Annotated in this window: 56 protein-coding genes and 1 tRNA gene (2 of these 57 only partly in view); 31 read left to right on the top strand and 26 right to left on the bottom strand. The window is 73.4% G+C overall.

Going from position 1 to position 54,676, the window contains the following annotated elements:
* Window positions 1-74 carry the start of a M20/M25/M40 family metallo-hydrolase gene (locus tag ABZ340_RS14655; RefSeq protein WP_358782128.1) on the bottom strand. 1,252 nt of this gene lie to the left of the window's left edge, so 74 of the gene's 1,326 nt are visible here — the first part of the coding sequence; the start codon lies at window positions 72-74; the stop codon falls past the left edge of the window.
* Between the two features lie 200 nt (window positions 75-274).
* On the opposite strand from ABZ340_RS14655, the gene ABZ340_RS14650 reads away from it, so the two are divergent.
* Both ABZ340_RS14650 and ABZ340_RS14645 read left to right on the top strand, forming a co-directional pair.
* A tRNA-Leu gene (locus ABZ340_RS14650) sits at window positions 275-362 on the top strand.
* A gap of 71 nt (window positions 363-433) precedes the next feature.
* A complete protein-coding gene (locus ABZ340_RS14645) occupies window positions 434-805 on the top strand; it encodes a YchJ family metal-binding protein (RefSeq protein ID WP_358782127.1) in 372 nt (123 codons plus the stop codon).
* A gap of 47 nt (window positions 806-852) precedes the next feature.
* Here the strand turns inward: ABZ340_RS14645 and ABZ340_RS14640 are convergent, their stop codons facing one another.
* Window positions 853-1,554, bottom strand: a complete 702-nt coding sequence (locus tag ABZ340_RS14640) for a FadR/GntR family transcriptional regulator (RefSeq protein ID WP_358782126.1) — start codon at window positions 1,552-1,554, stop codon at window positions 853-855.
* 137 nt (window positions 1,555-1,691) lie between these two features.
* Between ABZ340_RS14640 and ABZ340_RS14635 the strand changes: the two genes are divergently transcribed.
* A complete protein-coding gene (locus ABZ340_RS14635) occupies window positions 1,692-2,219 on the top strand; it encodes a gluconokinase (protein ID WP_358782125.1) in 528 nt (175 codons plus the stop codon).
* Window positions 2,220-2,327: 108 nt separating this feature from the next.
* Window positions 2,328-3,725 carry a gluconate:H+ symporter gene (locus tag ABZ340_RS14630; RefSeq protein ID WP_358782124.1) on the top strand — a complete coding sequence of 466 codons (1,398 nt, stop codon included), beginning with the start codon at window positions 2,328-2,330 and terminating at the stop codon, window positions 3,723-3,725.
* A gap of 103 nt (window positions 3,726-3,828) precedes the next feature.
* On the opposite strand, the gene ABZ340_RS14625 is transcribed toward ABZ340_RS14630, so the two are convergent.
* Together ABZ340_RS14625 and ABZ340_RS14620 are read right to left on the bottom strand one after the other, a co-directional pair.
* On the bottom strand, window positions 3,829-5,373 hold the full coding sequence (locus ABZ340_RS14625; RefSeq protein ID WP_358782123.1) for an APC family permease: 1,545 nt from the start codon (window positions 5,371-5,373) through the stop codon (window positions 3,829-3,831).
* A 42-nt stretch (window positions 5,374-5,415) separates the two neighbouring features.
* Entirely contained in the window at window positions 5,416-6,366 is a 951-nt protein-coding gene (locus ABZ340_RS14620; RefSeq protein ID WP_358782122.1) for a hypothetical protein, read from the bottom strand.
* Between the two features lie 324 nt (window positions 6,367-6,690).
* Between ABZ340_RS14620 and ABZ340_RS14615 the strand changes: the two genes are divergently transcribed.
* The 8 genes from ABZ340_RS14615 (at window position 6,691) to ABZ340_RS14580 (ending at window position 13,203) form a co-directional block, all read left to right on the top strand.
* Window positions 6,691-7,587: a DMT family transporter gene (locus ABZ340_RS14615; protein ID WP_358782121.1), complete on the top strand. Its 897-nt coding sequence runs from the start codon at window positions 6,691-6,693 to the stop codon at window positions 7,585-7,587.
* Between the two features lie 32 nt (window positions 7,588-7,619).
* On the top strand, window positions 7,620-8,129 hold the full coding sequence (locus tag ABZ340_RS14610; protein ID WP_358782120.1) for an NUDIX domain-containing protein: 510 nt from the start codon (window positions 7,620-7,622) through the stop codon (window positions 8,127-8,129).
* A gap of 83 nt (window positions 8,130-8,212) precedes the next feature.
* A complete protein-coding gene (locus ABZ340_RS14605; protein ID WP_358782119.1) occupies window positions 8,213-8,605 on the top strand; it encodes a DUF202 domain-containing protein in 393 nt (130 codons plus the stop codon).
* Complete coding sequence (locus ABZ340_RS14600) at window positions 8,602-8,925, top strand: DUF202 domain-containing protein (protein ID WP_358782118.1); 324 nt, start codon at window positions 8,602-8,604, stop codon at window positions 8,923-8,925. The genes ABZ340_RS14605 and ABZ340_RS14600 overlap by 4 nt, the downstream gene beginning before the upstream one ends.
* 313 nt (window positions 8,926-9,238) lie before the next feature.
* A complete protein-coding gene (locus ABZ340_RS14595) occupies window positions 9,239-9,535 on the top strand; it encodes a hypothetical protein (RefSeq protein WP_358782117.1) in 297 nt (98 codons plus the stop codon).
* Between the two features lie 205 nt (window positions 9,536-9,740).
* A complete protein-coding gene (locus tag ABZ340_RS14590; RefSeq protein WP_358782116.1) occupies window positions 9,741-10,775 on the top strand; it encodes a phosphotransferase family protein in 1,035 nt (344 codons plus the stop codon).
* Between the two features lie 5 nt (window positions 10,776-10,780).
* Window positions 10,781-11,998 (top strand): acyl-CoA dehydrogenase family protein, encoded by a 1,218-nt coding sequence (locus ABZ340_RS14585; protein ID WP_358782115.1) that lies wholly within the window; start codon window positions 10,781-10,783, stop codon window positions 11,996-11,998.
* A 284-nt stretch (window positions 11,999-12,282) separates the two neighbouring features.
* Window positions 12,283-13,203 (top strand): LysR family transcriptional regulator, encoded by a 921-nt coding sequence (locus tag ABZ340_RS14580; RefSeq protein WP_358782114.1) that lies wholly within the window; start codon window positions 12,283-12,285, stop codon window positions 13,201-13,203.
* Here the strand turns inward: ABZ340_RS14580 and ABZ340_RS14575 are convergent.
* Genes ABZ340_RS14575 through ABZ340_RS14565 form a run of 3 tightly spaced genes read right to left on the bottom strand, consistent with a single transcriptional unit; the run spans window position 13,142 to window position 16,225 of the window.
* On the bottom strand, window positions 13,142-13,735 hold the full coding sequence (locus ABZ340_RS14575; RefSeq protein WP_358782113.1) for a TetR/AcrR family transcriptional regulator: 594 nt from the start codon (window positions 13,733-13,735) through the stop codon (window positions 13,142-13,144). The genes ABZ340_RS14580 and ABZ340_RS14575 overlap by 62 nt on opposite strands.
* Window positions 13,736-13,790: 55 nt before the next feature.
* Window positions 13,791-15,458 carry an AMP-binding protein gene (locus ABZ340_RS14570; RefSeq protein ID WP_358782112.1) on the bottom strand — a complete coding sequence of 556 codons (1,668 nt, stop codon included), beginning with the start codon at window positions 15,456-15,458 and terminating at the stop codon, window positions 13,791-13,793.
* Window positions 15,455-16,225, bottom strand: a complete 771-nt coding sequence (locus tag ABZ340_RS14565; protein WP_358782111.1) for an SDR family oxidoreductase — start codon at window positions 16,223-16,225, stop codon at window positions 15,455-15,457. Before ABZ340_RS14565 ends, ABZ340_RS14570 begins: the two co-directional genes overlap by 4 nt.
* 236 nt (window positions 16,226-16,461) lie before the next feature.
* Here ABZ340_RS14565 and ABZ340_RS14560 point away from each other — a divergent pair, with 236 nt between their 5' ends.
* Entirely contained in the window at window positions 16,462-17,739 is a 1,278-nt protein-coding gene (locus ABZ340_RS14560) for a DUF1343 domain-containing protein (RefSeq protein WP_358782110.1), read from the top strand.
* A gap of 121 nt (window positions 17,740-17,860) precedes the next feature.
* On the opposite strand, the gene ABZ340_RS14555 is transcribed toward ABZ340_RS14560, so the two are convergent.
* Window positions 17,861-20,725, bottom strand: coding sequence for a penicillin acylase family protein (locus ABZ340_RS14555; RefSeq protein ID WP_358782109.1), 2,865 nt, complete (start codon window positions 20,723-20,725; stop codon window positions 17,861-17,863).
* Between the two features lie 263 nt (window positions 20,726-20,988).
* On the opposite strand from ABZ340_RS14555, the gene ABZ340_RS14550 reads away from it, so the two are divergent.
* Both ABZ340_RS14550 and ABZ340_RS14545 read left to right on the top strand, forming a co-directional pair.
* Window positions 20,989-21,591 carry a hypothetical protein gene (locus ABZ340_RS14550; protein ID WP_358782108.1) on the top strand — a complete coding sequence of 201 codons (603 nt, stop codon included), beginning with the start codon at window positions 20,989-20,991 and terminating at the stop codon, window positions 21,589-21,591.
* Between the two features lie 103 nt (window positions 21,592-21,694).
* Complete coding sequence (locus ABZ340_RS14545; RefSeq protein WP_358782107.1) at window positions 21,695-22,432, top strand: 3-keto-5-aminohexanoate cleavage protein; 738 nt, start codon at window positions 21,695-21,697, stop codon at window positions 22,430-22,432.
* Window positions 22,433-22,741: 309 nt separating this feature from the next.
* Here ABZ340_RS14545 and soxR read toward each other — a convergent pair whose 3' ends face one another.
* Window positions 22,742-23,239: a redox-sensitive transcriptional activator SoxR gene (soxR, locus tag ABZ340_RS14540; RefSeq protein WP_358782106.1), complete on the bottom strand. Its 498-nt coding sequence runs from the start codon at window positions 23,237-23,239 to the stop codon at window positions 22,742-22,744.
* A gap of 153 nt (window positions 23,240-23,392) precedes the next feature.
* Here soxR and ABZ340_RS14535 point away from each other — a divergent pair, with 153 nt between their 5' ends.
* Window positions 23,393-23,854 (top strand): MaoC family dehydratase, encoded by a 462-nt coding sequence (locus ABZ340_RS14535; protein ID WP_358782105.1) that lies wholly within the window; start codon window positions 23,393-23,395, stop codon window positions 23,852-23,854.
* 27 nt (window positions 23,855-23,881) lie between these two features.
* Here ABZ340_RS14535 and ABZ340_RS14530 read toward each other — a convergent pair whose 3' ends face one another.
* The 3 genes from ABZ340_RS14530 to ABZ340_RS14520 form a co-directional block, all read right to left on the bottom strand.
* A complete protein-coding gene (locus tag ABZ340_RS14530; protein ID WP_358782104.1) occupies window positions 23,882-24,526 on the bottom strand; it encodes a TetR/AcrR family transcriptional regulator in 645 nt (214 codons plus the stop codon).
* A 102-nt stretch (window positions 24,527-24,628) separates the two neighbouring features.
* Window positions 24,629-24,916 carry a YiaA/YiaB family inner membrane protein gene (locus tag ABZ340_RS14525; RefSeq protein ID WP_358782103.1) on the bottom strand — a complete coding sequence of 96 codons (288 nt, stop codon included), beginning with the start codon at window positions 24,914-24,916 and terminating at the stop codon, window positions 24,629-24,631.
* Between the two features lie 70 nt (window positions 24,917-24,986).
* Window positions 24,987-26,138 (bottom strand): acyl-CoA dehydrogenase family protein, encoded by a 1,152-nt coding sequence (locus ABZ340_RS14520; protein WP_358782102.1) that lies wholly within the window; start codon window positions 26,136-26,138, stop codon window positions 24,987-24,989.
* A gap of 115 nt (window positions 26,139-26,253) precedes the next feature.
* Between ABZ340_RS14520 and ABZ340_RS14515 the strand changes: the two genes are divergently transcribed.
* Entirely contained in the window at window positions 26,254-26,913 is a 660-nt protein-coding gene (locus tag ABZ340_RS14515; RefSeq protein ID WP_358782101.1) for a TetR/AcrR family transcriptional regulator, read from the top strand.
* A 34-nt stretch (window positions 26,914-26,947) separates the two neighbouring features.
* Entirely contained in the window at window positions 26,948-27,670 is a 723-nt protein-coding gene (locus ABZ340_RS14510) for a winged helix-turn-helix domain-containing protein (protein WP_358782100.1), read from the top strand.
* A 166-nt stretch (window positions 27,671-27,836) separates the two neighbouring features.
* Here the strand turns inward: ABZ340_RS14510 and ABZ340_RS14505 are convergent, their stop codons facing one another.
* From ABZ340_RS14505 to ABZ340_RS14475, 7 genes are all read right to left on the bottom strand, one after another.
* On the bottom strand, window positions 27,837-29,159 hold the full coding sequence (locus ABZ340_RS14505) for an MFS transporter (protein WP_358782099.1): 1,323 nt from the start codon (window positions 29,157-29,159) through the stop codon (window positions 27,837-27,839).
* Window positions 29,160-29,449: 290 nt separating this feature from the next.
* Window positions 29,450-30,535, bottom strand: a complete 1,086-nt coding sequence (locus ABZ340_RS14500; protein ID WP_358782098.1) for a Zn-dependent alcohol dehydrogenase — start codon at window positions 30,533-30,535, stop codon at window positions 29,450-29,452.
* 119 nt (window positions 30,536-30,654) lie between these two features.
* The gene (locus ABZ340_RS14495) at window positions 30,655-32,043 is read right to left on the bottom strand and encodes an aldehyde dehydrogenase family protein (protein ID WP_358782097.1); all 1,389 of its coding nucleotides are present in this window, start codon (window positions 32,041-32,043) and stop codon (window positions 30,655-30,657) included.
* Window positions 32,044-32,178: 135 nt separating this feature from the next.
* Window positions 32,179-32,658, bottom strand: a complete 480-nt coding sequence (locus tag ABZ340_RS14490; protein ID WP_358782096.1) for a DUF3574 domain-containing protein — start codon at window positions 32,656-32,658, stop codon at window positions 32,179-32,181.
* 47 nt (window positions 32,659-32,705) lie between these two features.
* Window positions 32,706-34,070, bottom strand: coding sequence for an MFS transporter (locus tag ABZ340_RS14485; RefSeq protein WP_358782095.1), 1,365 nt, complete (start codon window positions 34,068-34,070; stop codon window positions 32,706-32,708).
* A 142-nt stretch (window positions 34,071-34,212) separates the two neighbouring features.
* The gene (locus ABZ340_RS14480) at window positions 34,213-35,667 is read right to left on the bottom strand and encodes a citrate:proton symporter (protein WP_358782094.1); all 1,455 of its coding nucleotides are present in this window, start codon (window positions 35,665-35,667) and stop codon (window positions 34,213-34,215) included.
* A 179-nt stretch (window positions 35,668-35,846) separates the two neighbouring features.
* Window positions 35,847-36,464 (bottom strand): TetR/AcrR family transcriptional regulator, encoded by a 618-nt coding sequence (locus ABZ340_RS14475; protein ID WP_358782093.1) that lies wholly within the window; start codon window positions 36,462-36,464, stop codon window positions 35,847-35,849.
* Window positions 36,465-36,688: 224 nt separating this feature from the next.
* Here ABZ340_RS14475 and hmgA point away from each other — a divergent pair, with 224 nt between their 5' ends.
* The 3 genes from hmgA to ABZ340_RS14460 are packed head-to-tail and all read left to right on the top strand — an operon-like array spanning window position 36,689 to window position 40,059.
* Complete coding sequence (hmgA, locus tag ABZ340_RS14470; protein ID WP_358782092.1) at window positions 36,689-38,092, top strand: homogentisate 1,2-dioxygenase; 1,404 nt, start codon at window positions 36,689-36,691, stop codon at window positions 38,090-38,092.
* Between the two features lie 28 nt (window positions 38,093-38,120).
* Window positions 38,121-38,870, top strand: a complete 750-nt coding sequence (locus ABZ340_RS14465; RefSeq protein WP_358782091.1) for a GntR family transcriptional regulator — start codon at window positions 38,121-38,123, stop codon at window positions 38,868-38,870.
* 22 nt (window positions 38,871-38,892) lie between these two features.
* On the top strand, window positions 38,893-40,059 hold the full coding sequence (locus tag ABZ340_RS14460) for a type ISP restriction/modification enzyme (RefSeq protein WP_358782090.1): 1,167 nt from the start codon (window positions 38,893-38,895) through the stop codon (window positions 40,057-40,059).
* A gap of 64 nt (window positions 40,060-40,123) precedes the next feature.
* On the opposite strand, the gene ABZ340_RS14455 is transcribed toward ABZ340_RS14460, so the two are convergent.
* On the bottom strand, window positions 40,124-40,870 hold the full coding sequence (locus tag ABZ340_RS14455) for a TetR/AcrR family transcriptional regulator C-terminal domain-containing protein (RefSeq protein ID WP_358782089.1): 747 nt from the start codon (window positions 40,868-40,870) through the stop codon (window positions 40,124-40,126).
* Window positions 40,871-40,933: 63 nt separating this feature from the next.
* On the opposite strand from ABZ340_RS14455, the gene ABZ340_RS14450 reads away from it, so the two are divergent.
* Together ABZ340_RS14450 and ABZ340_RS14445 are read left to right on the top strand one after the other, a co-directional pair.
* Entirely contained in the window at window positions 40,934-41,920 is a 987-nt protein-coding gene (locus ABZ340_RS14450; protein ID WP_358782088.1) for an ATP-binding cassette domain-containing protein, read from the top strand.
* Window positions 41,917-42,699, top strand: a complete 783-nt coding sequence (locus ABZ340_RS14445; protein ID WP_358782087.1) for an ABC transporter permease — start codon at window positions 41,917-41,919, stop codon at window positions 42,697-42,699. Before ABZ340_RS14450 ends, ABZ340_RS14445 begins: the two co-directional genes overlap by 4 nt.
* Before the next feature lie 165 nt (window positions 42,700-42,864).
* Here the strand turns inward: ABZ340_RS14445 and ABZ340_RS14440 are convergent, their stop codons facing one another.
* Entirely contained in the window at window positions 42,865-43,929 is a 1,065-nt protein-coding gene (locus tag ABZ340_RS14440; RefSeq protein WP_358782086.1) for a DMT family transporter, read from the bottom strand.
* Window positions 43,930-44,075: 146 nt separating this feature from the next.
* Here ABZ340_RS14440 and ABZ340_RS14435 point away from each other — a divergent pair, with 146 nt between their 5' ends.
* Entirely contained in the window at window positions 44,076-44,528 is a 453-nt protein-coding gene (locus tag ABZ340_RS14435; RefSeq protein ID WP_358782085.1) for an Lrp/AsnC family transcriptional regulator, read from the top strand.
* 241 nt (window positions 44,529-44,769) lie between these two features.
* Here the strand turns inward: ABZ340_RS14435 and ABZ340_RS14430 are convergent, their stop codons facing one another.
* Both ABZ340_RS14430 and ABZ340_RS14425 read right to left on the bottom strand, forming a co-directional pair.
* Window positions 44,770-45,039: a hypothetical protein gene (locus ABZ340_RS14430; RefSeq protein ID WP_358782084.1), complete on the bottom strand. Its 270-nt coding sequence runs from the start codon at window positions 45,037-45,039 to the stop codon at window positions 44,770-44,772.
* A gap of 604 nt (window positions 45,040-45,643) precedes the next feature.
* Window positions 45,644-46,450 (bottom strand): SGNH/GDSL hydrolase family protein, encoded by an 807-nt coding sequence (locus ABZ340_RS14425; protein WP_358782083.1) that lies wholly within the window; start codon window positions 46,448-46,450, stop codon window positions 45,644-45,646.
* 664 nt (window positions 46,451-47,114) lie between these two features.
* On the opposite strand from ABZ340_RS14425, the gene ABZ340_RS14420 reads away from it, so the two are divergent.
* From ABZ340_RS14420 to ABZ340_RS14405, 4 genes are all read left to right on the top strand, one after another.
* Window positions 47,115-47,948, top strand: a complete 834-nt coding sequence (locus ABZ340_RS14420) for a glycosyltransferase family 2 protein (RefSeq protein ID WP_358782082.1) — start codon at window positions 47,115-47,117, stop codon at window positions 47,946-47,948.
* A 74-nt stretch (window positions 47,949-48,022) separates the two neighbouring features.
* Window positions 48,023-49,069 (top strand): glycosyltransferase family 2 protein, encoded by a 1,047-nt coding sequence (locus tag ABZ340_RS14415; protein ID WP_358782153.1) that lies wholly within the window; start codon window positions 48,023-48,025, stop codon window positions 49,067-49,069.
* 22 nt (window positions 49,070-49,091) lie between these two features.
* A complete protein-coding gene (locus ABZ340_RS14410) occupies window positions 49,092-49,865 on the top strand; it encodes a polysaccharide deacetylase family protein (protein ID WP_358782152.1) in 774 nt (257 codons plus the stop codon).
* A 243-nt stretch (window positions 49,866-50,108) separates the two neighbouring features.
* Window positions 50,109-51,203, top strand: coding sequence for a DUF5925 domain-containing protein (locus ABZ340_RS14405; protein WP_358782081.1), 1,095 nt, complete (start codon window positions 50,109-50,111; stop codon window positions 51,201-51,203).
* A 373-nt stretch (window positions 51,204-51,576) separates the two neighbouring features.
* Here the strand turns inward: ABZ340_RS14405 and ABZ340_RS14400 are convergent, their stop codons facing one another.
* Window positions 51,577-51,948 carry a GntR family transcriptional regulator gene (locus tag ABZ340_RS14400; protein WP_358782080.1) on the bottom strand — a complete coding sequence of 124 codons (372 nt, stop codon included), beginning with the start codon at window positions 51,946-51,948 and terminating at the stop codon, window positions 51,577-51,579.
* A gap of 96 nt (window positions 51,949-52,044) precedes the next feature.
* Here ABZ340_RS14400 and ABZ340_RS14395 point away from each other — a divergent pair, with 96 nt between their 5' ends.
* Window positions 52,045-52,974: a GNAT family N-acetyltransferase gene (locus ABZ340_RS14395; RefSeq protein ID WP_358782079.1), complete on the top strand. Its 930-nt coding sequence runs from the start codon at window positions 52,045-52,047 to the stop codon at window positions 52,972-52,974.
* Window positions 52,955-53,455, top strand: a complete 501-nt coding sequence (locus ABZ340_RS14390) for a DUF402 domain-containing protein (RefSeq protein ID WP_358782078.1) — start codon at window positions 52,955-52,957, stop codon at window positions 53,453-53,455. Before ABZ340_RS14395 ends, ABZ340_RS14390 begins: the two co-directional genes overlap by 20 nt.
* A 33-nt stretch (window positions 53,456-53,488) precedes the next feature.
* Here ABZ340_RS14390 and ABZ340_RS14385 read toward each other — a convergent pair whose 3' ends face one another.
* Window positions 53,489-54,139 carry a class I SAM-dependent methyltransferase gene (locus ABZ340_RS14385; protein ID WP_358782077.1) on the bottom strand — a complete coding sequence of 217 codons (651 nt, stop codon included), beginning with the start codon at window positions 54,137-54,139 and terminating at the stop codon, window positions 53,489-53,491.
* Window positions 54,140-54,279: 140 nt separating this feature from the next.
* Between ABZ340_RS14385 and ABZ340_RS14380 the strand changes: the two genes are divergently transcribed.
* Entirely contained in the window at window positions 54,280-54,414 is a 135-nt protein-coding gene (locus ABZ340_RS14380) for a hypothetical protein (protein WP_358782076.1), read from the top strand.
* A gap of 12 nt (window positions 54,415-54,426) precedes the next feature.
* Here ABZ340_RS14380 and ABZ340_RS14375 read toward each other — a convergent pair whose 3' ends face one another.
* A protein-coding gene (locus ABZ340_RS14375; protein ID WP_358782075.1) for a GNAT family N-acetyltransferase crosses the window boundary here: on the bottom strand, window positions 54,427-54,676 show its 3' portion. It continues 230 nt past the right edge of the window; only the last 250 of its 480 coding nucleotides appear in the window; its start codon lies off the right edge, out of view; it ends in the stop codon at window positions 54,427-54,429.

Here is a 54,676-nt window from a genome sequence, read left to right as displayed (position 1 = left end):
CGGATCAGCTCGCGGCAGAGGTCCACGACCTCGTCCTCGCCGGTGACGCCCTTGGCCGTGCCCGTCTCGCTCACGTGCTTCCTCCCGCTGTCACTGCTGGTGGTCCCTGCTGGTGGGTCCCCCTCATCCTCCTCCTCCCGCCGGTGACGCCCAAGAGGGGTCCCGGCTCGTCACACGCCGTTCACGCCGGGCGGGGGGGTGATCGGGGCACCCCCGAAAGCCTGGTAATGTTTACGTCGTCGCCGCGGGGAACACCCCGCACGACAGACACCTTGTCCGGGTGGCGGAATGGCAGACGCGCTAGCTTGAGGTGCTAGTGCCCTTTATCGGGCGTGGGGGTTCAAGTCCCCCCTCGGACACCACCGAAGGCCCCTGCATCGCAGGGGCCTTCCGCGTGTCCGGGCGTCGGCCGTGAGCGGGCACAATGGCGTGCATGACCACGCGTTCCTGCCCGTGCGGACTGCCCGAGGCGTACGAGAAGTGCTGCGGCCGCCTTCACGCCGGTGCGGCGGCGCCGAGTGCCGAGGCGCTGATGCGGTCGCGCTACAGCGCGTTCGTGAAGCGTGACGAGGCGTACCTGCTGCGCACCTGGCATCCCCGGACGCGTCCGGCGCGGGTCGACTTCGACCCGGGGATGCGGTGGACCGGGCTGGAGATCCTGGAGACGAGCGGCGGGTCGGCGTTCCACACCACCGGGACGGTGACCTTCCGCGCCTCGTTCCGGGGCGGCGCGCTGCACGAGCGCAGCCGGTTCGAGCGGGTCGACGGAGCGTGGGTGTACGTCGACGGGGACTTCCTGGAGTAGTCCCTGAGCAGACGGGGCTTCCCGGAGCAGGGGCCCGGCGGCCCGGGTCAGGGGGCCAGGATGTCCAGTTCCTGGAGCGCCCCCACGGTGATCTCCCGGGTGAGCTCTTCCGCGCGGGCGGCGTCGCCCTCGCGCACCGCCTCCGCGACCTTCACGTGGAGGGTGACGGCGGCGGGGTCGGGGTCGGGGAACATCACGTCGTGGTGCGTGCGGCCGGCGAGCACCTCGGCGACGACGTCCCCGAGGCGGGCGAACATCTCGTTGCCGGAGGCGTTGAGGATCACGCGGTGGAAGGCCACGTCGTGGAAGAGGTACTGCTCCAGCCGGCGACCGCGTGAGTTGGCGACCATGCCGAGTGCGCACTCGGTCAGCTCCGCGCACTGCTCCGCCGTGGCGTTGCGCGCCGCGAGACCGGCGGCGACCGGCTCGACCGCCGAGCGGAGCACGGTCAGGGAGCGGAGCTGGTGCGGGCGGTCGGCGCCGGCCAGGCGCCAGCGGATGACCTGAGGGTCGTACACGTTCCACTCGGCCTTGGGGCGGACGGTCACGCCCACGCGGCGGCGCGACTCGACCAGGTGCATCGACTCGAGGACGCGGACGGCCTCGCGCATCACGGAGCGTGACACGTCGAAACGCTGCGCCAGCTCGTCCGTCCGCAGGACGCTGCCCGGGGGGTACTCGCCCGCCGTGATCTCGGGGCCGAGGGTGTCCAGTACGTGGCCGTGCAGCCCCCGGCCCGTGGTGCTCATGCACTCAGCGTACGGGGCAGGTCACGGGAATAAAAAATCAGACTTATATGTCACACGGTCTTGAATTCGTCGTACCTAATAGGTTTCAGTTGGCTCGACATCACGTGTCGACGAAGACAGCAGACAGCGAGAGCACGATGCATCAACCGCACACCCCCCACGTCGTCGTGGTCATGGGCGTCGCGGGCACGGGCAAGACCACCATCGGTCCTCTGCTCGCGGCCCGGCTCGGCGTCCCCTACGCCGAGGGCGACGACTTCCATCCGCCCGCCAACATCGCCAAGATGTCGGCCGGCACCCCGCTCACCGACGAGGACCGGTGGCCGTGGCTGGACGCCATCGGCGCCTGGGCGCACGGGCGGGCGGGGCTCGGCGGGGTGGTGAGCAGTTCCGCGCTGAAGCGGTCGTACCGCGACCGGCTGCGGGCCGCGGCTCCCGGTCTCGTCTTCGTCCACCTCACGGGCAGCCGCGAGCTGATCGAGGACCGGATGTCGCACCGGCAGGGGCACTTCATGCCGACGGCCCTGCTCGACTCCCAGTTCGCCACGCTCCAGCCGCTCCAGCCGGACGAGGCGGGCGTCGCCGTGGACGTCGCGGGCAGCCCCGAGGAGATCACCGAGCGTGCGGTGCAAGCCCTGAGGGACCTCCCCGAACCCACCCGGTGACCCTCCGCACCCGGACCCGGTAACCCCCACCCCCCTTGGGGCCGCGCCCTTACAAGGGTCCGCGGCCCCGTCCTCTCCCGAATCCCCCCTCACTTCAAGGGAACCACCGTGACCAGACTCAGCGTCGAGATGCTGGCAGCGGAGACCGCCGAGCCCATCACCTCGGCCGGCCACGCCCAGCTGGGCGTGGCCGTGCTGTTGGGCATCGCCGTCATCGTCCTGCTCATCACCAAGTTCAAGCTGCACGCCTTTCTCGCGCTGACCATCGGGTCACTGGCGCTCGGCGCGTTCGCCGGGGCGCCGCTCGACAAGGTGATCACCAGCTTCACCAACGGCCTCGGCTCGACCGTCGCCGGTGTGGGCGTCCTGATCGCCCTCGGTGCGATCCTGGGCAAGATGCTCGCCGACTCCGGCGGCGCGGACCAGATCGTGGACACGATCCTCGCCAAGGCGAGCAAGCGGTCGATGCCCTGGGCGATGGTGCTCATCGCCTCCGTCGTCGGTCTGCCGCTGTTCTTCGAGGTCGGCATCGTGCTGCTGATCCCGGTGGTGCTGATGGTCGCCAAGCGCGGCAACTTCTCCCTCATGCGCATCGGCGTCCCCGCGCTCGCGGGTCTGTCCGTGATGCACGGCCTGGTGCCGCCGCACCCCGGCCCGCTGGTCGCGATCGACGCGGTCAAGGCCAACCTGGGGGTCACTCTGGCGCTCGGCGTGCTGGTCGCCATCCCGACGGTGATCATCGCCGGTCCGGTGTTCTCGAAGTTCGCGGCCCGCTGGGTGGACGTCCCCGCCCCCGACCGCATGATCCCGCAGCGCGCCTCCGAGACCCTGGAGCGGCGCCCCGGCTTCGGTGCCACCCTGGCCACCGTCCTGCTGCCGGTCGTCCTGATGCTCGCCAAGGCGCTGGTCGACATCATCGTCGACGACCCCGGGCAGCTGGTGCAGCGCGTCTTCGACGTGATCGGCTCCCCGCTGGTCGCCCTGCTCGCGGCGGTGATCGTCGGCATGTTCACGCTGGGCATGCCCGCCGGGTTCGGCAAGGAGCGGCTGCAGCAGCTCGTCGAGAAGGGGCTCGCGCCCATCGCGGGTGTCCTGCTGATCGTGGGCGCGGGCGGCGGTTTCAAGCAGACGCTCGTCGACTCCGGCGTGGGTCAGATGATCCTGGAGATCTCCGACGACTGGTCGATCCCGGCGCTGCTGCTGGCCTGGCTGATCGCGGTGGCGATCCGGCTCGCGACCGGTTCGGCGACCGTGGCGACCGTCTCGGCGGCCGGTCTGGTGGCGCCGCTGGCGGCCGACATGTCCACCACGCACGCCGCCCTGCTGGTCCTGGCGATCGGCGCCGGCTCGCTGTTCTTCAGCCACGTCAACGACGCCGGCTTCTGGCTGGTGAAGGAGTACTTCGGCCTGAACGTCGGCCAGACCGTCAAGACCTGGTCGCTCATGGAGACGATCATCTCCGTGGTGGCCGGTGCGCTGGTCCTGCTGCTGTCCTTGATCATCTAGGGACGGCGATCGTCCGGGGGCGGCGCCCCGCGGACACGCCGGTCGCCACGAAGGGCGGCCCGCCGGGACGGTGAAACCCCCGGTGGGCCGCCCTTCTCCTCTCTCACGAGGACGTCGTCCCGGCCGCCTTCTCCATCTGGAACGCCTCGTTCCCGAGTCCGATGCGGGCGTGCCGCTCGGGTGCGCGGGCGCGCAGGACCAGCCCCTGCACCAGGCCGGCGACGACGGCGAGGCCGATGATGCCGGGCAGCACCCAGCTCAGGGACGAGCCGGGGCCGGCGCCGACCAGCACGTCGAAGTCCTTGACCGTGTAACCGGCGATCACCAGCAGGGCGATGCCCGCCAGCGAGGAGGTCACCAGCCGCACGGCCTGCGCGCCGGCGGCGCCGCGGCGGGCGAAGAAGACGACGACCGACACGGAGGCCGCCGCCATCAGCACGATCACCCCGAGGGCGCCGATGTTGCCGCCCCAGGTGAACAGGTGCAGGACGGGTGCGGTGGGGTCCCCGGCCGGCTTGTCGTCGGCGAGCGCGAAGCCGGCGACGACGAGGGCGGAGACGGCGGTCTGGAGCAGCGAGCCGGTGCCCGGGGCGCCGCTGGTGCCGCTGGTGCGGCCGAAGGCGGCGGGCAGCAGGCCCTCGCGGCCCATGGCGAAGGCGTAGCGCGCGACGACGTTGTGGAAGCTGAGCAGCGCCGCGAACATGCCGGTGACGAACAGCACGTGCAGGACGTCGGTGAAGGTGCCGCCGAGCCGGGACTCGGTGAGGAAGAACAGCAGCCCGGCGCTCTGCTCCCGCGCGGTGCCGACGATCTGCGAGGGACCGGCGGCGACGGTCAGCGCCCAGCTGCTGAGCGCGAAGAACACGGCGACCCCGCCCACCGCGAGGAACATCACGCGCGGTACCAGGACGTGCGGGCGGCTGGTCTCCTCGGCGTACACGGGCGCCTGCTCGAAGCCGAGGAAGGCGGCGATGCAGAAGCACAGCGCGGTGCCCACCCCGGCCCCCGACAGGGTCTGCGGGTCGAACGCGTGCAGCGACAGCCCTTCCGCGCCGGGATCGGCGACGGCGGCGATGTCGAAGACGACGACGAGGACGACCTCGACGAGCAGCAGGACGCCGAGCACGCGCGCGTTGACGTCGATCTTCAGCCAGCCCAGCGCGCCGACGGACAGCACGGCCAGCAGCGCCGGGATCCACCAGGCGACCTCCAGGCCGGCGTAGGTGGCCAGGAGCCCGGAGACCTCGAAGCCGAGGATGCCGTAGATGCCGACCTGGAGGGCGTTGTAGGCGACGAGCGCGACCAGCGCGGCGCTCGCGCCGGCGGTGCCGCCCAGCCCGCGGGAGATGTAGGCGTAGAAGGCGCCCGCGTTGTGCACGTGGCGGCTCATCTCGGCGTACCCGACGCTGAACAGGATCAGGACGACGCCGAGGACGACGAAGAGCAGGGGCTGCCCGACGATGCCCATCACCGCGTATGTGGTGGGCATGACACCAGCCACCACCATGATCGGGCCGGTCGCGGCGAGGACGGAGAGCAGCAGGCCGCCCGTGCCGAGGCGGTCGGCGCGCAGCGCCCGCTCCTGTCCTTTGAACGTGCTGATGCCGGTGTCGGCGGGTCTGCTCGTACGGGAACTGCCCGTGGTCATCGTCGGACCGTCCTTCTGTGGGATGCCTGTGGGATGCGGATGTCAGACCGTGCCGAGCGCGCCGGCGCGGGCGGCACGGAAGGCGGTGCGGGCGTCGCGGCCGGGATACGACCAGGGCTGGGAGGTGGGACGGTCGCCGATGCGGTGGAACAGGGCGGCGGCCTCGGCGCTCCGCCCCTCGCAGACCTTGGCGTGGGCGAGGAAATTGAGGTCGACCAGCCGGCGCGGGTGGCCCTCCTGCTCCCATTCCAGCCACCAGTCGAAGGCGGCCTTCATCACCAGCCGGGCCCGGCGGCCCGCCCAGTGCCCCGAGGCGGCCGGGTCGGCGGGCTCGTGCCCGGCGGTGGCCAGCACGCGGTAGCGCTCGGCGTGCGCGATCACCGGCAGGATCGCCAGCGGGGAGTCGGCGGGCGCCTGCTCGGCGGCCCAGGCGGCGAACTCGTAGACCTCGTGCAGCGGGTCCGGGCCGGCGTCGGCGCGGCGTTCGGCGAGCCGGGCGACCATCAGGTGGTGGGCGTGGTGGTGGTCGGCGTACCGCCCGCGCACCTCCTCGAACATGCGCACGACATCCCGCTCCTCCCCCAGCTCGCGCTCCAGCATCAGCAGCCCGAGCCAGGGCGTCGGATCGGCGGGGACCCGCCCGGCGGCGCTCCGGCACGCCTCGCGGGCGCGCTCGGGCTCCTCCTTGCCGCGCAGGGCGCGCCGGACCAGGGCCAGGGCGAGCAGGACCGCGGCGTCGGCGGACTCGGGCTCGGCGAGCAGCCACTCGCGGGTCCAGGCGGCGCAGTAGGGCTCCGCGGCCAGGACGGCCACCCGGTGCCCGCGCCGGTCCCAGTCGTCCCCGGTGCGGGCGAGCAGGGAGCGGGCGGACTGCCACCGCCCCTGGGCGAGCGCGGCGCGGGCGGCGACCAGGCCGGCGTCGTCGAGGGCCTCGTCGAGGACCTGGGCCGCACGTCTGCGGCCACGGCCGAGGGGAGGCGGGGGTGGGGGCACCGCGGGACTTCCTCACGCGCTGTCTTGGGGCGTCGGCCGCCGGACCGCCGGGAGCCGATCGATCACGCACAGCAAACCGGGAGCCAAGGCTTGGCGTCAAGAGCTTCCGATGGCGTTACATGCTTCAACTACCGTGACTGCAGAGGAACTTGTGACACGCGCCGCGTCGTTCCGCCCCCCGTTGTGGCCTGTGCCATGGCGCCACGCACCCCGCCCCCGCACCATGGCACTACGGTCACCCCCCACCGGGCACGGCGACGGCGCGGCCGGCCGGCCGCCCCGCGACGCACGCCCGGGGCCCGCCCGACGATCGAGGTACGCAGCGTGTCGGTCCTGGTTCCTGTCCTCGCCGTGAGCGCCGCGTGCTGCCTCGGCTTCGGTTTCGTCCTCCAGCAGGACGCCGCCCGGCGGGCCCCGCTCGGCGACTTCCTCTCCCCGCGCCTGCTGCTGGACCTCATGCGGGTGCCGCGCTGGCTGGGCGGCACCGCGCTGGTGGTGGCCGGCATGGCGCTGGGCGCCGCGGCGCTGGGCCGGGGCGAGCTGTCCCTGGTGGAGCCGCTGCTGGCGACGAACCTGCTCTTCGCGCTCGCGCTCTCCCGCCGGCAGAGCCGGCAGCCGCTGGGCCGGCAGGGCTGGGCGGGTCTCGTCCTGCTCGCGGGCGGCGTGACCGCGTTCGTCGTGGCGGGCGAGCCACGCGGCGGCACCGCGGTGACCGACCCGCTCCGGCACTGGCTGATCATCGGCCTGATGACGGGGCTCGCCCTGCTCCTCACGGCCTGCGCCAAGCGCTCGCGCCCGGCCTCCTCCGCCCCGGTCCTGCTGGCCCTGGCGGCCGGCCTGCTGTACGGCGTCCAGGACGCCCTGACCCGGGTCAGCGGCGACCGCTTCTCGGCCGGGGGCCTGGCCCAGCTGCTGACCTCCTGGCAGCCGTACGCCGTCCTGCTCATCGGCGTCACCGCGATGATCCTCGTGCAGAGCGCGTTCGAGACCGGGCCGCTGCGCATGTCGCTGCCCGCGCTGACCGCGGCCCAGCCGCTCGCCGGGATCGCCTGCGGGGTCGGCTTCCTCGGCGACCGGCTGCGCACCGACGCGGGCGCCCTCGCCTGGGAGGCGTGCGGGCTGGCGGCCGTCGTCGCGGGCATCGTCCTGCTGGGCCTGCACCCGGCGATGCCCCGGGGGACGGCGCACCGGCGGCCCGCGCGGGACCTCCAGCCCCGCTGACCGCCGCCGCGGGCCCCTGCTTGGATGGGCCCATGAGCGCTGCTGACGAGATCCTCGACATCGTCGACGAGAACGACCGGGTCGTCGGGCAGGCCCCGCGCGGCGAGGTGTACGCCCGCGGTCTGCGCCACCGCTGCGTCTTCGTCCTGGCCCGGGACGCCCGGGGCCGCGTCTTCGTCCACCGCCGCACCGCGGCCAAGCTGGTCTTCCCCTCCCTGTACGACATGTTCGTCGGCGGCGTGGTGGGCGCGGGCGAGACCTACGACGAGGCGGCCCTGCGCGAGGCCGAGGAGGAACTGGGCGTCACCGGGCTGCCGCGTCCCGCGCACCTGTTCACGTTCCTGTACGACGACGGCGCCGGGCGGACCTGGTGGTCGGCGGTGTACGAGGTCCGCTGCGAGATGCCGGTACGGCCGCAGGCCGAGGAGGTGGCCTGGTACGGCTTCCTCCCCGAGGAGGAGGTCGAGCACAGGCTGGACGAGTGGGAGTGGGTACCGGACGGGTTGGCGGCGTACGAGAGGCTGCGGGCGTACCGGGGGTGACGGCGGGCCCGTGCCGCCTCCCGGGGCCCTTCGGGCGGAGAGGCCCCCTGACGCCCCCGCCCCCAGCCGATAGGGTCGTGAACGTGATCGAATTCGCACGGACCATCCGGCTGTGGTTCGCGCCCGGAGAGATCCGCCGCGAGGGCAGCACGCCCGACTACCGTTTCTCGCTGGCGAACGAGCGCACCTTCCTGGCCTGGCTGCGCACCGCGCTCGCCCTGGTCGGCGGTGGCTTCGCCGTCGACCAGTTCCTGCCGGACCTGCGCTGGGGCTGGCGCGTCGGCCTCGCCCTGTCGCTGCTCGCCGCCGGTGTGCTGTGCGCCCTGCGCGCGGTCAACCACTGGGTCCGCTGCGAGCGCGCCATGCGCCGGGGCGAGGATCTGCCGGTGTCGCGGTTCCCGGTCCTGCTCAGCGTCGTGATCGCCGTCGTGGCCGTCGCCATGGTCGCCGTGGTCCTCCTCGGGTGGGAGGGATGACCCCCACGGCCGCCCCGGACCGCGACCCCGGTCTCCAGCCCGAGCGCACCCACCTCGCCTGGCGCCGTACGACCCTGTCGGCCACCGTGGCCGCCGTCCTCGCCGTCAGGACCGCCCTGCACGCCGGTCCCTCACCCGCCGCGGTCGTCGCCGCCGCCCTGTGCTGCGCGCTCTGGCTGACCTTCCTCACCCTCGCCCACCGCCGCATCCGCGCCCTCGCGTCGGCGGCGAGTCCCCCGGCGCTCTCCCCGGCGTACGCCACCGCCGCGGCCCTGGGCACGGTGGCGACGGCCGTGTGCGGGGCGGTCCTCGTACTCTGAGTGCTCTGAGTGCTCTGAGTGCTCTGAGTGCTCTGAGTGTTTTTGGGCGCTTCGGGCGTTTTTGGGGGCTCCGAGTGCATCCGGGCGCTCCGCGCCGATGACGCGACGGCCGACGGGGTACCCGGACGCCGGGCGATCCGCACGACCCGGCGCACGCCGTCCGGCTCCCGCGCCACAGACATCACCATCCGCCACTCATCACCCACCGCTCACCGCTCACCACCCACCACCCACCACTCATCACCCACCACCCACCACTCATCACCCACCGCTTCGCATCACCAGGCACCCCACGCCATCGAAGGTGAGCAGCATGACCACCGCCCACCGGGAACACACCGCCCACACGCACACCCACGGCCCGGACTGCGGCCACGCCCAGGTGCCCCACGGCGACCACACCGACTACGCGCACGACGGCCACCTGCACCGTGAGCACGCCGGTCACTGGGACGAGTGCGAGCCCACGGGTCACGCCTCCCACCAGGGGCACGACCACCGGCACGACGAGAACTGCGGGCACGCGCGCGTGCCCCACGGCGACCACGTCGACTACCTGCACGACGGCCACCGCCACGCCGCCCACGAGGGCCACTGGGACGACCACTGACAGCGGCCCCCTCCCCCCCCCTCCTTCCTCCTCTCTCCACTCTCCGGCAGCTCCCCGCCGCCCCGGCCGGGAGCTGCCGTCCTGTCGTGGCACCGATCACGTTCCGTCCAGGCACTGGACGGCATACCGACCGGTCGGCATCATAGGCGGGTACCGTCCACTCGCCGCGGGCCCCGCAGGACCCGCAGGACCCGTAGGAGCGACGATGAGCCCCGACCACCCGCCCGGACTCGACCTCGACCGGCTGCGCGGCCTGCTCGACCGCGAGCGTCCCGGCCTGGTGAGCGGCCCGCTGTCCGGCCGGCTGATCGAGGGCGGGCGCTCCAACCTGACGTACGCGGTCTCCGACGGCACGGCGAGGTGGGTGGTGCGGCGCCCGCCGCTCGGCCACGTCCTGGCCACCGCGCACGACATGCGGCGCGAGCACCGGGTGATCAGCGCCCTGCACCCGACGGACGTGCCGGTGCCGCGCCCGGTGCTGCTGTGCGAGGACGAGGAGGTGCTCGGGGCGCCCTTCTACGTCATGGAGTTCGTCGAGGGCACCCCGTACCGCACGGCGGAACAGCTCGCCCCGCTGGGCCCGGACCGCACCCGGGACGCCGTACTGAACCTGGTGGACACGCTCGTCGGGCTGCACGCCGTGGACCCCGCCGAGGCGGGTCTGGCGGACTTCGGCCGCCCGGAGGGCTTCCTGGACCGGCAGCTGCGCCGCTGGGCCAAGCAGCTGGCCGCCTCCCGCACGCGCGACCTGCCCGGCATCGACGAGCTGCACGCCACGCTCGGCCGGGAGCTGCCCCGCTCCCCCGCCCCGGCCGTGGTGCACGGCGACTACCGGCTGGACAACGTACTGATCGGCGCGGACGACCGGATCACGGCGATCCTCGACTGGGAGATGTCGACGCTCGGCGATCCGCTGACCGACCTGGGCCTGCTGGTGATGTACAGCTCCTCGCTCGGTCTGCCCGACTCCCCCGTCTCCACCACCGCCGAGGCCCCCGGGCACCCGTCCCCCGCCGAGCTGATCGAGCGGTACGCCGCGCGCTCGGGGCGCGACGTCTCGGCCGTCTCCTGGTACACGGCGTTCGCCTGGTTCAAGCTGGCCGTGATCCTGGAGGGCATCCACTACCGCTACACGCAGGGCCAGACCGTGGGCCGCGGCTTCGACCGCATCGGCGACCTCGTCCCCGTCTTCATCGAGCACGGCCTGACCACTCTTCACGAAGGTTCCCAGGAGGGCTGACCGGCATGGACTTCGCGTTCGACGCGCGCACCGAGGAACTGCGCGCCAAACTCCTCGCCTTCATGGACGAGTACGTCCACCCGGCCGAGGCCGTCGCCCACGAACAGCGGGCGCGGCTGGCGTCGCCGTGGGACACCCCGCCGGTCGTCGAGGAGCTGAAGGCCGAGGCGCGCCGCCAGGGCCTGTGGAACCTCTTCCTGCCCGACGCCGAGCACGGCGCCGGCCTCACCAACCTCCAGTACGCGCCGCTCGCGGAGATCACCGGCCGCAGCCCGCAGCTCGCGCCGACCGCCACGAACTGCGCCGCGCCGGACACCGGCAACATGGAGGTCCTCGCCCAGTTCGGCGACGAGCGGCAGAAGAAGCAGTGGCTCCAGCCGCTGCTGGCCGGTGAGATCCGCTCGGCGTTCGCGATGACCGAGCCGGAGGTGGCCTCCTCCGACGCCACGAACATCACCACGCGCATCGAGCGGGACGGCGACGAGTACGTCATCACCGGCCGCAAGTGGTACATCTCCGGCGCGATGAACCCGGACTGCAAGATCTTCATCGTGATGGGCAAGACGGACCCGGACGGGGCCGACATCCGCCGCCAGCAGTCCATGGTCCTGGTCCCGCGCGACACCCCCGGCGTCACCGTCGAGCGCGCGATGCAGGTCTTCGGCTACGAGGACCACTGGCACGGCGGCCACGCCGAGGTGGTCTTCGACCACGCGCGCGTGCCGGTGTCGAACCTGATCGGCGAGGAGGGCGGCGGCTTCGCCATCGCCCAGGCCCGGCTGGGTCCCGGCCGCATCCACCACTGCATGCGGCTGATCGGCATGGCCGAGCGGGCGATCGAGCTGATGTGCCGCAGGGCGGTGTCCCGCACCGCCTTCGGCAAGGCGCTGGCGCAGCAGGGCGTGGTGCAGAACTGGATCGCGGACGCGCGCGTGGCGGTCGAGCAGCTGCGCCTGCTGGTCCTGAAGACGGCCTGGATGATGGACACCGTCGGCAACAAGGGCGCCCACACCGAGATCCAGGCCATCAAGATCGCCACGCCGCGCACGGTGGTCGGCATCCTGGACCGGGCGATCCAGTTGCACGGCGCGGGCGGCGTGAGCCAGGACTTCCCGCTGGCCGAGCTGTACGCCGGGGCCCGCACCCTGATGCTCGCCGACGGCCCGGACGAGGTGCACCAGCGGTCGCTGGCGCGGCGGGAGCTGAAGAAGTACCTCCCGTAGCTTCCGCGACTCCTGCGGCTTCCGTGGCTCCCGTGACTTTTGTGGCTCCCGTGGCTCCTGTGGCTCGGTGGTCCCCGCGGCCCTGCGGCCCCGCGGTCCTAGTAGCCGCCGGAGTAGTGGTGGTCCGCGCGGGCCAGGGCGCGGACGAAGGAGACGAAGCGGAGCCAGAGCGGTGGTCTGCGGTGCACGCGCGGTGGTCTGCGGTTCATGCGTCCAGCGTGGACCGCGGCCCGTCCAGCGGTCCAACAGATGGTTTCGCTGGCGGCCATCTCTAGGATAGATGGATGGAGTTGCGTCAGCTCCGCCACTTCATGGCGGTCGTCACCGAGGGCGGCTTCACCGCCGCCGCCCGTGCCGAACTCATCGTCCAGTCGGCGCTCAGCACCTCGATCCGGAATCTGGAACGGGAGCTGGGCGCCGACCTGTTCGACCGCACGGGCCGCCGGGTGGTGCTCACGGAGGCGGGCCGGGCGCTGCTGCCGCAGGCCCGTGCGCTGCTGGCCGGGGCGCAGGCCGCGCGGGACGCGGTCGCGGCCGTGGCGGACCTGGCCGCGGGCCGGGTGGCCATCGGCACGATCCAGACGCTGACCTGTGTGGACCTGCCCGCCGAGCTGGCCGCGTTCCACCGCCGGTTCCCCGGCGTCCAGGTCTCCGTGCGGGACGCGCCGGTCGGTGAGCTGACCGAGGAGCTGCGCGCGGGCGAGCTGGACCTGGCGTATCTCGCGCCGGACGCGCGGGAGGTGCCCGAGGGGCTGACCGCGTACGCCACCTGGCACGAGGAACTGGTGCTGATCACCGCGCCGGGCCACCCGCTGGCCGGGGCCGGCCGGACGCTCGTCAGGGATCTCGCCGAGGAGCCGTTCGTCGACTTCCGCGCGGGCACCGGCCTGGAGACGGCGGTGCGGCGCCTGGCGGCCCACTGCGGCCTGGAGCGCCGTATCACCTGCGACGTCACCCAGATCGGGCTGCTGGTGGAGCTGGTGCGCGCCGGGATCGGGGTGGCGTTCGTGCCGCGGCGGATCGGCGAGCGGGCGGGGCTGCCGTGCGTGGAGATCCGGCAGCCGGAACCGGCCCGTACGGTCGTGCTGGCCGGGCGCGGGCCGCGGCCGCGCAATCCCGCGGCGGCGGCCCTGCTCGATCACCTCACGGGCGCAGCGCCCGCAGCAGCAGGTCCGCCAGGTGGTCGGCCACTTCCCGCGGGGTGAGCGGGCCGTCGGGGCGGTACCAGGTGGACAGGTGGTGGACGGAGCCGAAGTGGTAGTCCACCACCAGGTCGGCGGGGGTCGCCGTGGAGAAGACGCCGGCCCGCTGGCCCTCCTCGATCAGCGCGCGGAAGCGCTCGTGGTAGCGGCGGCGCTCGGCGCGTACCTGCTTGTTCTTCTCCGGGCTCAGGTGGTGCATGGAGCGGAAGAAGATCGACGCGTCGTCGAGGTTCTCGATGGTGGTGACGACGACGTCGGCCGCCGCGTCCCGCAGCCGCTTCTCCACCGGCTCGTCGGCGTCCGCGAAGGTGTCCAGGCGTTCCTGCTGGAGGCGCAGCACGCGCGCGTACACCTCGTGCAGGAGGTCGTCCTTGGAGCCGAAGTAGTGGTAGAGCGCCCCCTTGGTGACGCCGGCCGCCTCGACGATCTCCTGCACCGAGGTGCGGTCGTAGCCCTGCTCGGCGAAGAGCCGGGTGGCGGCGGCCAGGAGCCGCTGCGGCACCGGTGTCCCGTCACCGTCCGTCGTCCTGGGCACTGCCGCCACCTGCCTTCCTGTCCGTTCCGCTGTTGGTTTCCGCTGCCGGTTCCCGCTACTGGCCGCCGTGCGACCGGGAACGCAGTTCCCGACGGAGGATCTTCCCACTCGCCGTCTTCGGCAGGTCGGGCAGGATCTCCACCTGGCGCGGGTATTTGTAGGCGGCCAGTCTCTCCTCGCAGTACGCGGCGAGCTCGCCGGGGTCCGCCCCGGCGCCCGGCCGCAGGCTGATGTACGCCTTGACGGTCTCGCCCCGGTACCCGTCGGGCACGCCGACGACGGCGGCCTCGCGCACCGCCGGGTGGGTGTAGAGCACGTCCTCGACCTCGCGCGGCCAGACCTTGAAGCCGGAGGCGTTGATCATGTCCTTCTTGCGGTCGACGACGTAGAGCCAGCCCCGCTCGTCCATGAAGCCGATGTCGCCGGTGCGCAGTTCGCCGCCGGGGAAGGTCTCGGCGGTGGCGTCGGGGCGGCGCCAGTAGCCGGGCACGACCTGCGGCCCAGCGACGACGATCTCGCCCTGCTCCCCGAAGGGCACCTCCCGCCCCTGGTCGTCGACGATCCGCACGACGGTCTCCGGGCCGGGCAGGCCGACGGCGAGGGTCCCGGACTCCGGGTCGACGGGCGCCTCCAAGTGGGGCGGGACGGAGGCGCAGGGGGCGGTGCACTCGGTGAGGCCGTAGCCGTTGCGGATGTACGGCCCGAAGCCGGCCCGGAACTTCTCCACCAGGGCGGGCGGCAGCGGGGCGCCGCCGGAGGAGAGGTTGGCGAAGGACGCGAAGTGCTCGCGGGTGACGGACGGGTGGGCGGCCAGCGCCATGAAGGCGGTGGAGGGGCCGACCGTGTAGTGCGGGCGGTGCTCGGCGAAGGCGTCCAGGACGACGCCGGCCTCGAAGCGGTAGGCGAGGACGAGGGTGCCCGCGCTGTTCAGGCAGGCGGCGAACTGGCAGACCATGCCGGTGATGTGGAACAGGGGCGCGAGGGCGAAGTAGACCGGGGCCTCGGGCAGGGCGAGCCCGGTCCGCTGCCGCTCGGCGTTGTACATGATGTTGCGGTGGGTGTTGGTGGCGCCCTTGGGGGTGCCGCTGGTGCCGGAGGTGTAACTGATGAGGGCGATGTCGTCCGGGCCCGGTGCACGGTCCTCGGGGACGGTCCGGCCCGCGCGGGCGGCGGCGGTCAGGTCGTCGGCGTCGGCGGCCCGCGGGAGCCGCTCGAAGCCGAGCACGCGCGCGTCGGTGCGCGTCTGGAAGTCCAGCTCGCAGGCGGTGAGCACGATCCCGACCGGCGAGCCGGCGGCCGTCTCGCGCAGATACGACTCCCAGGCCCGGTCGGAGCAGATCAGCGCCGCCACCTCGCCGTCGCGCAGGACGTGGCCCACCTCACCCGACTTGTACATGGGGTTGACGGGGACGACGACCGCGCCCGCCTTCCAGGCGCCGAGGACGGCGAGCACGAAGTGCGGGGAGTTCTGGAGCAGGACGGCGACCCGGTCGCCGCGCCGCAGGCCGCGGGCGGCGAGGTGCCCGGCGACGGAGTCGCTCAGCTCGTCCGTCTCGCGGTAGGTCAGGCGGCCGTCGAAGTAGGCGAGGAAGGTGCGGTCGGGGGTCTCGTCGGCGGCCCGGCACAGGGCGTGCACGAGCGAGCCGGCGGGGTCGACGGGGGCCTTCTGGGCGTCGGTGAGGAGGTCCAGCCAGGGCTTGGCGGCGTAGCGGGAGGCGGTCATCGGGCACTCGCCTCCTCCCACTGCCGCTGGAGCCGGTTCATGCCGCGCAGCCAGCGTTCGGGCTCGGCGGCGCGGACGCGGTAGTACTCGGCGACCTCGGGGTGCGGCAGGATCAGGAAGCGGTCCTCCTCGATGCCCCGGAACAGGGCGTCCGCCACGTCCTCGGGGTCGATGGCGGTCGGCTGGAGCACCAGCTCCCCCGCGCTGCCGCTGGCGGTGAGCATGTCGGTGCGCACGCCCTGCGGGCAGATGGCGTGGACCTTCACGCCGCGGTGGCGGTACGTCAGGGAGAGCCACTCGGCGAAGGCGTAGGCGCCGTGCTTGGTGACGCTGTAGGGGGCGGCGCCGATCATGGTGAGCAGCCCGGCGGCGGAGACGGTGGAGACGAACCGGCCGCCGCCGCGCTCCAGCCAGTCCGGGAGCAGCTGGTGGGCCGCGCGGACGTGGGCCATGACGTTGACGTCCCAGGCGAGCGCCCAGACGGCCTCGTCGGCCGCCTCCGAACCGCCGCTGCCGACGCCCGCGTTGGCGCAGTAGACGTCGACCGTGCCGCCGAGCGCCGCGCGGGCCTCGTCGACGATCGCCGAGGCGTCGCCGGGGACCGCGACGCCGCCGATCTCGGCGGCGACGGCCTTGGCCTTGTCCGCGTCCAGGTCGTTGACGACGACCCGGGCGCCCTCGGCGGCGAAGCGGCGGGCCAGCGCGGCACCGATGCCGCCTCCCGCCCCGGTGACGACCACTCCGGCATCCTGCACGGCTTCCACCATCGGTCTCCTTCGACGCGACGCGACATGACGTGTCGTGACGTGACGTGAATCATCGGCTCTGCTGTCCCGCCAGACTAACCAGTCGGTATGTATGGGGGAAGGTGTCCGCCGGGGTATTCCCCGCGGGGTTCCCGCGCCTTTCCCGTGGCGTTCCGCGGTCCGCCTCGTTCCGCGCGGCCCGGACGGGCGCTAGCGTGCGTGGGCATGTCAGCCGCCGCGCTCCCGGAGGTCACCGCATGAAGCTGTCCAGACGGACCCTGCTCGCCACCACGGCCGCGGTGGCGGCCGGCACCGGCACCGGAACCGCCCAGGCGGCCCCCGCGGGCGGCGGGCGGCTGCGCACCGGCTTCGAGCGGCTGGCCGCCGACGGCTACGCCCTGCTGGAGGGGCAGCGCGTCGGCGTCGTCACCAATCCGACCGGGGTCACCGGTGGGGGCACCTCCCGTGCGGGCGAGGCCGAGAGCGGGGGAGTGCGGCACATCGTCGACGTGATGCACGCCGACGACCGCGTCGACCTGGTCGCCGTCTTCGGCCCCGAGCACGGCTTCCGCGGCACCGCGCAGGCGGGCGGCTCCGAGGGCCGCCACGACGACCCGGCGACCGGTCTGCCCGTCTACGACACGTACCTCAAGAGCGGGCAGCCGCTCGCGGACGTCTTCACCGCGTCCGGCGTGGACACGATCGTCTTCGACATCCAGGACGTGGGCGCCCGCTTCTACACCTACATCTGGACCCTGTACGACTGCATGGAGGCGGCGCGGCTGGCGGGCAAGCGGTTCGTGGTCCTGGACCGGCCCAACCCGGTGACCGGGCGGGCGGCGCTGGGCCCGGTGCTGCACAAGGAGTTCGCGACCTTCGTCGGGCGGCAGCCGATCGCGCAGGCGCACGGCATGACGGTCGCGGAGCTGGCGCGGCTGTTCAACGGGGAGTTCCTCACGGCGCCGGTGCCGCTGGAGACCGTACGCATGTCGGGGTGGAAGCGGTCGGACTTCCACGACGCCTCGGGGCTTCCCTGGGTGCCGCCGAGCCCGAACATGCCGACGCCCGACACCGCGCTGGTGTACTCGGGAACCTGCCTGTTCGAGGGCACGAACCTGTCCGAGGGGCGGGGCACGACCCGGCCGTTCGAACTGCTGGGCGCGGAGGGGATCGACGGGCGGTGGGCCCAGGCGGCGAACGAGCTGCGCCTGCCCGGTGTGCGGTTCCGGGAGGCGTACTTCGCGCCCGCCTTCTCCAAGTTCCAGGGGAAGACCGTCGGGGGCGTGCAGCTCCATGTGCACGACCGGGCGGCGTTCGATCCCGTACGCACCGGGATCGCGCTGCTGGTGACCGCGAAGCGCGTGTGGGGCGGCTTCGCCTGGCGACCGGATCACTGGATCGACAAACTGACCGGTTCCGCGCGCGTGCGCACGATGATCGACGCGGGGGCGGACACCGACGCGGTGGTGGGCGCCTGGCAGGAGGAGCTGGCGGCGTTCCGGCGGGTGCGGGCGGAGTACCTGCTGTACCGGTGAGCGCGGTGCCGGGCGGAGGGCCCGCTGGAGCGATGGGCGCGGTGCCGGACGGAGGATCCGCCGCAGCCGTGAGCGCGGTGCCGGGCGGGCGCCGGAGTGCCGGTGCCCGCCCGGCGCGCGGTCAGCGGTGGGAGGTGAACTCGACGACCTGCTGGTAGGTCGGCCGGTTCTGCCAGCTGATCCCGCCGTGCCCGATGCCGCCCAGGGCGCGGTGGACGACCGAGTCGGCGCACCACTGGTCGCCGGCCGCGCAGTGGTCGTCGCCGGGGTAGACCTGGGCGGCCGTCTTCGCCGCCGCCTCCTTCAGGGTGGCGAGCAGCACGTCCCGGCAGGCGGCGAGGTCGCCGCCGCCGCAGTACGCGCGGGCCAGCGGTCCCCGCACCGGTTCGCCGAGCACCGCCCTGATGTCCTTGTCGACATGGCTCCACCAGCCGTACTGGAAGGCGCTCCCGGCGTGCGCGCCGGTCGGGCCGTGCGCGGCGGACGGGGACTCGTCGACCGGCAGGTTGCGGGTGAAGGCCGTGTACAGCCCGCTGCCGAGGCCCGGTTCGAACTGGGCCTTCACCAGCAGCGGCCACCAGGCGTCCAGGAGACGGATCGCGTCCGCGTGGGCGTACGTCCTCGAACCGGCCGACGTCTCCGTGCGCTTCGCGCCGGCCGCCACCCACGCGCGCAGCCTGCCGGCGGCCGTCGCCGCCGCGGGGTCGGTCACCGGTGCGCTGTCGATCACCTTCAGCAGCTTCGGTACGACGCCCTCCGCCCGCAGGTCGGCCAGTCCCGCGTCCGCCATCGCCTTGACCAGCGCGGCCCGGGTCACGCCGCCCTCGGCGACCAGTTTCCGCACCCGGTCGTCGAGCAGGTCGCCGCGGTGGACGGAGCCGCTGCCCCAGGACGCGGCCGCGTAGTCCTCGGCCACCTTGTTGTTCCAGGAGATGTAGTAGTCCTGGTCGCGGGAGTGGGGGTGGGCCGAGGCCGGGGTGTACCGGGCGTCGTTCGTCGCCGGGTCCCAGTCGCGCCACTCGTACGCCGGGGCGGCCCACACCGGGAACTCGGCGTCGACGCCCGGGGCGCGCACCGGGTTGTCGCCGCTGTTGTGGTACGCGGTGTGCTCGGAGTCGGCGTAGAACCAGTTGAAGGTGTAGTTGATGTGCCGCGCCGCGCTCTGGAAGGCGTCGGGGCCGGTCAGGAAGCCGGGGTCGTTGAGCATCTGGAAGCCGATGATCGAGTCGACCTCGTGCAGGAAGGACGAGCGCAGGGTGGTGTAGGCGACCTTCTTGCCGCCGACCGTGGCGCGGGACTCCACCGGCCCGTACCTGGTGCGCCAGGCCCGCATCGTGTAGGAGCCGGCCGCGGTGCCGTCGGCGACGGTCGGCTTCCAGGCGTTCTTCTGCTCGACCTTCTCCATCGGCGTGCAGACGCCGCGGTACAGGTAGTGGTGGTCGTCCTGGCACAGTTCGACGGCGTAGGTGTCGATGACGTCCTGGCCGGAGGTGGTCGCGCTCCACGCGTAGTCCTGGCCGCGGCCGAGTTCGACGTACATGCTCAGGCCCGCGAAGGAGGCGCCGCGGGCGCTGAGGCCGGGGCCCTGGATCTCCTGGAGCATCAGCAGCTGGGGCGCGAAGTAGCCGGTCTGCGGGCCGAAGACGGCGATCGGGTGGCCGCTCGCGGTGTGCTTCCCGCTGACGACGAGGGCGTTGGACATGCCGCGCCGGGCCGAGCCTGCGGCGGCGCGGGCCGCCTCCTTCCCGGCGCTCTCGGCGCGGACGGTCGCCGCGCTGCCGGTGCGGTCGAAGACCAGCGGCTCGGGGACGACCGAACCGGCGTCGGGCAGGGCCCGGCCCTGCGGGTCCCCGGGCCGCGTGGCGTACGGGAAGCTGCCGTCGTGGACGGTGAGGACCGCCTCGGGGTCGTTGCGCTGGCGGAAGGACTCCCACACCTTCGTGCCCTCTTCCACGCCGTACTTCTCCTGCGCGGCCAGCAGCGACAGGGCGTTGTTCACCTCACCGCCGCCGCCGGAGCCGAACAGGGCGCCGATGACGGAGGCCAGGGCGACCAGGTCGGTGGGCTTGAAGTGCTCGATGGTGCCGGCGTTGGTGATGCTGTCCTTGTGGCCGGTCAGGACGTACTCGCCGGGGAAGTGACGGCCCTTGTCCGCGGCGTCGATGTAGGCGTTGATGCCGTCGATGTAGGCGTGCACGTCGGCGAGGGCCTGCCGGCCGCGTTCGCCGTTCGCGGCGACGGCGTGGTCGATCTGGGCCTGGAGGTCGGCCTCGGTGTACGGGGCGTTGCGCCAGAACTGCTGCTCCAGGCCCTGGTTGGCGGGGGCGCCGCCCGCGAACGACGTCAGCCGCCCGCGTCCGACGTGGCGGAAGACGTCCATCAGCCACAGCCGGTCCTGGGCCGCCGCGTAACCGGCGCCGAACTCCGTGCCGTAGCGGGTGGTTCCGGTGATGTGCGGGACGCCCGTCTTCTTGTCGCGGACGATCGTCACGTCGTCGCGGCCGGCCGGGCGGACGGTGGAGGCCACCTGGTCGGCGGGTACGCCGAACGAGGCGTCGTTGAAGAACGTGCCGATGGTGTCGTCGGTGAGGGACGGATAGCCCGTGGCGAGCCTGGCGTAGGGGCCGAGCTGGTCCCCGGCGTGCGCGGGCCGGGTGCCGAGGGCCTGGTGGAGCAGGATCTGGGCGAGGGTGGCGTTGCCGTTCTGGCCGGGCGGCAGGATGTCGGAGCACCGGCCGCCGCAGTGGTCGCCGGCGGCGGCAGCGGTGGCGGTGGCGGACGCCGGGGCGTCCTGGGCGTCCTGGGCATCTGGGGCTCTTGTGGCCGCTGTTCCTGTCGCTTCCGCCGTTCCCTCCGCCACCGCCGGGGAAAGCGGTGACAGAAGAGCGGCTGTCAGCACGCATATCGATGCGGCCTTCAGGAACCCGGGGATTCCGCGAGGAGTTCTCAGTCTGTCGAGGGTGGTGCGCGACGTGCGGCGTGGCATGGCAGCTCCTCCCGACGAGGGTGTGCCGGACGTTACCGCCGGTATCCCCGAGATTGAAGATGAGCATGCGTCACTTTTCGGAGACAGCAGAACAGGCACACGGTTCGCGTCGGCCGACGCGCGGGCACCTCGGCCGGCTTATGGGGGCCATCGGAAAACGGATGGAGCCGAATCGCGTGTCGACACGTCTACTCGGCGACGTCCGTACGACGACGCCGCATGACCGGAATACACAGATGCAGGTGTGACGGAGGTGCAGGGCGATGGCCGGTTTCCGGAGTCTGGCAAGACAGGTCCGCGATCCGCGGTGTGATCTGGCGTTGCGGCGCTACTCGCTGCGCAAGTGCCTTGAGCGGTTCGCCCCTTACGGGCACAGGGCGACCTGGGACCATCTGTGCTCCCGGTGGGGGTTCGATCCGGAGGACAGGTCACCGGATCCGGCGCGGCTGGTGGCCGCGATGGACGAGCTGGAGGAGGCGCGAACGGTCTGGCTGGCCTACGAGGTGGAGTTCGCCCGGCGCCGCAAGAGGGAGAAGCACGACGGGCTGCGCAGGCCGGGCAGCGTGGACGACTGGCACCGGCTGACCTGGGGCGGCTTCGGCGTGGCGTGGTGCGACGACCCGCGGCTCCATCCCCGTGGGCCGCTGGCCGAGGTACTGCGCCGGCTGATCGCGGCCCTGGAGCGCGAACCGGGTGCGGTCTGCCCGGTGTGCGAGGGCGAGCGGCTCGTGTGGAAGTACGGTCTGGCGCACGAGCCCTCGGCGGGACCGGTCTGCGCGGACTGCGGCATCCTGGTCCCGCGGCCCGTCCTCACGTCCGAGGCGCTGGCGGGTGCCAGGCGGGGGCGGGAGCTGGTGCCGGCCTGAGCCGCCGCCCGGGCGAGGGGGCGGGCGGGGTGCGGGGGGTGATGCGTTGCCGCGCCCCCTGTGCCCGCGGGTCGTCCCGAGGACGCCGGGGCAGGATCGGGGCATGACGCAGGTGTGCCTGAACGGGCCCCGGGGGTCCGCCGACGGTGCGGTGGTGCCGCTGACGCCGGAGACGATGGCCGCGTCCGCGGCCGGGGCGGTGGCGGCCGGGGCCACGGACGTCCACGCGCATCCCAAGACGCCGTGCGGGCAGGACACGTTGTCGCCCCGCGTACTGGCGGTGACGCTCGCGGCGATACGGGACCGGGTGCCGGCGTCCGTCCCGGTCGGCGTGACCACGGGCGCCTGGGCGGAGCCCGATCCCGACGCGCGGGTCGCGCGGATCCGGAGCTGGACCGTCCTGCCCGACCACGCGTCCGTCAACTGGCACGAGCCGGGCGCCGAGCGGGTCGCCGCCGCGCTGCTCGACCGGGGCGTGGGCGTGGAGGCGGGCATCCGGTCCGGGACGGACGCGGCCGCCCGGTTCGCACGGTCGCCGCTGGGCCCGAAGGTGCTGCGGGTGCTCGCGGAGGTCACGGACACCGACCCGGCGACGGCGGAGGCATCGGCCCACGCCCTGCTGTCCGGCCTCGGCACGGCCCACGGCCGCCCGCTGCTCCTGCACGGCGAGGACGGCGGTGCCTGGCCGGTGCTGCGGCTGGCGGGGAGGCTGGGCCTGGCGACCCGCATCGGCCTGGAGGACACGCTCCTCCTGCCCGACGGCCGGCGGGCGGAGTCGAACGCGCGGCTGGTCGCCGCGGGGCTGGCCGAGTGGCGCTCCGCGCGTGGACACCGGCACTGACGTGCCGTTCGTCCCGTTCACCGGCATGCCGCTCAGCGCCGCCCCCCCTCGCACCACCGCCCGGCCTCCGTCGGCGCATGCCGGAAACGCGCCGCACCATCACGGGGACCGCACGCCACGACCCGGCACCGGCCCACCCCTCACGGCCGCCCGCAGGCCGGCGCCCTGCGGCGGGACGTGGCGGGGGCGTCCGGCCGCTCGGGCGCACCGAGCGACCGGACGTACCGAGCAACCGGACGTACGAGTGACCGGGCGTACGGCGTACGGCAGGCCGCGGGCCCGCGCACCGGCCGCGGCGCGCCCGGCCGTTCAGGCGCAGGACCCGCCGCGCTTCCGTGCGGCGGCGGCACCGTTCCGTTCCATCAACAGGCGGGAGCCGGTGGCTCGTTCGCCGAAGACGTCGTCCGGGTTGGACAGCACGCAGGTGTCCAGGGACAGGCAGCCGCAGCCGATGCAGTCGGTGAGGTGGTCGCGCAGCCGGTTCAGCTGTGTGATGCGCTGGTCCAGTTCGGAACGCCAGGTCTCGGAGAGGCGGGCCCAGTCCTCCCGGGTGGGCGTGCGCTCCTCGGGCAGCTCGGCGAGCGCCTCCCGGATCGTGGCGAGCGGAATGCCGACCCGTTGCGCGGCGCGGATGAAGGCGACCCGGCGCAGGGTGTCACGGCTGTAGCGGCGCTGGTTGCCCGAGGTGCGGCGGCTGGTGATCAAACCCTTGGACTCGTAGAAGTGCAGGGCGGAGACGGCGGCGCCGCTGCGCGCGGCGAGCTGGCCGACCGTGAGCTCGTGGATCTTCTCTGGAATCTGGGGCACTCCTCGAACCCTACCGACTCCGGCTCTCCCCCTCCGTTGACACCGCCCGCACGACCGGAGCATGCTAAGCAGTCGCTTAGAGTAGGCGGCACGAGACCGACACGAGGACCAGAACCCAGGGCATCACGACCCTGTGACGCGGGAGGCCGGGACATGGCAGAGCCGAGGATCTTCACCTCCGCCGACGACCTGAGGGCGGCGGTGGGCGAGCAGCTGGGGTACACCGACTGGCTGGAGATCGACCAGAAGCGGATCGACCTGTTCGCGGAGGCGACCGGCGACCACCAGTGGATCCACGTCGACCCGGAGAAGGCCGCCCGGGGCCCCTTCGGGACCACCATCGCCCACGGCTACCTGACCCTCTCCCTGCTGCCGCTCTTCGGACCGCAGCTGATCCGGGTCGAGGGCGTGAAGATGGGTGTCAACTACGGCACCAACAAGGTCCGTTTCCCCTCCCCCGTGCCGGTCGGCTCGCGGCTGCGCGCCACGGCGACGATCACGGGGGTCGACGACGTGCAGGGCGGCGTCCAGGTGACCGTCGCCTTCACCGTGGAGCGCGAGGGCGGCGAGAAGCCGGTGTGCGTGGCGGAGTCCGTCTCGCGCTACTACCTCTGAGTCGCCTCCGGGCGGCGGCGCCGGACGCTACCCCTGAGCGGACCCGGGCCGCTTCACCCCCACCATCCGCAGCACGAGGTCGGCGTAGAGCGCGCCGACCTCGTCCGGCGTCCGGGGGCCGTTGATGTTGAACCAGCGGGCGACGTCGATGCACAGCGACAGCACGGCGAGCGTGGTGCCCTGCACGTCCGCCACGTCGAACTCGCCCGTCGCCACACCGTCCTCGATGATGCCGCGCACCTCGGCGTCGACCTGGCGGCGCAGCGCGAGGATCTCGGCGCGGGCGTCCGGCCCGAGCGCGTCCAGTTCGTACTGGACCACGCGCGCGGTGGTGCGCCGCCCCGCGTGCCAGCGGACGAAGGAGCTCACCGCGTCGGCGAGCCGCTCGGTGGCGCTCCCCTCGCCCCCGGCCGCCGTGCGCAGGATGCTCAGCGCCTTGTCGTGGCCGATCCGGCTGATGCGGTGGAGCAGTTCTTCCTTGGTCTTGTAGTGGATGTAGAGCGCGGCCGGGCTCATGCCGGCGCGGCCCGCGATGTCGCGGGTGGTCGTCGCGTGGTAGCCGCGCTCGGCGAAGGCCTCCACGGCGGCGACCAGCAGCCGCCGGGCCGCATCCGGGGTGACCTCGCCCCACGGCTCGACGTCGCCGCCCGCCGTCTCCTCCGCCGTACTCATCGCTCGCTCGCCCCTCTCGGTGACAGGAGCTCCACCATACCGCCGAAGGTGAGCGGGCGCTTAGCGTGGCCGCTCGGCGGAGTACGCCGCCCGCCGGGCCGGTCACAGCTTCTCGAACGGGTCGTGTTCGGCGAGCAGCTTCTCCAGGCGCGCCTGGTCGACACGGCTGACGATCTGCCCGGCCTCCTGCCGGTCGCGGATGACCTTGGCCAGGGTGAAGGCGGAGGTGACCAGGTACAGGACCGCGATGCCGAGGAAGGCGCGCACCCAGGCGTCGGCCTGGAGGTTGAAGATGCCGATCGCGGTGGCGGCCAGGGCGACCGCGAAGGAGGCGACGGCCTGCCCGTAGAAGGCGGCCGTGCCCTGCTGCTTGACCGGTGTGTCGCTCATGGGAGAAGCATCGGCGGACGTGGGCCGCGCCACATCCGCCGGGATACTCAACAACGCACCGGGGACGTACTCAGAAGGCCGAGACCCCGGTCAGCGCCCGCCCGATGACGAGCTTCTGGATCTGGCTGGTGCCCTCGTAGAGGGTCATCACGCGGGCGTCGCGCAGCAGCTTGCCCGCCGGGTACTCGTCGATGTAGCCGTAGCCGCCGAAGACCTGGAGGGCGTTGTTGGCGGCGCGGACGGCGGCCTCGGAGGCGAACAGCTTGGCCTTGGAGGACTCGACGGCGAAGGGCTGCCCGCGGTCGATCAGGTCGGCGACCCGCCAGGTCAGCAGCCGGGCGGCGTCCACGTCGACGGCGATGTCGCTGATCAGTTCCTGGACGAGCTGGTGGCGGGCGATGGCCTTCCCGAACTGCTCGCGCTCTCCGGCGTACTTCACGGCCGCGTCCAGAGCCGCCTGGGCTATGCCGACGCAGCCCGCCGCGACCGACATCCGCCCCTTGGCGAGGGCCGACATGGCGACCGAGAAGCCCTTGCCCTCCGGCGCCACCATCGCGGAGGCGGGGACGCGGACGTCCTCCAGGACCAGCTCGGCGGTGGCCTGGCCGCGCAGGCCCAGCTTGCCGTGGATCGTGCGGCGGGTCAGGCCGGGGGTGTCGGTGGGGACGAGGAAGGCGGAGACGCCCTTGTGGCCGGGGGCGTCGGTGGAGCGGGCGAAGAGCAGGACGACGTCGGCCCAGGTGCCGTTGGTGATGAACATCTTGGTGCCGTTGATGACGTAGTCGTCGCCGTCGCGCACCGCGCGGGTGGAGAGGCTGCCGGCGTCGGAGCCGGTGCCCGGCTCGGTCAGGCCGAAGCAGCCGACGTACTCGCCGGAGGTGAGCCCCGGCAGCCAGCGGCGCTTCTGCTCCTCGCTCCCCCAGGCGGCGATGGTCTTGGCGACCAGGCCGAGGGAGACGGAGACGATGCCGCGCACGGAGGAGTCCCCGCGGCCGAGCTCCTCCGTCACCAGGCAGTACGCCAGGTGGTCGCCGCCCGAGCCGCCGTACTCCTCGTCGATCGTCAGCCCGAGGAAGCCGACCTCGCCCAGCTTCTTCACGATCGAGCGGTCGACCTCCTCCGTGCGGTCCCAGGCGACGACGTGAGGGGTGATCTCCCGCTCGACGAAGTCCCGGGCGAGCTGCCGGACGGCGGTCTGCTCCTCGCTGAGCTCCAGGTTCATGCCGAGTCACCCCACAGAAAGACGGACAGAGGACGGATGGCGCGAGCCGTAGCTTGAAAGCCGTACATTTAAATTAGCACTGCTAGTTTCCGGTCGCAGCCCTACTATGTGCGCCATGGCCCGACCGCGCAAGCCCCTGCTCAGCACCGACCGCATCGTGGAAGCGGCCCGTGCCCTGGTCGACGCGGAGGGCCTCGCGGCCGTCTCCACGCGCCGGCTCGCCGCGGAGCTGGGGGTCAGCGGGCCCTCGCTCTACAACCACTTCCGCACCAAGGACGAGATCCTGGAGGCGGTCGCCGACTCGGTGAGCGCCCAGGTCGACCTGTCGATGTTCGAGGACGGCCGGGAGTGGCGGACCGCGCTGCACGACTGGGCGGTCTCCTACCGGGCCGCCCTGCGCGACCACCCCAACATCGTCCCGGTCCTGGCCCGCGGTCCCGGCCGCCGCCCGGCCGCACTGCGCCTGGCGGACGCCGTCTACGGCGCGATGGTCGACGCGGGCTGGCCGCCCGCGCAGGCGACCTCCATCGGCGCGCTGATGCGGTACTTCATCATGGGCTCCGCCCTCGGCTCCTTCGCCGGGGGTTTCGTGGACGACGCGAGCGCCTACGACCCGGCCGACTACCCGCACCTCGGGCAGGCCCACCTGCTGGCCGAGCAGCAGGAGAAGATCGACGAGCGGGCCTTCGAGACCGGGCTGACGGCCCTGCTGGACGGGCTGGCGCAGCAGTACGAACAGGTGAAGCGGCCCACCCGGCCCGCCCGGCCCGTCTAGGACCCTTCGGTGCGCGCCGAACGGTCCCTGCCCCATGCTGGGACCCATGGCCGAGAACCCCCAGGCGGCACCGCTGGCGCGGCTCGCCGCGCTGATCGCCGACGAGACACGGGCCGCGTGCCTGCTGGCGCTGCTCGACGGGCGGGCGTGGACCGCCGGTGAGCTGGCCCGGCACGCGGGAGTCGCCGCGTCGACGCTGAGCGAGCACCTCGGCAAGCTGGTCGCGGGCGGTCTGCTCGCCGAGGAGCGGCAGGGGCGGCACCGGTACGTACGGCTGGCCGGCGCGCGGGTCGCGCAGCTCGTGGAGGACCTGGCCGCGCAGGTCGCGCCCCAGGCCGCGGCCCGGCGTCCGCGCACCCTGCGTGCGGCGGGCGCCGGGTCGGCGATGGCCCGCGGACGCACCTGCTACGACCATCTCGCCGGGCGGCTCGGGATCGCGGTGACCGACGCGCTGACCGCCCGGGGGCTGCTGCGGCAGGACACCGGCTTCGCGCTCACGGACGCCGGCCTGGCCTGGTTCGGCACCGCCGGCATCCGCCTCGACCGCACCGGCCGCCGTCCCCTCGCCCGCGCCTGCCTGGACTGGACCGAGCGGCGGCCCCATCTCGCGGGCGCCGCGGGCGCGGCCCTGTGCCGGCACGCGCTGGACACCGGCTGGTGCGTGCGCATCGGCTCCGAGCGGGCGGTGAAGGTGACGCCGGCGGGTGAGCGGGCGCTGTCCGAACTGCTCGGCATCGAGGCGGCGGCGCTGCGCTGAGCATCGGCGCCCTGCCTGCCGACCGCCGGCCACTGACCGTCGGCAGGCGGGTGTGCCGCGCGTCCCGTACCGGCCGTCCTGTTACCGCGGCGGGTGTGCCGCGCGTCCCGTACCGGCCGTCCTGTTGCCGCGGCGGGCGGGGCCGCGGCCCGCGACCGCCTCGCGGTCAGCGCGAACGCGCCCTGCCGGCGAGGACCTTGATGGACACCAGGGCGATCACCGCGAGCGCGATGATGTAGCCGGAGACGGCCATCGACGTGCCCGTCGCCTCCAGCAGCAGCACCATCACGAAGGGCGCGAGCCCGCCGCCGCCGACGGCCGCGATCTGGTAGCCGAGGGAGGCGCCGGTGTAGCGCATCTCGGCCGTGAACAGTTCGGCGAACAGGGCGGCCTGAGGGCCGTACATGACGCTCAGGAAGCAACTGGCGACGAACGTGCCGACCGCCAGCCACAGCAGCGAGCCGGTGTCGATCAGCAGGAACAGCGGTACGGCCCACAGGGCGAGGCCGGCCGCGCCGAGCGCGTAGATGCGGATGCGGCCGATCCGGTCGGACAGGGCGGCGGAGGCCGGGATCAGCACGAGCTGGGTGAGGCTGACGCAGAGGGAGACGGTGAGCACCGGCCCGCGCGCCATGTCCAGTTCGCGGGTGGTGTAGTCGAGGACGCCGGTGATGAGGATGTAGAACGTCGCGGTGTTCACGGCGAAGGAGCCGCCGGCCAGGAACACCGTGCCGAGGTGGCCGCGCACGATCGTGCGCAGCGGCGAGGTGCGCTCGCCCTTCTCCTTCTCGGCCAGCGCGCGTTCGGCCTGCCGGAACTCCGGGGTCTCCTCGACGCGGGTGTGGATGTACCAGGCGAGGCCCAGGACGAGCAGGCCCACCAGGAACGGCACCCGCCAGCCCCAGGACTCGAACGCCGGCTCCGAGACGAGGGCACCGGCCAGCAGGAAGACGCTGTTGGCGGTGACGACCCCGATGGGGACGCCGAGCTGGACGACGCTGCCGTAGACGCCGCGTCTGCCCTCGGGGGCGTACTCGGTGGCCAGCAGCATCGCCCCGCCCCACTGGGCGCCGACGGCGACGCCCTGGACGACGCGCAGGAGGACGAGCAGGACCGGCGCGGCGACGCCGATCGTGTCGTACGTGGGCAGCAGGCCGATGCCGGTGGTGGCCAGGCCCATCAGGGTGAGCGCGAGGACCAGCATGGGCTTGCGGCCCTTCTTGTCGCCGAGCTGCCCGGCGACGATGCCGCCGAGCGGGCGGGCGAGGAAGCCGACGGCGAAGGTGGCGAAGGAGGCCAGCACTCCGGCGGTGGAGCTGCCGGAGGGGAAGTACAGGTCGCCCAGGACGAGGGCGGCGGCGATGCCGAAGACGAAGTAGTCGTACCACTCGACGGCGGAGGCGAGGGCGGCCGCCGTGGCGACGCGGCGGCGGTTGCGGTCCGCGGGGGCGGTGGGGGTGAGCGGTCGAGCGGATGGTGCCGTGTCCATGGGGTGCACGCTCCGGGGGTGCGGGGACGGAACCTGTGGGGGGCGGCTCGGGTCCCGGGAACGTACTGACCGGACGGTATGGCCGTCAACGGGTTGTGCGGCGGCAATTTCCGCCCGCCCGTGTCGCGGCACCGGGGACGCGGGCACGCCGGGGACCCCGGCGTCTCGAAGACGCCGGGGTCATGGGGTCGGCAGGTCCTGGGGTCGGCAGGCCCTGGGGCGGGCAGCCTCTGGGGCCGGCAGACCCGGAGGCGGACAGGTCCTGGGGCGGGCAGGTCCTGGGGCGGGTGCTAGAAGACGACCAGCGCCCGTCCGCCCTTGCCCGCCAGCATGTTCTCGAAGGCGGCCGGGATGCCGTCCAGGGCGATGCGTTCGGTCACCAGGACACCCAGGTCGAGGCGGCCGGCGCGGACGTGGTCGGCCAGCACCGGGAGGTCGCGGGCCGGGTCGCAGTTGCCGTAGACGCAGCCGGACAGGGTCCGGCCCCAGTGGAAGATCTCCAGTGCGTTGAAGGTGACCTGCTGGTCCTTGCCGCCGATGCCGACGACGGTGGTGCGTCCGCCGCGCCGGGTGGATTCCCAGGCGGTGCGGATGGTGGCGGCGCGGCCCACGCACTCGACGGCGACGTCCACGCCCTGCTTGCCGGTGAGGGCGCGGATCTCGCGGGCCGTGGTGTCGGAGGCGACGACGTAGTCCGTGGCGCCGGCGGCGCGGGCCAGCTCCTCCTTCTGCGGGGAGACGTCGACCGCGACGATCTTCGAGGCGCCCGCGATGCGGGCCGCCTGGAGGGTGGCCAGCCCCACTCCCCCGACGCCGAACACGGCCACCGTCTCGCCCTGCCGCACCCGGGCCGCGTGGTGGACGGCGCCGTAGCCGGTGAGGACCGCGCAGCCGAGCAGGGCGGCGTCGGTGAGCGGGATGCCGTCCGGGGCGGGCAGGACGCAGGAGGCGGAGACCACGGTCTCCTCGGCGAACGCGGCGACGTTCAGGCCGGGGTGCAGCTCGGTGCCGTCGTCGGCGCGGCGGGCGTGCACGCCGGCGGCGCCCGCCAGGGCGTTGACGCACAGCCAGACCTCGCCCAGCGAGCAGGGGTGGCAGGTGCCGCAGGACGGCGCCCAGTTGAGGACGACGCCGTCGCCGGGCGCGACGTGGGTGACCCCCTCGCCGACGGCGACGACGGTGCCCGCGCCCTCGTGGCCGAGGACGGCGGGGACCGGCACCCGCATGGTGCCGTTGGACAGGGACAGGTCGGAGTGGCAGACCCCGGCGGCGGCGAGCCGGACGCGGACCCGGCCGGGGCCGGGCTCGGGGAGGTCTATCCCGGTGATCTCCAGCGGGGCCCCCAGGGCGGGGACGACGGCGGCGCGGACAGCCATGGATTACGGCACCTCTCCTGAAACTGGAGGGACGGAACGGGAGGGACTGGAACAGGACTGGGGGACCGGAACAGGACTGGGGGACCGGAACAGGACTGGGAGGACCGGAACCGGCAGGGCTAGAACTGGAGGGACTTGGTCTGGAGGTACTCCGTCAGGCCGTGGACGCCGAGTTCGCGCCCGACGCCCGACTGCTTGTACCCGCCGAAGGGCGCCAGCGGGTTGAACCGTCCGCCGTTGATGTCCACCTGGCCGGTCTCCATGCGGCGGGCGAAGGCGACCGCCTCGGCCTCGTCCCCGGCCCAGACGGCACCGGCGAGGCCGTAGACCGTGCCGTTGGCGATCCGCAGGGCGTCCTCCTCGTCCTCGTAGGCGAGGACCGACAGGACCGGGCCGAAGATCTCCTCCTGGGCGATGGTCATGTCCGGGGTGACGTCGGCGAAGACGGTGGGGCTGACGAAGTAGCCCCGCTCGCGCGGCGCTTCGGGCCCGCCCGCGACGAGGCGGGCGCCCTCGGCGAGCCCCTTCTCGATGTAACCCCGCACCCTCGCCTGCTGCTTGGCGTTGACGACGGGGCCGATGCGGTCGCCGTACTTGGCGGCGGCGTCCGCGGCCAGCCCGACGGCCTCGTCGTACCGGTCGCGGTGGACCAGCATCCGGGTCCAGGCGCTGCACGTCTGGCCGGAGTTGGACATGACGTTGGCGACGCCGACGTTGACGGCCCGGGCCAGGTCGGCGCTGGGCAGGATGACGTTGGCGGACTTGCCGCCGAGTTCGAGGGCGACCTTCTTGACGGCGGCGCCGGCGATCGCGGCGATCTTCCTGCCGACGGCGGTGGAGCCGGTGAAGGAGACCAGGTCCACGCCGGGGTGTTCGGCCAGGGCCTGGCCCGCGACCGGACCGAGGCCGGTGACCAGGTTGAAGACGCCCGCCGGGACACCGGCCTCGTGCACCGCCTCGGCGAACAGCTGCGCGGTGAGCGGCGTGTCCTCGGCGGGCTTCAGCACGAGGGTGCAGCCTGCCGCCAGCGCCGGGGCGGCCTTGGCGACGATCTGGTGCAGGGGGTAGTTCCAGGGGGTGATGGCGCCGACGACGCCGATCGGCTCCTGGTAGACGGTGGAGTTGCCGACCTTCTCCTCGAAGGCGTACGCCGCCGCCAGCTCGGCGTACGAGCCCGCGACCGCGATCGGCGCCCCCACGTGCACGGTCTGCGAGAACTTCAGCGGCGAGCCCAGCTCGGCGGTGACGGTCTCGGCGATCTCGCCGGCGCGGGCCACCAGGACGTCCCGCAGGGCCGCCAGGCGGGCGGCGCGCTCGGCGGGCGGGGTGGCGGCCCAGCCCGGCAGGGCGGCGCGGGCGGCCCGTACGGCGGTGTCGACGTCCACGGCGTCGCCGGCGGGGACCTGGGCGATCACCTGTTCGTCGGCCGGATTCACCACCTCGATCACGTCCCGGCCCGCGGCGGGCCGCCAGGTGCCGTCGATGTACATGCCGTCGTGTGCCTTCATCGCGTTCCCTCCGGGCGGGCCTCGTCGTCCGCGCCCCAAACTAGCGCTGTTAGTTTTCCGGCACCAGGGGTGACCGTCATGGCACGGCTCACCCGGCCCGGACCGACACCGGAAGCCGGGATCGGAAGACGGAGGTCAGAAGTCGGCCCTGACCCGCAGGTCCACCCGGCCGACGGACTCCTGGGCGAAGGTCTTCTCGTAGGCCCGGCGGATCTCCTCGATCCTCCGGTCGCTCTCCGCCGCCCGCGCCGCCGGATACAGCAGGGTCAGTTCGTACGACCGCTCCTTCTGGATCCGCCCGCTCGCGTCGCGCCACTGCCCGCGCCCGCTCTGCACGGTCAGCCCGTCCGGGAAGCCGGGCGTGACCTCCTCGTCGACGAACGCCGTGAACTGCTCGTCGGTGACGGCCGGTCCGCCGTCGGACCGCTCGGTGCCGAAGAGGAGCCGGGTCTCGGCGTACGGCGCCCCGCGCGCCGGCGCGGAGGCGGCGGCCACGGCGGAGGACGTGCCGTCACCGTCGCCGTCGAGGGTGGCGTACGCGGTGGGCGCGGCGACGGCCAGGAGGAGACCGGCCGTCACGAGGGCCGTACGGCCCCGGGTGAGAGGGGAGTTCATGCCCCCTTCCCTACCCGGGCGCGGGCCGTCCGCTCACACGCGCCGCCTCATCGCCGGCGGATGGTGCGCCGCGGTGCCCGCACCCGGCGGGAGCCCGCGGAGGGCGGTTGCCCCTCGGCCTGCCCGGTCGGTCCGCCCTGTCCGCCCCGTCCGTCCCGTCTGTCCTGCCCGGTCGGCCCGTCCTGCCCGCCCTGCCCGGTCGATCCACCCTGCCCGCCCTGTCCGGCCGACCCGGCCTGCCCGGTCGGTCCGGCCGGGGAGCGCAGGGCGACGCCCGCGGAGAGCAGCAGCAGGCCGCCGAGCAGGACGAAGGGGGCGGCCACGCCCGCGACACCGGCGACCAGGCCCGCGCCGGCGGGTGCGGCGACCTGGCCGAGGCGGTTGCCGGTCAGGCGCAGGGCGAGGGCCGTCGAGCGGGCGCCGTCGGGGGCGGCCTGGACGACGGTCGTCATGGACAGCGGCTGGCCGACGCCGAGGCAGAAGCCGAGGGCGACGAGCATCACCGCCAGCGCCCACACCGGCACCGGCAGCGCGACGCCCGCGCACAGCAGGGCCGCCAGCAGGCAGGTCACGGTCAGCAGAAGGGTCCGGCCCAGCAGCCGCAGCAGGGGCGTGAGCACCAGGCGGCAGGCGATCGTGGCCGCCGCGCGCAGACTGAGCAGCACGCCGACGACGGAGGGCGCGATGCCGCGGTGCTCGCCGACCACCGGAAGGTAGGCGGTGAGGATGTCCGTCGCGGACAGCACCGACAGGCTGACGAGGATGCCCGCCGGCACGCCCCGGGCGCGCAGGATGCGCCGGACCGGCACCCGCTCCCCGCGCCCGGAAGGGGACGTGACGGCCGTGGGGCCCTCGATGCGCCACAGCGAGGTGAACGCGACGGCGGCGCCCGCCCCCGCGGCCAGCAGGGCGAGCGCGCTGCTGCCGGCCATGTCGTGGCCGCCGATGAGGGCCCCGGCGGCGATCGGGCCGACGAGCTGGCCGAGGGAGGCGCCGATGGTGAAGTGGCCGAAGTTGCGGTCCTGTTCGTGCGGCGCGGAGCGGCGGGCGACCAGCGACTGGGCGCCGATGACGAAGCAGAGGTGGCCGAGGCCCATCACGCCGCTCCACAGCGCCATCGTCCACAGGGAGTTGGCGACACCGCTCAGCGCGCAGCCGCCGGCGATCAGGAGCACACCGGCCGGCAGCAGCGGCGCGCAGCGGCCGTGGTCGGTGCGGCGGCCGAGGGGCACGGCGGCGAACAGCGGCAGCAGCGCGTACACACCCGCGATGACGCCGACCGCCCGCTCGTCCGCGCCGAGTGCGAGGGCCCGGTAGGAGACGGCGGGCCGGGCCATCGACACCGCCCCCTGCGCGCAGCCGAAGGCGATGACGAGGCGGAGCAGCCAGCCGCGGCTCCCACCGGGCTCCATGGTCGTGTGTCCTTTCGGGGAAGGCCGGGGAGGAAGGTCCGGGAGGCCGGACCGGGGGTCCGGGAGGCCGGACCGGGGGTCCGGGAGGCCGGACCGGGGGTCCGGGAGGCCGGACCGGGGGTCCGGGAGGCCGGACCGGGGGTCAGACGATGCCGAACAGGACGGCCGCGCCGAGGACGGCGAGGCAGGTCAGCGCGGCCCACTTCACCACGAACCTGGTGTGGTCGCCGAACTCGACCTTGGCCATGCCGACGAGGACGTAGACGGCCGGGACGAGCGGGCTCGACATGTGCAGCGGCTGGCCGACGATGGAGGCGCGCGCGATCTCCAGCGTGGAGACGCCGTGGGCCTGGCCGGCCTCCGCGAGCACCGGGAGGATGCCGAAGTAGAAGCCGTCGTTCGACATGAAGTACGTCAGCGGGATGCTGAGCACGCCGGTGACCAGCGCCATGTGCGGCCCCATCCCGTCGGGGATGTTGTCCACCAGCCAGGTGGCCATGTGGTCGACCATGCCGGTGCCCTGGAGGACGCCGGTGAAGACGGCGGCGGCGAAGACCATGCCGGAGACGTTGAGGACGTTCTCGGCGTGTGCGGCGATCCGGGCCTTCTGGTCGGGCATGTGCGGGAAGTTCACGGTGAGGGCGAGCGCGGCACCGAGCAGGAACAGCACCGGGATCGGCAGCCACTCCATGATCATGGAGGTGAGCAGGGCGACCGTGAGCAGCGCGTTGAACCAGTACAGCTTGGGGCGCAGGGTGGGCCGGTCCGGGTCGATGCCGTGGAGTCCGTCGCCGGGGTCGGCGTCGTCGTGCGGCGCGGGGTCCGCGGCACCGGAGCCGCCGGTGCGCGCCTCGCCCTTCCCGGCACCGGCACCGGCAGCGGCACTGGCACCGGCACCGGCACCGGCACCGACCAGCACCGTCTCGGTCTCCTTCTCCTCCTCCTTCTCCTTCCCCTCCGCGAGGGCCTCGTCCAGCGTCAGCACGCCCAGCCGCCGGCGCTCGCGGACACCGAGCACGTAGGCCAGGAGGAGGACGAAGAGGAGGCCGACGGCCAGGGCCGGGATCATCGGGACGAAGATGTCGGCGGCGTCCACCTTCAGCGCGGTGGCGGCGCGGGCGGTGGGGCCGCCCCAGGGGAGGGTGTTCATCACGCCGTTGGCCATCGCGGCGACCCCGGTCATCACGACCAGGCTCATCTTCAGGCGCTTGTACAGCGGGTACATCGCCGAGACCGTGATCATGAAGGTGGTCGAGCCGTCGCCGTCCAGGGAGACGATGGCGGCCAGTACGGCGGTGCCGACGACGATGCGCATGGGGTCGGCCTTGCAGAACCTCAGGATTCCGCGGACGACCGGATCGAAGAGGCCGACGTCGATCATCACTCCGAAGTAGATGATCGCGAACATGAGCATCGCCGCCGTCGGGGCGAGATCGGTCACGCCGTCGACGACGTAGTCGCCGAGGTGGGCGCCCTTGCCGACGAGCACGCAGAACAGCGCGGGAATCAGCACGAGCGCCGCGATCGGCGACATCTTCTTCAGCATGATCAGGACCAGGAAGGTCGCGATCATGACGAAGCCGAGGATGGTCAGCATGAGTGGACACCTAACGTTCGCCCTTGAACATCCCACCAGGGCAGGCGGTGCGACGACGTTAGGTGCCCTCCAGCAGCGTTAACAAGATGTTGACACGCGAGCAATAAGCGCAAAACTCCAGGTCACAGCCGCGTGCACGCCGATCCGGCCGTCGGGGCGCCAGTCCGGTACCCGCCCCGTCAGTCCAGTACCCGCCCCAGATACGCCCGCAGCAGCTCCCGCGCCTCCTGGATGATCTTCTCGTCCCCGTCCGGCGCGACCCGGAAGGCGAGGTGCACCAGGGTGTCGGCGGTCTCCACGGCGACGAGGAAGGCGCGGCGCAGATCGTCGTCGGGCTCGCGGCCGACGTGGCCGGACAGCAGTGCGGTGAGGCGGTCGGCGACGCGGTGGTTGGGCTCGGCGTGCCGGGCGCCGACCGGTATCTGGTTGCCGAAGTCGACGAGCGAGAAGCCGGGCGCGGACCGCTTCATCGCCAGGTACTCGTCGAGCACCGCGTCCAGCGCCGCGCGCCAGCCGCCGTCGCCGGCCTCCTTCAGCCGCTCGGTCACGCGCTCCGCGTACCGTTCCAGGTTGCGCTGGGCGAGCGCGTCGGCCATCTGCCGCTTGTTGCCGAAGAAGCGGTACACCGAGCCGATGGGCACACCGGCGCGCAGGGCCACGGCCCGGGTGCTCAGGGCCTCGTAGCCGACCTCGTCCAGGAGGTCGGCGCAGGCGTCGAGGATCCTGGCCAGCCGTTCGGCACTGCGCCGCTGTACGGGGGCACGGCGGAGTGATGTCGCGTGGGGCACGGTCCTCATGATGCCTTCTCGCCGCGGCCGGGTGAACCGTGTCTCCCGGTACGGGCCGGACGCCCGCGGCACTCACCCCGCCCACCACGCGGCATCCGTTCCACCCACCGCCCGCACACCCCTTGCGCACGCGAGGCTCCCATTCCTACGGTGATACATAGGAATCCGTCACGGAGCCGGCCGGCATCGGCCGGCGGCCGTCGGCGTGTGGTGCGGGTGGCGAGGGAGCGATCATGGGCGATGGGGGTACCTCCCGCGCGAGCGGGTTCGAGCGTGGGGGAGCGCGGAAGACCGCGGAGCGACTGACACACCTGTCGCATCCATCGCATCTGTCTTATCTATCCGGTTTCGGCAACGAGCACAGCTCCGAGGCCGTACCGGGCGCCCTGCCCGAGGGCCGCAACTCGCCGCAGCGGGCGCCCCTCGGCCTGTACGCGGAACAGCTCAGCGGCACGGCGTTCACCGAGCCGAGGGCGTACAACCGGCGCTCGTGGCTGTACCGCATCCGCCCGTCGGCCGCGCACCCGGCGTTCACCCGCACGGACAACGGCGCGATCCGCACCGCGCCCTTCACCGACACGGTCCCCGACCCCAACCGCCTGCGCTGGAACCCGCTGCCCGAACCGCCCCCCGGGACGGACTTCCTGGCGGGCCTGTGGACCCTCGGCGGCAACGGCGACGCCACCCAGCGCACCGGCATGGCCGTGCATCTCTACCACGCCAACGCCTCGATGGACCGGGTCTTCGGCAACGCCGACGGCGAGCTGCTGATCGTGCCGGAGCGCGGCGGGCTGCTGCTGCGCACCGAATTCGGCCTGCTGCACGCCGAGCCGGGCCATGTGGCGCTGATCCCACGCGGGGTCCGCTTCCGCGTCGAGCTGCTCGACACCGCGCCCGACGGCGGGCAGAGCCCGGCCGCCCGCGGCTACGTCTGCGAGAACTACGGCGCCCCCTTCCGCCTCCCCGACCTCGGCCCGATCGGCGCCAACGGCCTCGCCAACCCGCGGGACTTCCTGGCCCCGGTCGCGGCGTACGAGGACGTCGAGGGCCCGGTGGAGGTGGTCAGCAAGTTCTGCGGCAACCTCTGGACGGCCACCTACGGCCACTCCCCCCTCGACGTCGTCGCCTGGCACGGCACCCACGTGCCGTACGTCTACGACCTGCGCCGCTTCAACGTGCTCGGGACCATCTCCTACGACCACCCCGACCCGTCCCTCTTCACGGTGCTCACCTCCCCCTCCGACACCCCGGGGCTCGCGGGCGTCGACTTCGTCGTCTTCGCGCCGCGCTGGCTGGTGGGCGAGGACACGTTCCGGCCGCCGTACTTCCACCGCAACGTGATGAGCGAGTACATGGGCCTGATCGAGGGCGCCTACGACGCCAAGGCGGAGGGCTTCGTGCCGGGCGGCGGCTCGCTGCACAACATGATGTCGGCGCACGGACCGGACCGGGAGACGTTCGACAGGGCGAGCGCCGCCGAACTGAGGCCGCAGAAGATCGACGACGGGCTGGCGTTCATGTTCGAGACGCGGCGGCCCGTGACCCTCACGCCCCAGGCGGCCCGCGCCGAACACCTGCAACAGCGCTACGACGACGTCTGGCAGGGCCTGGAGCGGCACTTCCGCCCCTTGCCCTGATCCCTCCCCCGCAGGTACGGATGGTCCCGTGACCTCCTTCGCCCCGGACTCCCTCGTCCTGAACCGCAAGCTGCCGCTGTGGTACCAGGTCTCGCAGTCGCTGCGCGCCTCGATACTCGGCCGCTCGCCCCGGGACCCGCTGCGCCTGCCCACCGAGGAGCAGCTGGCCGGGCACTACGGCGTGAGCGTGCTGACCATGCGGCAGGCGCTGAAGGAGCTGGAGGAGGAGGGGCTGATCAGCCGCCACCGCCGGCGCGGCACGTTCATCGAGCCGCACGCCCGGCGGGGCACCCCGGTACGGCTGCTGGGGTCGGTGGACGCGATCGTGGCCCAGCAGTCCGGCATGGTGACCGAGCTGCTGGAGCACGGCAGCGGGCCGGTACCGGCGGAACTCGCCGAGTACTTCCCGGATCTGGACGAGACGGCGACGTACCACCGGCTGCGCCGCGACGAGAAGACCGGTGAGCCGACCAACCACGCCCGCAACTGGATCCGCCCCGAACTGGCCGCGCGCATCGAGCCGGACGACCTGGCCCGCCGGCCGATGACCAAGGTGCTGCGGGACGTCGCCGGCGCGGACATCAGCCGGATCACGGACACCGTCCAGGCCCGGCTCGCGGACCCGGAGACGGCACGGCTGCTGCGGGTCCCGCTGCTCAGCCCGATCCTGCACTACACGGGCGTCACCTACGACCCGGACGGGCGGGTGCTGGACGTGGCGGTCATCCACTACCGGGGCGACCGCTTCTCCTTCTCGGTCACGCTGGATGCCACCTGACGCCCTCGCGCACCGTCGTACGATGCCCGGCGTGACGTACGAGGACACTCCGCTGCTGGCGGACCTCATGCCGTGGTCCGTCGCACCGCCGCGGCTCGGCCGGAGCTGGCCCGCGGGCCCCGACCCGGCGTCGCTCAGGTCCCGTTGGGACGCCTTGGTGAAGGCGGAGGGGCCCGGACGCGAGGTCCTGTTCGAGCCGACGCGCTCGCGCACGCTGCACACGGCGGTCGGGCAGCTCCCGGGCCGGGGCGGCGGCACGGAGCGGCTGGCGCGCGCCACGGGCCCGTGCCCGGAGCCGGTCCGGGTGCTGTGCGCCCCGTTCGACGAGCAGTGGCTGATCCCCGACCACCGGCTGATCGACGCGGCCCGCCCGGAGCTGTGGCGGGTGGCGGACGAGCGGCAGATCTTCGTCTTGGAGACGCCCGGCCCCTCCCCCGCTCCCGGCCCCCTCCTCCTCGCCACCTCCCTGCTCCCGCTGCTCCGCCCCGGCCGCGTCCGCCCGCTCTACCGCCGCCCGGGCGGCACGGAGCCCAACCTGGCCCCCGGCCTCCTGGACCACCTCGCCGCCCGCCTCGGCCACACCCCCGCCCCGCCGGACGTGCTGGCCTGGATCGTGGCGGCGGCCCGCCCGGGCCCGCGCGTCCCGCTCACCGCGGACCCCGCCCTGTGGGCCCACGGTGTCGCGCTGGGACACCGCGCGCTGTGGCTGATGCGGCGCGACGGCGAGCGCCCCAAGCTGCCCGGCGGGCGCCGCCCGTACGTCCGCGCCCCGCTGCCGCCGCGCCCCCGCGCCCTCCACTACGACCGGGACGAGGAGACGCTCCACCTCGGCGAGGGCCGCATCTCCCCGGTGCCGGCGGACGCCTGGGACTTCGAGGCGGGCGGGGTCCGCGTCCTGGAGCGGTGGTTCGCGGCCCGCACCGCCGGGGGCGAGCCGGGCACGCTGGCCGCGATCGGCCCGGCCGGCTGGCCGCAGACCTGGACCTCGGAACTCCTGGAGCTCATCACGGTCCTCGCGCTGCTCGCCGAACTCCGCCCGTCCCTGGACGCGTTGACGGTGACGGAACCGGTCACCGCGGCCGAGCTGCGCGCGGCGGGAGTGCTCCCGGTGCCGGAGCGGGCCCGCCGGCCCGCCTCGGTGCTGGACCACCAGGAGGAGGGCCCGGAGGGGCAGTTCGCGCTCCTCTAGGGCCGACGCAGTTCCAGGAGCGACACAGCCCCAGGACCGACGCCGCCCCGGCGACGCCCCTGCCCTAGGCCCTGTCGTCGCCGGAACCCGGCGGGCACCGGCCCGCGGGATCGAAACCGTCGAGCACCCGTCCCAGCATGCGCTCGAACACCGCCTCCAGGTCGATCGGCCCGGCGTCCTGCAGGAAGGCGGCGGCCAGGCGGGGATAGGCGCCGCCGGCCACCTGGCCGCCCAGGTAGGCGGCCCGCACGGCGTTCTCCTGTTCCTCCGACCACGGCAGCGACCGGGTGCGCTCCGCCGTGGCCAGCTCGTTCGCGGTGTACATGGTGACGCAGCCGTTCAGCATCGCGACCAGCTCCATCTTGGTGCCGTAGGGCGCGTCGAACGGGTCGAGGCAGGCCATGCAGTGCTCCAGATAGCGCAGGGCGTTGGGGCCGAAGCCGTACGCCGACGACATCAGGCGCGGCAGCCACGGGTGCCGGCGCATCAGCGCGCGGGTCTGCCGGGCCACCCGGAGCATGTCGGCGCGCCAGTCGCCCGAGGGCTCCCACAACTCGTGCTCGCCGGCGACGGCGTCCACCATCAGCTCGTACAGATCCTCCTTGCGGGGGACGTAGTTGTAGAGCGACATGGTGCCGCAGCCCAGTTCGGCGGCGACACGGCGCATCGAGACCGCGTCGAGCCCCTCGGCGTCGGCGATCCGCACCGCCGCCGCCGCGATGTCGGCGCGGGTGTACGCCGGGCGGGGCCCACGGCCCGTGCGCTCGGGGCGCGCCCAGATCACTTCGGGTACGGCCGCTCGGCCCGCCATCGGTCATCACCTCTCGCCCCATCCTAGTTACGTACACCGTACGTAGTGCGCTATGGTCGCCTCATGACTACTACGTACGCTGTACTTAGTGAAGGTCTGGAGAAGCGGTTCGGCCGGGTCCACGCGGTGCGCGGGCTGGATCTCGCGGTGGCCGCGGGGACGGTCTGCGCGGTCCTCGGGCCGAACGGGGCGGGCAAGACCACGGCCGTCCGGCTGCTGACGACGCTGCTGCGGCCCGACGCGGGCTCCGCCCGGATCGCCGGGCACGACCTCGTGCGGGAGGCCGCCGCGGTACGCCGCCGGATCGGCGTCACCGGGCAGTACGCGTCGGTCGACGGCGACCTCACCGGACGGGAGAACCTGCGGCTGTTCGCCCGGCTGCACCGGGTGCGCGGTCCGGCGGACCGGGCCGCGGAACTGCTCGGCCGCTTCGGGCTGACCGAGGCCGCCGACCGGCCCGCCTCCACCTACTCCGGCGGCATGCGGCGGCGGCTCGACCTGGCCGCGAGCCTGGTGCGCCGGCCCGACGTCCTGTTCCTGGACGAGCCGACGACCGGGCTGGACCCGGCCGCCCGCAACGACATCTGGGAGGCCGTGCGCGAGCTGACGCGGGAGGGCACGACGGTGCTGCTGACCACGCAGTACCTGGAGGAGGCCGACCAGCTCGCCGACGACGTCGCCCTGGTGGACCGGGGGCGGGTCGCGCACACGGGATCACCGGCGCAGCTCAAGGCGGTGATGGGCACGCACGCCGAGGTCGTCGTCGCCGACGCGGACGCCATGGTGCGGGCGGCGGCCGTCCTGGACCGGATGACCGGGGCCGAGCCGTCGTTCGACCGGGACCGCAACGCGGTCGGGGCGGTGACCCGGGACACCACGCTCACCCTCCCCCGCCTGGTGCGCGAACTGGACGCGGCGGGCGTGCCGCTGCTCGACGCGAGCCTGCGGCCACCGACCCTCGACGACGTCTTCCTGCGGCTCACCGAAGGCACGGCCGCGGACGGCACCACGGACGGCACCACCGGCGGCGACGAGGAGCGTGCGGCATGAGCTCACTGGTGTACGACGGCACGGCGATGCTGGGCCGTCAGCTGCGGCGGGCGCGGAACAACCCCGGCCTGCTGATCCTCACCCAGACGATGCCGGTCACCATGCTGCTGTTCTTCGGTTACGTCTTCGGCAGCGCGCTGGCGATGCCCGGCGAGGAGTACCGCTCCTTCCTGGTGCCGGGCCTGCTGGTGGCGACGGCCGCGAACGGGATCATGACCGGCATGTTCCAGGCGGCGCAGGACGTCCACCGGGGGGTGACGGACCGCTTCCGCGCGCTGCCGGTGAGCCGGGCCGCGGTGCCGCTCGGCCAGGCGGTCGCGGACGTGGTGGTCACGGCGGCCGGGACGGTGCCGCTCCTGCTGGTCGGGCTCGCGGTGGGCTGGCGGATCGAGGGGAGTGTGCCGCAAGCGCTGGGCGCCCTCGGCCTGTTGCTGCTGTTCCGGTTCGCGACGACGTGGGCGGGGATCTTCCTGGGCCTGCTGACCCGGAACGAGGAGGCCGCCGGGCAGCTCGGCGGCGCCACGTTCCTGCTGCCGCTGCTGTCCAACGCCTACATCCCGGCCGACGGCCTGCCGGGCTGGCTGCGCACGGTCGCCGAGTGGAATCCGATCAGCGCGGTGGCGACGGCGCTGCGGGACCTGTTCGGCAACGCTCCCGTGCCGGAGGGGGCCGCCTGGCCGGTGGCGCATCCGGTCGCCGGGTCACTGGCCTGGTGCGCGGTGCTGCTGGCGGTGTTCACGCCGCTCGCCGCACGCCGGTACGCGCACGGCGGGCGGTGACCGGCCGGTTCCGGGCGCATCGGCCGTGAGCGCCGCCGACGCCCGCCGGGCTCGACCATGGTGAAGGCCGCCGGTGAAGGCCACCGGCGAACGGGCGGGGCCGGGCCGGACGACCGTCCCGGCCGGGTCCCGCCCGGCCCTGCTCCGGGCCGGTGCACCCGGCGGCTACCGAACCCCGTCGTGCACGTCGTGCACTCCGTACGCGGCCGGTGCAGCCGCTCCGGGCTCGCCCGGCACCGGCACCGCCGGTCCCGCCTGCCCTGCCGGTCCCGCCTGCGCCGCGGCCCGGGCGGCCACGGTCCCGGAAGGCTCGCTTCCCCCCGCGTCCGGCTTCGCCTCGGCGCCCCGCCCCCGCTCGACCATGCCCAGCGCCACCCCGATGACGATGATCACGCCGCCCGCCACCTGGGCGAGCCGGATCGTCTCCCCGTTGATCACGACGGCGCCGACGACACCGAAGACCGGGACCAGGTTGAGGATGTTGACCGCGACGCTCGACGCCATCCTGCGCAGGCCGTAGTTGTAGAGCAGGAAACCGCCGACCGAGCACGCCACGGCCAGGTAGACCAGCAGCGACGAGGCGGTTGCGTCCGGCATCCGCCAGTCGCCGGCCTCCAGCAGGGACGCGAGCAGGAAACCGGCCGCGCCCGCCAGGGTCTGGTGGTAGGTGACGCTCATGGCGTCCTGGCCGGCGCTCGCCTGCTTGCCGAGCACGTTGTAGCCGGCCCAGGCCAGCCCGCCGAGCAGCAGCAGGACGTCCCCCAGCCAGCGCGAACCGCCGCCGACCTCGGCCCCGTTGCGTACGACGAGGAAGGCACCGGCAGTGGCCAGCAGCACGCCCGCCACCCTCGGCAGCGGCATCCGGGTACGGAAGAGGACCAGCTCCACCAGCATCGTCATCAGCGGGTACGTGGCCACGATCAGCGACGCGTCGGAGGCCGTGGACAGGTCGACACCGACGTTCTCCAGGATGAAGTACACGGTGATGCCGAGGAACCCGCTCAGGTGGAGCTGCCGCCGCTGCCGCGGGTCCGGCCGGGCCGGGCGGCGCCGGCTCAGCCGTACCGTCACGCCCAGGAGCAACGCCGCGAGGGTGAACCTGATGGCGCCGGTGCTGAGCGGGCCGACGTCCTCCAGCACCCGCTTGGTCACCGCGTACGAACTGCTCCAGAACAGCGCGGCCGCCATGACCGCGCCCACCGCCCACACCGTGGGCCTCCGTTCACGCATAGCCCGTCGCCCCTTTCCTCCACCGGCGCCGACGTTCCCACCGCCATCGAACGAACGTCAGCCAACTAGGCTGGAGGCTAACAACATCATCGAAGGTGATGCGAAGAGTCCGAATTACCTTCGGAATCCGGTGGGATGAGGCAGGCATGGACGAACTAGATTCGGCGCTGGTGCGGATGCTCCAGGAAGACGGTCGGCGCACCAACCGGGACATGGCCGAGGAACTCGGCATCGCCCCGTCCACGTGTCTGGAGCGCATCCGGTCGCTGCGCAGGAGCGGCGTCCTGACGGGGTTTCACGCGGAGGCGGATCTCGCGGCCATCGGCCGCGGGCTGCAGGCGATGATCGCCGTACGGGTCCGCCCGCCGACGCGTGCGGTGATCGAGGACTTCCAGACCTTCCTGGAGGGGATGCCCGAGGTCGTCTCGGTCTTCACCCTCACCGGGAACGACGACTTCCTCGTACACGTCGCCGTCCGGGACACCGACCATCTGCACGCGGTGGTCCTGGACGAGCTGACAAAGCGCCCGGAACTGGCCGACGTCCGGACGTCGGTGGTCTACAGGCACCTGCGCAAGAAGGTCATCGGCCCGATGTGACACCGGAGCGGGCCCCGCTCACGGCGGCGTCCTCGCGGGCGGAGCCGGGGACGGGACCGTCGGGGCCGTGGGGCCGTGGAGGCCGTGGGAGAAGGGTGCGGCCAAGGCGTGGGGCGGGCGGCCGGGCGTAGAACATGCCCGCGCTCGGGAACACACCGGGGCGCCGCCGCGTGCCGTGGGGATGACGGACGACGTGTACGCGGCGCCGAGCCGGAACGGTGTGATCGCCGGAGCGCGGGCCTCAGTTGCCGCCGAAGAGCGAGCGGCGCAGTCGGCGCAGTGGCGCGAAGAGCGAGACCCGGCGCACCTGCGCACCCCGGCTGCTGCGCCGGTGCGCGGGCTCACGCGCGGTCAGCTCACGCATCAGCGAGGTCGCCTCCAGCGTCTCCCGCTGCGGAAGGGCGGGCCCTCCGAGCACTGCGAGGTGGCGGTCGAGGCGCGAACTGGTCGCACTGCTCCCGCAGGTGATCGCAGGGACCCTGGCCCTGCTGCGCACTGTTATCTGTTCCATGTCACTCCCCACCCGTACGAGTCCACCCGGCCCGGGCAGGCTAACCCTATCGCCCCAGGGCGGCACGCGTGTATCGCGGTCGCGGGATTCACCTTCCCCGCAAGGGGGTTGACGATTACTCTCCGAATCCAAAGTGCTTCGGGGCGAGTTGGACAACGGCCTGGCCGGCGGCCCGTGTCGTTCCTTCGCCGGGGCCCGTGGTCACGGCCAGTGACGCGGCGGGCGGGCCGGTCCGGGACGCCGGCCAGGCGTGTCGCCGGCACGGAAGCCCAGGTCGCGCGGTGGTATGCCGGGGCGTGCGCGCGGCAGCCGGTGGACACGGCCTCCTCTGCGGGCCGTCGCGTCCGCCGCGGGGTGAGGCCCGTGCGCCCCTCCGGCGCCGGGGCGCCCGCTTCCCCCGCCGCCGCGCCCCGGGCACCCCGGGCCGTGTGCGCCCGTGCGCCCTCCGCGCCGGGAACGTGGGCGATCTCACTCCCTCCGGAACACGCGAAGGAGGGAAGACCCCGGCCGGCAGGGCCTTCCCTCCTCCCTTCCTCCTTCCTTCCCCCCTCCTCTCCCCTCTCCTTCTCCTTCCGCTTGGGACTTTCCGTGCCGCGGTGACGGCTCAGGCGGCGCTGTCGAGCACCGGCAGGTAGCCGCCGGACTGGCCAGCCGCGGTCGGGTGGTACGAGTCGCCGATGTTGAGCCAGTTGACGCTGTGCAGCCAGGAGCTGCCGGAGCAGATCTCGTGGCCGGTGAAGGGGGGACGTACGTCGCCGAAGGTGAAGCCGTGGTCGGCGACGCGCTTGGCGATCGCGGCGTTCAGGTGGTCGGACGCGTCGTTGATCGCCTTCCGCTTGGTCTCGGAGAGGCCGAGACAGGACGTGCCGAGCTTGTAGAAGCGGGGGTAGCCGAGGACGACGACGCGGGCGTTGGGGGCCCGGTCGCGGATGGCCGAGTAGACGCTGTCGAGCCGCCCCGGCAGCGTGGAGTCGACGTACGCCTTCGCGGTGGCGATGCGCGACAGGCAGGCGCTGTCGGACTGGAGCACACAGGTCGTCATGACGTCGGCGAAACCGGCGTCGTTGCCGCCGACGGTCAGGGACACCAGGCCCGTGGAGGAGCCGAGCGGGCCGAGCTGCCCGGCGAGAACATCACTCGTTCGGGCGCCCGAGCAAGCGGTGAAATGGAATGCCGAGGGTGAATGGGCGGCGGCCCACAGCTGGGGGAACGCCTTCGTACTGCGCTTGCAGTCGCCGCTGGAGGAGATGTAGCTGCCCGCGCCGACCCCGGAGGAGTAGGAGTCGCCGAGGGCCACGTAGTCGCCGGATACGGCGGTGGGGGCGCCCTGCGCCGCCGTGGCGCCGGCGAGGGCGGTGCCGGCCGCGAGGGCGAGTGAGGCCAGGAAGCCGGCAATTCGGGAACGTCTCATGGAACCTCCCTTTAGCAGGATCTCTGCCTCAACCGTCGTAGCAGCGGGACGTGTTGACAGGAAGTGTCCATGCCAAAAATGACTATGGTCATTCAAGAACGAACGAAAAAGTGACGGAGCGCAGACCTCGTCTTGACGGTGCGTACGGGACTGAGCGACATTGAAGCCCGGCATCCGGCGCTTCGGGGGGCAAAGTCGGCCATGCATGGCATAGGCAGCGGACGCGGCCCGACGGTGGCGGCGACCGCACCGGTCGCACGGTCCACGAACCGGCCCCGCCGCGCGGACGGATGGCCGATGACCGGCAAACCAACAAAAACGTGAGGCCTCGTTACAGGTCTTGCCATAGAGGTTCAATCGTCAATACCGTCATACATCTCACTCGCACCGGTCCGTCGGCACACGGCTCTAGGGGAGGGCTCAAGGACCGCGACGGCCCGTGCGGGGCGCGGTAGGGGGGGGCCGAGCTCGGTGACCGCACCACGTGACCGAGCCGTGCCGCGCGGTCGGCTGCCGTTTTCCGGCGCCGACAGGCTTTGCCAGCTCACCCGGCATGTGCGGAGACCCATTCCGTCGTGCCGCGGGTGAGAACCCCCCTTTCGAACCGGACACAGAGCCGGGCCGCCCGGGGGCGGCGGCCCGCCGGACGAGAGGGACCAGACTCATGAGCTCAGCGCTGCAGCCGGCGACCGCGGACCACGATCCGTCGGCCACCGGCCCGTCGACCGCCGGGAAATACCGGCCCGTCTCCTCGCACCTGGCCATCGCGCCGCCGGTGAGCGTGGTGATCCCCGCCATGAACGAGGCGGAGAACCTGCCGTACGTCTTCAAGACACTGCCGGACTGGATACACGAGGTCGTCCTCGTCGACGGCAACTCCACCGACAACACCGTCGAGGTCGCCCGGGAGCTGTGGCCGGACGTCAAGGTCGTCGGACAACGCGGCAAGGGCAAGGGGGACGCGCTGATCACCGGGTTCAAGGAGTGCACCGGCGACATCATCGTGATGGTCGACGCGGACGGCTCCGCCGACGGCCAGGAGATCGTGAGCTACGTCTCCGCCCTCGTCTCGGGCGCGGACTTCGCCAAGGGCTCCCGCTTCGCCAACGGCGGCGGCACCGACGACATGACCTTCATCCGCAGGCTCGGCAACGCCGCCCTGTGCGCGGTCGTCAACCGCAAGTTCGGCGCCCGCTACACCGACCTGTGCTACGGCTACAACGCGTTCTGGCGGCACTGCCTGGACAAGATCGACCTCGACTGCACGGGCTTCGAGGTGGAGACCCTGATGAACATCCGGGTCGTCAAGGCGGGGCTGAAGGTGCAGGAGATCCCCAGCCACGAGTACCTGCGTATCCACGGCACCAGCAACCTGCGGGCCGTGCGGGACGGGCTGCGCGTGCTGAGAGTGATCCTCCAGGAGCGCTCCAACCGCCGCGCCCTGCGCAGCCGTACGCACTCGCCGGTGCTCGGCGCGGTCCGGGGGAAGGTGTCTTGAGCACTCCCGGCACTCCCGGCACTCCCGGCACCACCAGCGCCACCGGCGCCACCGGCGCCACCGGCACCCTCGGTATCTCCGTCGTGATCTGCGCCTACACCGAGGACCGCTGGGAGGACATCCTCGCGGCGGTCGCCTCGGTGCGGGCGCAGTCCCACCCGGCCCTGGAGATCCTGCTGGTCGTCGACCACAACGAGAGTCTCCGCGACCGGCTGGCCAAGGAGTACAAGGAGTACAAGGAGTACGAGGGACACGAGGGACCCGGAGAGGGCGAGGGGCGCGGAGAGGACGCAGGGCACGGGCCGGCGGGTGAGGTGCGGGTGCTCGCCAACGCGGGCCCCCGCGGCCTGTCCGCCGGCCGCAACACCGGCATCGCCGCCGCGCGCGGGGAGATCGTCGCCTTCCTCGACGACGACGCCGTCGCCGAACGGGACTGGCTCAGGCACTTCGCCGAGGGGTACGCCGACCCCCGGGTCATGGCCGTCGGCGGGCGCACGGTGCCGATCTGGGCGTCGGGCCGCCGTCCGGCGTGGTTCCCGGAGGAGTTCGACTGGGTGGTGGGCTGCACCTACAAGGGCCTGCCGCCCGGCCGGGCCCGGGTGCGCAACGTCCTCGGCGGCAACGCCTCCTTCCGCCGCAGCGCCTTCGACGCGGCGGGCGGCTTCGCCACCGGCATCGGGCGCGACGGCGACAAACGGCCGCTGGGCTGCGAGGAGACCGAGCTGTGCATCCGGCTCACCCGCGCCCGGCCCGACGCCGTCCTGCTCGTCGACGACCGGGCGGTGATCCACCACCGGGTCCCCGAGGCGCGCGAGCACTTCGCCTACTTCCGCACCCGCACCTACGCCGAGGGCCTGTCCAAGGCGCTGGTGGCGCGCAGCGTCGGCGCGGACAAGGGGCTGGAGTCCGAACGCCGGTACGCCACGCGCGTCCTGCCGGCCGGGGTGGCGCGCGGGCTGCGTGACGCGCTGCTGGCCCGGCCGGGCGGCGCGGGACGGGCGGGCGCGATCGTCGCCGGGGTGCTCACGGCGGCGGGCGGCTACGTGGTGGGCAGCGTCCGGGCGCGGCGCGGGGGCGTCCGGTTCTCCGTCGCACGGATCGGGGAGGCGGCCCGTGACTGACGACCCCCGGGTACCGGTCCTCATGTACCACGCGGTCGCCTCCGACCCGAACGACGCCACCCGCGCCCTGTCGGTGACCCCGGAGGCGTTCGCGGAGCAGATGGCCGTCGTCGCCGACCGGGGGCTGACCCCCCTGACCACGGCCGAACTGGCCGCCGCCTGGCGCTCGGGCGGCCCGCTGCCCGCCCGGCCGGTGCTCGTCACTTTCGACGACGGCTACGAGGGCGTGCACCGCCACGCCCTGCCCGCCCTGGCCAAGCACGGCTTCCCGGCCACGCTCTTCGTCTCCACCGGGTGGCTGCGCGGCCCGTACGACACCGGCGGCGCTCTGGACACCATGCTCGACTGGGACCAGGTCCGGGAGCTGGCCGGCGCGGGCGTCGAGATCGGCGGGCACAGCCACAGCCATCCGCAGCTCGACCAGCTCGACGACGAACGGCTGCGCTCGGAGCTGATCCTGTGCAAGGAGATCGTCTCCGACCAGCTGGGCGCCGCCCCGGTCTCGTTCGCCTATCCGTACGGCTACTCCGACCGCCGGGTGCGGCGGGCGGTGCGCGAGACGGGGTACGCGCAGGCGCTCGCCGTCGGCAACGGGCTGGCGCGGCGGCGGCAGGGGCCGTACGCCCTGCGCCGCGTCACCGTGCGCCGCAGCACCGGGCCCGACGAGTTCGAGCGGCTGATCGAGGGCCGGGCCATCGCCCGCACCTTCGCCCGGGACCGGGCCCTGACGAAGGGGTACGCCGTGGTCCGCCGGGCCCGGCAGGTCCGCGGGCGGGTCCTGCGCGCCCGCGCCTGAGAGCCCCGGGCAGAAGGGGAATCCGATCGGCTCGCGGCGTCCGGTGCGTGCCTCGCAAGGCGCCAAAGCGCCCTCGTGGCGGAGCCGCGTGGGCGTTTCGGCACCACGGCGAGCGTGCGTGCCGGGCGTCGCGAGCCGGACGCCCCTTCCGTTCGGGGCTCTGAGCCGGTTTCCGGGGCCCCCGCGCCGCGCGCACCCCGGAAACCGGGTGCACGCGGCGCCCGGGTGCCGGATCATGGCGGCATGTCTGCGAACCCTCACGACGCGCTGCCGATCCGGCTCCACGTCGACGACAGCGACTCCCCTGCCGACGTCGTCGACGCGCTGTTCCTCGGCCGTTTCGCGACGGGCGAGCAGCCGTACTCCCACGCGGTGAACATCGACCGCGTACGGTCCGGGGCGACCCTCCTGCCGCCCGGTGCGCGCGTGCTGCGCGCCGCCCGCGACGACGACCGCAGCGCCGTCCTGGCGGAGGGCGACGGCTGGACGGTGCTGGTCTCCCGCTGGAACCGGGGCGCCGACGTCACGGTGACGGCGACCAGCGCCGAACTGGCGCAGAAGGTCCTCGACCAGGCGACCGACGGCGCGGCCGACGAGCCCGAACCGCAGCCGGAGAACGTCACCATGGGCTTCTGGTACGTCTCCCCGCGCCGCGGCCCGCACCGCACCACCCGGCAGATCGCGGCCGGCACCTGGGACGAGGTGCGCGCCAACTACACCGCGCCGGTCGCGGAGGCGATGGACCGCCTGATGAGGACGACGCCCGAGGACATCGCTGGCCGGCTGCTGCTCCTGCACGGGCCGCCGGGCACCGGCAAGACCTCGGCGCTCAGGACGCTGGCCCGGTCCTGGCGGGACTGGTGCCAGGTCGACTGCGTCCTCGACCCGGAGCGGCTCTTCTCCGACGTCGGCTATCTCATGGACATCGCCATCGGCGAGGAGGACGCGGCGGGCAAGGGCCGCTGGCGGCTGCTCCTGCTGGAGGACTGCGACGAGCTGATCCGCGGCGAAGCCAAGCACACCGCGGGCCAGGCGCTGTCCCGCCTGCTGAACCTGACGGACGGTCTGCTCGGCCAGGGCCGCAACGTCCTGGTCGGCGTCACCACCAACGAGGACCTGGAGCGGCTCCACCCGGCCGTCGTACGCCCCGGCCGCTGCCTGGCCCGCATCGAGGTCGGGCCGCTGACCCGGCGGGAGGCGGTGACCTGGCTGGGCCGCGAGGAGGGCGTCGGCCGCGAGGGCGCGACGCTGGCGGAGCTGTACGCGCTGCGCCGGGGGACGTCCCCGACGGCGCTGCCGGAACCGCGCGGCGACGCCGAGGCGGGGCTGTACCTGTAGCCGCCGCGACGGGCACGGCGACCGCTTTCGCCGCTTTGCCCCTTCCTTCGGGGCCGTGCCTCGCCCCGGCCGCGCTACGGCCGACGGGCCCTGGCGTCCTGGGCGGCCCGGATCGCCGCCGCCTGGTCCGGGCCGGCGGACGTGTACGCGTGCTTCACCACCGGCCCGGACGCGGCGGCGGTGCGCGACGCGGTGTCGTTCGCCGGGCCGGCTGGGGCGGCGGGGCTGACGGTGACGCGGACGCCGGGTCGTCCGGCGCCCGCCTGAGGGACATCCGGCGCCCTCCCGGGCCGCCCGGCCCCTCCGCACCGCCCGGCCCCTCCCGGGCCGCCCGGCCCCTCCGCACCGCCCGGCCCCTCCGCACCGCCGGGCCCTACTCCCCGTACGCCGCCCGCAGGGCGTCCCGTACGGCCGTCAGCGCCTCGGCCTCCGTCAGCCCGAGCCGCCGGGCCCGCTCGGCGTAGGACCGCGCGGCGGACGCCAGCTCCCGCTCGGCGGCCGGGCCCGCGGCGGCCACGAACGTGCCGTGACGGCCCCGCGTCTCGATCACGCCGTCCGTCTCCAGGGCCCGGTACGCCTTGGCGACCGTGTTGGCGGCGAGCCCCAGCGACTCGGCCAGCCCCCGCACGGTCGGCAGCCGGTACCCCACCGGGAGCGCGCCGGAGCGGGCCTGCTCGGAGATCTGCGCGCGCACCTGTTCGTAGGGCGGTACGCCGCCGTCGTCGATGTGGATCTTCAAGGTCACGGGGTGATTGTCCCGCACCCGACGGAACCCGCACCCGCCCTCGCCCGCCCGAAAAGGGGAGGCGTGCGGAGAGGTTCCCGCGTAGCGTGCGCGCCCATGACAGTGATCGTGCGCGATCTGCGCCCCGACGTCCGCTCCGATCTGGAGGGCTTCGCCCGGGTCCGGCATCTCGCCCTGCCGTTCATGCTGGTCACTCCCGAGTCCGTGCTCCACGCCCTCACCCGCACGCACCCGGGCGCCCGCTTCCGGTCCCTGGTCGCGGAGGAGGACGGGGAGGTGATCGGCACCGCCCAGGTGGGCCTCGCCCACGACAGCCCCGAGCCCGGCCGGGGATTCCTCAACGTCTACGTGCGCCCCGACCGCACCCGGCGCGGCGCCGGCGGGCTGCTGGCGCGCACCGCCGAGGAGTACCTGGCCGACCAGGGGGCGACGGAGCTGTACGCCTGGGCGCTGGACGAGCCGGCGAACCACGCCTTCGCCGCACGGCACGGCTACGGCAGGCGCCGTTCCGCCCACTTCCTCCGCCTGGACCTCGCGGCCGGCCCGCTCCCGCCGCTGCCGTCCCCTCCCCCGGGCACCGAGCTGCGCACCGCCGCCGACTACGCGGACGACCCGCGCCCGCTGTTCGACCTGGACGCGGAGACGACGTCGGACGAACCGAGCGACATCGAGGCCGAGTTCACCGATTACGCGACCTGGGTCGAGGAGACCTGGAAGCACCCCCTGCTGAACCTCGGCCTGACGACGGTGGCGGTCGCCGGCGGCCGCCCGGTCGCCTTCACCGCCGCGTACACCGACGGCGGGACGCGCTACTCGACCGCCATGACCGGCACCGCCCGCGCCTTCCGCGGCCGGGGTCTGGCCAAGCTCGTCAAGGCCGCCTCCCTGCACCGGGCCCGGGCCGCCGGGTTCACGGAGGCATTCACGGGCAACGACACCGGCAACGGCCCGATGCTCGCCGTCAACAAGTGGCTCGGCTACGAGGTCTGCGCCACGGAGGTGCGCTATGCCCGCCGCATCGGCTGACCCGGGGCGCGAGCTGGACGTCGTCCTGGTCAAGGCGGGCCGGACGAAGATCCGTTACCGTGCCGTGCTCGTGGCCGACGACGGCACCCGGGTCACCGTCCGCGCTCCCTGGGCCGGCGCCGGCGTCCGCGACTTCGGCTTCGTCCGCTTCGAGGCCGGCGACGTCTTCACGGAGCACTACTGGCGCGACCGGTGGTACTCCGTGAAGGAGGTCCGCGCCGCCTCGGGCGCCCTCAAGGGCTGGTACTGCGACATCACCCGCCCGGCCGTGCTCCTCGGCACCGAACTGGTCGTCGAGGACCTCGACCTGGACCTGTGGCGCTCGGCGGACGGCACGGACGTGCGGCGCCTGGACGAGGACGAGTTCGCCGCGAGCGGACTGGCCGGGCGGGACCCCGGGGCGGCGGCCCGCGCCGTGGCCGCCCTCGGCGAACTGGAGGCACTGGCCCGCGGGGGCGGTTTCGAGGCGCTGACGGCGTGACGCCGGACCGCACGCCGTCACCTTGTCACCCCGTCACTGTGTCCAGACCACCGCGTACCGCTCGTCGTCCACCGCTCTTCCCCACAGCGCCGGATCGTCCGACAGGCGCTCCACACGCGCCTGCCCGGCGAGCGGGGCGAGGAGGGCGGTGAGCCGGTCCGCCGGTATGCCGACCGGGGCGATGCTCCCCCACACGCCCTCGACCAGGATCAGCCGCCCGGCCGGACGCAGCAGCCCCCGCCAGTGCCGCAGCGCCCGGCCGGGGCCGGGCAGGGTCCACAGCACATGCCGGACGAGGACGGCGTCGAAACGCCGCTCCCCCACCGGTGGTACCGCCGCGTCACCCGGCAGGAACACGGCGTCATGCCCGGCGAGCTTGGCTCGCGCCCGCTCCAGCATCACCGGCGACAGGTCGACGCCGGTGACGGAGTGCCCCTGCTCGGCAGCGAGGAGCGACAGGCTGCCAGTGCCGCAGCCCAAGTCGAGGACGTCGCCCGCCCGCGCGGGGAGCCAGGAGCGGAGCCGGCCGGACCACGCCCGGCGCACGTCCGTGTCGCGCAGGCCGTGGTCCGGCTCGTCGTCGAAGGCGGCCGCCTCCGCGTCCCAGTCGACACGCGGCGCGGCGGAGCCGGCACCGTCCCCACCCGCACCCGCCGTCACCGGCCGGTCACCGTGTTTCACCATGCCCTCAGGGTGACACCCGCCACTGACAGCCGGGCCGTGACAGCCGCCACTGACACGGGTGCGGCGATGAGGAAGCGTTGCGGAACGGGTCCGCCTCCGTCAGGCCGCGGAGACCGGCAGACCCCTCGAAGGAGGCAGCCATGCGCCGTGTGACCGTGCAGAAGCCCCGGAAGAAGACCGACGCCCGCCGGGTCCGCGAGGAGGCCGACGAGCGTCCCGGCGGGCGTCCGGAGATCCGCGAGGACATCGCCCGCGTGTGGTGGCCGGACGGCTGACGGGCCGCGCCGTCAGAGCAGCCGCTTACGGTAGTGGATGCGGTCGTAGGGGCCGTCCACGCGGCGTTCGACGACCTCGTAGCCGTACTTCGGGTAGATCTTCTGGTTCTCCCACATCATCGCGTTCGTGTAGAGCCGCACCTCGGGCAGGCCGAGCGCCCGCGCGTGCGCGTCGACGAACGCCAGCAGCCGCCTGCCCACTCCCTTGCCGTGCGCGTCGGGGCGGACGGCGATGCTGTCCAGGAACAGGTGGCCGGCGCGG

This window comes from Streptomyces sp. NPDC006134, from assembly GCF_040628835.1.
GTDB lineage: Bacteria > Actinomycetota > Actinomycetes > Streptomycetales > Streptomycetaceae > Streptomyces.
Note: the sequence above shows the minus strand (reverse complement) of the source record. Positions and strands in the feature narration are given on the sequence as shown.

Coding starts and splice junctions, on each gene's coding strand:
- ABZ340_RS14495 (WP_358782097.1), bottom strand. CDS start 32,043: ATGAAGGCACACGACGGCATGTACATCGACGGCACCTGGCGGCCCGCC.
- ABZ340_RS14525 (WP_358782103.1), bottom strand. CDS start 24,916: ATGAGCGACACACCGGTCAAGCAGCAGGGCACGGCCGCCTTCTACGGG.
- ABZ340_RS14455 (WP_358782089.1), bottom strand. CDS start 40,870: ATGGCGGGCCGAGCGGCCGTACCCGAAGTGATCTGGGCGCGCCCCGAG.
- ABZ340_RS14405 (WP_358782081.1), top strand. CDS start 50,109: ATGTCTGCGAACCCTCACGACGCGCTGCCGATCCGGCTCCACGTCGAC.
- ABZ340_RS14515 (WP_358782101.1), top strand. CDS start 26,254: ATGGCCCGACCGCGCAAGCCCCTGCTCAGCACCGACCGCATCGTGGAA.
- ABZ340_RS14440 (WP_358782086.1), bottom strand. CDS start 43,929: ATGCGTGAACGGAGGCCCACGGTGTGGGCGGTGGGCGCGGTCATGGCG.
- ABZ340_RS14520 (WP_358782102.1), bottom strand. CDS start 26,138: ATGAACCTGGAGCTCAGCGAGGAGCAGACCGCCGTCCGGCAGCTCGCC.
- ABZ340_RS14595 (WP_358782117.1), top strand. CDS start 9,239: ATGACCACCGCCCACCGGGAACACACCGCCCACACGCACACCCACGGC.
- ABZ340_RS14580 (WP_358782114.1), top strand. CDS start 12,283: ATGGAGTTGCGTCAGCTCCGCCACTTCATGGCGGTCGTCACCGAGGGC.
- ABZ340_RS14410 (WP_358782152.1), top strand. CDS start 49,092: ATGTACCACGCGGTCGCCTCCGACCCGAACGACGCCACCCGCGCCCTG.
- ABZ340_RS14385 (WP_358782077.1), bottom strand. CDS start 54,139: ATGGTGAAACACGGTGACCGGCCGGTGACGGCGGGTGCGGGTGGGGAC.
- ABZ340_RS14435 (WP_358782085.1), top strand. CDS start 44,076: ATGGACGAACTAGATTCGGCGCTGGTGCGGATGCTCCAGGAAGACGGT.
- ABZ340_RS14545 (WP_358782107.1), top strand. CDS start 21,695: ATGACGCAGGTGTGCCTGAACGGGCCCCGGGGGTCCGCCGACGGTGCG.
- ABZ340_RS14420 (WP_358782082.1), top strand. CDS start 47,115: ATGAGCTCAGCGCTGCAGCCGGCGACCGCGGACCACGATCCGTCGGCC.
- ABZ340_RS14560 (WP_358782110.1), top strand. CDS start 16,462: ATGAAGCTGTCCAGACGGACCCTGCTCGCCACCACGGCCGCGGTGGCG.
- ABZ340_RS14555 (WP_358782109.1), bottom strand. CDS start 20,725: ATGCCACGCCGCACGTCGCGCACCACCCTCGACAGACTGAGAACTCCT.
- ABZ340_RS14600 (WP_358782118.1), top strand. CDS start 8,602: ATGACCCCCACGGCCGCCCCGGACCGCGACCCCGGTCTCCAGCCCGAG.
- ABZ340_RS14610 (WP_358782120.1), top strand. CDS start 7,620: ATGAGCGCTGCTGACGAGATCCTCGACATCGTCGACGAGAACGACCGG.
- ABZ340_RS14570 (WP_358782112.1), bottom strand. CDS start 15,458: ATGACCGCCTCCCGCTACGCCGCCAAGCCCTGGCTGGACCTCCTCACC.
- ABZ340_RS14480 (WP_358782094.1), bottom strand. CDS start 35,667: ATGCTGACCATCCTCGGCTTCGTCATGATCGCGACCTTCCTGGTCCTG.
- ABZ340_RS14530 (WP_358782104.1), bottom strand. CDS start 24,526: ATGAGTACGGCGGAGGAGACGGCGGGCGGCGACGTCGAGCCGTGGGGC.
- ABZ340_RS14635 (WP_358782125.1), top strand. CDS start 1,692: ATGCATCAACCGCACACCCCCCACGTCGTCGTGGTCATGGGCGTCGCG.
- ABZ340_RS14475 (WP_358782093.1), bottom strand. CDS start 36,464: ATGAGGACCGTGCCCCACGCGACATCACTCCGCCGTGCCCCCGTACAG.
- ABZ340_RS14535 (WP_358782105.1), top strand. CDS start 23,393: ATGGCAGAGCCGAGGATCTTCACCTCCGCCGACGACCTGAGGGCGGCG.
- ABZ340_RS14445 (WP_358782087.1), top strand. CDS start 41,917: ATGAGCTCACTGGTGTACGACGGCACGGCGATGCTGGGCCGTCAGCTG.
- ABZ340_RS14450 (WP_358782088.1), top strand. CDS start 40,934: ATGACTACTACGTACGCTGTACTTAGTGAAGGTCTGGAGAAGCGGTTC.
- hmgA (WP_358782092.1), top strand. CDS start 36,689: ATGGGCGATGGGGGTACCTCCCGCGCGAGCGGGTTCGAGCGTGGGGGA.
- ABZ340_RS14645 (WP_358782127.1), top strand. CDS start 434: ATGACCACGCGTTCCTGCCCGTGCGGACTGCCCGAGGCGTACGAGAAG.
- ABZ340_RS14640 (WP_358782126.1), bottom strand. CDS start 1,554: ATGAGCACCACGGGCCGGGGGCTGCACGGCCACGTACTGGACACCCTC.
- ABZ340_RS14490 (WP_358782096.1), bottom strand. CDS start 32,658: ATGAACTCCCCTCTCACCCGGGGCCGTACGGCCCTCGTGACGGCCGGT.
- ABZ340_RS14430 (WP_358782084.1), bottom strand. CDS start 45,039: ATGGAACAGATAACAGTGCGCAGCAGGGCCAGGGTCCCTGCGATCACC.
- ABZ340_RS14625 (WP_358782123.1), bottom strand. CDS start 5,373: ATGACCACGGGCAGTTCCCGTACGAGCAGACCCGCCGACACCGGCATC.
- ABZ340_RS14425 (WP_358782083.1), bottom strand. CDS start 46,450: ATGAGACGTTCCCGAATTGCCGGCTTCCTGGCCTCACTCGCCCTCGCG.
- ABZ340_RS14585 (WP_358782115.1), top strand. CDS start 10,781: ATGGACTTCGCGTTCGACGCGCGCACCGAGGAACTGCGCGCCAAACTC.
- ABZ340_RS14390 (WP_358782078.1), top strand. CDS start 52,955: ATGCCCGCCGCATCGGCTGACCCGGGGCGCGAGCTGGACGTCGTCCTG.
- ABZ340_RS14500 (WP_358782098.1), bottom strand. CDS start 30,535: ATGGCTGTCCGCGCCGCCGTCGTCCCCGCCCTGGGGGCCCCGCTGGAG.
- ABZ340_RS14485 (WP_358782095.1), bottom strand. CDS start 34,070: ATGGAGCCCGGTGGGAGCCGCGGCTGGCTGCTCCGCCTCGTCATCGCC.
- ABZ340_RS14380 (WP_358782076.1), top strand. CDS start 54,280: ATGCGCCGTGTGACCGTGCAGAAGCCCCGGAAGAAGACCGACGCCCGC.
- ABZ340_RS14590 (WP_358782116.1), top strand. CDS start 9,741: ATGAGCCCCGACCACCCGCCCGGACTCGACCTCGACCGGCTGCGCGGC.
- ABZ340_RS14460 (WP_358782090.1), top strand. CDS start 38,893: ATGCCCGGCGTGACGTACGAGGACACTCCGCTGCTGGCGGACCTCATG.
- ABZ340_RS14505 (WP_358782099.1), bottom strand. CDS start 29,159: ATGGACACGGCACCATCCGCTCGACCGCTCACCCCCACCGCCCCCGCG.
- ABZ340_RS14395 (WP_358782079.1), top strand. CDS start 52,045: ATGACAGTGATCGTGCGCGATCTGCGCCCCGACGTCCGCTCCGATCTG.
- ABZ340_RS14565 (WP_358782111.1), bottom strand. CDS start 16,225: ATGGTGGAAGCCGTGCAGGATGCCGGAGTGGTCGTCACCGGGGCGGGA.
- ABZ340_RS14510 (WP_358782100.1), top strand. CDS start 26,948: ATGCTGGGACCCATGGCCGAGAACCCCCAGGCGGCACCGCTGGCGCGG.
- ABZ340_RS14550 (WP_358782108.1), top strand. CDS start 20,989: ATGGCCGGTTTCCGGAGTCTGGCAAGACAGGTCCGCGATCCGCGGTGT.